Here is a 57671-nt window from a genome sequence, read left to right on the forward strand (position 1 = left end):
TAATATTATCCTTTCTCACAAAACACAAAGCTCCTTCTACTATACCGGTTTCATCTTAATGCAACAACCTGTTGCTTTAAGTTTAATAATCAAGGACTTTTGTATTTGTATATTGATTCCTTTCAATTTATTTATAAAGATAGTATAATTATATGTATTTATGGGAGGATATATGTCGATTCTAATACGATTTTTTATAAAAGATTTTAAAAATATAAAAAAACCTAGTGTACGGGCAAGTTATGGTAAGCTTGCAAGTATCTATGGTATTTTCTGGAATATTATTTTATTTGTATCAAAATTGGTAGTTGGGACGCTATTTGGTAGTGTTTCAATAACTGCTGATGCATTTAATAACTTAAGTGATGCAGGTAGTAGCATCATCTCGCTTGTCAGTTTTATCTTTTCAAGTCGTCCTGCAGATGAGGATCATCCCTTTGGGCATGAACGCTTAGAATATGTTTTCAGCTTGATGGTTGCATTTATTATTATGTTTTTTGGTCTGCAATTAATTATGAATTCAGTTGACCAAATTTTACATCCAACTGTGATGAAATTTGATTTGGTAGTAGTCATCATTTTATTGTTTTCGATCATAGTGAAAGCATATATGTATTATTATAATAGGAAATATGGAAAATTAATTAATTCTACTGTTATGCACAGTGCAGCGGTTGATAGTATCAGTGATGTTATGGCAACTGGAGTAGTGTTAGTTGGATTAATTATATCTCATTTCTTTGCTATTCAACTGGATGGGTATTTGGGAGTAGTTGTTGCCTTATTTATTATGAAAGGTGGTTATGAGATTATTGTTGAAACATTCAATAAGCTTATAGGAGAAGCACCTGATCCTGAATTCACAAAAAAGATTATAAAGAAGATATTAAGTTATGATGGAGTATTGGGAGTACATGATTTAGTTATTCACACATATGGTCCAGGAAAGACATTTGTAACTGTACATGTGGAAGTAGACTGTGATGAAGATATTTTGAAAAGTCATGATATTATAGATAATATTGAAAAAGACTTTGCCAAACATGATCAAATTAACTTAGTTATTCATATGGATCCAATTGATATGGATGATGAATTTACAAATAAAATGCGAATACAAGTGGCAAAAGAAATAAGTGGTATTGATGAAGCGTTGTCCATTCATGATTTTCGAGTAGTACGTGGAGATACGCATAATAATTTGATCTTTGATGTGGATGTACCAATAGGATTCCCAATGAAAGATAAAGAATTATTACAAATAATTCATAAGAACTTACCACAAGGAAAAATACCTAATTATGGGGTTATTACAATTGATAGGGCATATACAACTACAGTAGAAGAATAATAAAAAGAAGTTTTAAAACTTCTTTTTATTTTTGTAAAATAAAGGTCATCATTCGTCCTTGTTCATTTCTTTTGCGATGGGAAAAGAAATCTTCTTCATCTTCGTATGTGTCACCATGATGAATGAAAATATGTGTATCAGGGATACCTGCACTTAAAAGCATGTGGTGGTTTAGTCCTTTTAAATCGATTAGTGCTTTTCCATTTTCTTTAGGAATTACGAATACTTCTGTATCAAAGGACATCGCTTTTACTTTTTCAGCAATTTCTAAGCTTACTTCAAAATTTAAAAATTCAATCGATGGACCAATATATGCATAAAGTTCTTCAGGTTGAGAATCTTCATCATAAATAAGTGTATCAAGCATCTTTTTGGTTAATTCATTGATGGTGCCTTTCCAACCTGCGTGAATAGCAGCAACGATATTTTGTCCTTTATCATAGATAAGGATAGGAACACAATCTGCTGTGAAAACACCTAATAGAATATTCTTTTCCTTTGTATATAAGGCATCGCAATTTTTGATTTCATCTTTGGTGCTGAATGCACCAGCACCTATATCTTCACGTGTTACTTTGTGAATGTTTGTGGAATGTGTTTGATTGGCGAATACACAACGTTCTAATTCGAAATTTAATTCTTCCATTAAATCTTTTCGATTTTGAATTACAGCTTCAGAATCCTCTGTTGTATGTAAAGCCATATTGTTGTTTTGACTTTTTTCTATATCTTTAATGGTTGTACCTGCATACAATTCTTCAATACTGGACCAATTTATATAGGGCATAATAAGCACCTCCTACTAGCATATTTTAGCACAATTTAAAGAAAATAAAATAAATTACAAAAAAATTAGCACTAATGAGTTGACAGTGCTAACAAAATCGGATATACTGTTAGCAGACATTGAATTCGAGTGCTAGAAAGAGGTGAATAAATGTTAACTGAAAGACAGACACTTATCTTGAAAACAATTATAGATGAGTTTACAAAAACAGCTGAACCAGTTGGATCAAAACGTCTAATGTCTTTATTGGATATTAGTGTTTCTAGTGCTACTTTACGAAATGAAATGGCGATTTTGGAAGAGTTTGGGTTATTGGAAAAAACACATACTTCTTCTGGAAGAATTCCATCTAGTAAAGGTTATCGTTATTATGTAGAGAATTTAATGGATAAAAAACTGGACAGCAAAGTACAAAATGCTTTGAGCGAAGTATTTCAAGAACGTCATTATACGATGGAAGAGATTGTTAAAAAGAGTTGTGATATTTTATCACAGATGACAAATTTAACATCTGTTGTATTGGGACCTGAAACAAGCTCACAGACATTGCAGCATATTCAAATCTTTCCAATTAACGAAAGAAGTGCTGTTTGTGTATTTATTACAAGCCATGGTCATACGGAAAATAAAACTTTTCATTTTGACGAAAGTATATCTTTAAAAGATATTCAGACATGCTGTAATATTCTTAATGATCAATTAGCAGGTACACCGATTAATGAAGTTGCTACCAAGATGGAAGAAATACGACCTATGTTATCAAGTCAGGTATCTAGGCATGAAGTATTATTTCAAGCATTTGTTGGTGCATTCATGAAATTTGCATCGGATAACGTGTATACTTCTGGAGCAACAAATATGTTGTATCAACCAGAGTTTGCTGACATTGAGAAATTGAAGGAACTGATGAAATTCTTAGAAGATTCCACAGTTTGGCGACAGTTAGGTAATAGTGAAGGAGATATTTCAATTCGAATAGGAAATGATAACGAAGTTATTCCGATGGATAATGTTTCTGTAATTACTAGTAAGATTAAACTCAACCAAGAAGAAGAAGGACAACTTATGGTTGTTGGACCAACTAGAATGCCTTATAACAAGATTGTTGCTTTGATGGAGTATATGGCAAAAGTGATTGAGGATTTATATCGTGACGATGGTTAGGAGAAAGGTAAGATGAGTGAAAATAAAAAAGTTGTAGATGAAGAGGTTGTAGCAGAAGAAATTTTAGAAGAGCAAGATTCAAAAACGGATGTTGAAGAAAGTGAAACTGCACCAACAGAAAAGAAGTTATTTAAAAAGAAAAAGAAAAAAGAAGAACTTCTTGAAGAAGAAATTACTTCTTTAAAAGAAGAACTTGGAAAAATGCAGAATGCTTATTATACAGCTTATGCAGATACAGAAAATTTGAGAAAACGTCTGCAAAATGATGCAGATATGTTAAAAAAGTATCGAATCCAATCTTTTGCACAAGAGATATTACCAGCGATTGATAACCTGGAAAGAGCAATTAATTTTGAAGCAAAAGAGGAAGATATGAAAAATTATGTAGAAGGTATAAAAATGATTTATCAGCAAATTAAAACAGCTCTTGAAAAAGAGGGGGTAACAGCTATAGATTGTTTAGAAAAACCTTTTGATCCAAATTTACATCAAGCTTTGGTTAGTGAAAAAGTGGAAGGTGTAGAGAGTGGAATCGTAGTTGAAGAAATCCAAAAAGGGTATCTTCTTAAAGATCGCGTATTAAGAGCGAGTTTAGTAAAAGTAAGTGAATAACAATAGGAGGAAAAGATATGAGCAAGATAATCGGTATTGACTTAGGAACAACAAATTCATGTGTTGCTGTTATGGATGGCAGCGAAGCAAAAGTAATTACAAACCCAGAAGGAAATCGTACAACACCATCAGTGGTAGCGTTTAAAGATGGTGAAAAAGTAGTTGGGGATGCTGCAAAGCGTCAAGTAGTGACAAACAAAGATACAGTAAGTAGTATCAAACGTTTAATTGGTACAAATGAAAAAGTACATGTAAATGGAAAAGATTATACACCACAAGAAATTTCAGCAATGATTTTACAATATATGAAATCATATGCAGAAGATTACTTGGGTGAAAAAGTAGATAAAGCGGTTATTACAGTGCCTGCATATTTCAATGATGCACAAAGACAAGCTACAAAAGATGCAGGAAAGATTGCGGGTTTAGAAGTTGAAAGAATTATTAATGAACCAACAGCTGCTGCTTTAGCTTATGGTATTGATAAGACAGATAAAGAACAAAAAGTTTTAGTATATGACTTGGGTGGAGGAACATTTGATGTTTCAATCCTTGAATTAGCTGACGGTACATTTGAAGTTTTATCTACAGCAGGTGATAACAAACTTGGTGGAGATGACTTTGATAATGTGATTGTTAAATGGATGTTAGATGAATTTAAGAAAGCTAACAATGTTGATTTATCAAAGGATCAATTAGCAATGCAACGTTTGAAAGATGCTGCTGAGAAAGCTAAAAAAGATTTAAGTAGTATGGCTCAAACACAAATTTTGTTACCTTATATCAGTAATTCTGATGCAGGGCCATTAAACTTTGAAACAACATTGTCAAGAGCAAAATTTGATGATATGACAAAATCATTGGTAGAACGTACGATTGGACCTGTAAGACAGGCATTAAAGGATGCTGGGCTTACAAAGAATGACATTCACCAAGTATTGTTAGTTGGTGGTTCTACACGTGTATTAGCAGTACAAGAAGCAGTGAAAAAAGAATTAGGAAAAGAACCAAACAGAAGTGTTAATCCAGATGAAGTAGTTGCAATGGGTGCAGCAATCCAAGGTGGGGTAATCACAGGAGACGTTAAAGATGTATTACTTCTTGATGTTACACCACTTAGTCTTGGTATTGAAACAATGGGTGGTGTCATGACAGTACTTATTGACAGAAATACTACAATTCCTACAAGTAAATCACAAGTATTCTCAACAGCAGCTGATAACCAACCAGCAGTTGATATTCATGTATTACAAGGGGAAAGACCAATGGCAGCTGATAACAAGACATTAGGAATGTTTAAATTAGATGGTATTGCACCTGCAAGACGTGGTGTTCCTCAAATTGAAGTTAAATTTGATATTGACGTAAATGGTATTGTTAATGTATCAGCTACGGACAAAGGAACAGGTAAAGAACAATCGATTGTAATTCAAAACTCTAGTGGATTGAGTGATGATGAAATCGAAAAAATGGTAAAAGAAGCTGAAGAACATAAAGCAGAAGATGAAAAACGTAAAGAAGAGATAGAACTTAAGAATAAAGCAGAACAATTTATTAACCAAATTGATCAAGCGATGGCAGATAATGGTGATAAAATGGATGCAAATCAAAAAGAAGAAACACAAAAATTACGTGATGAACTTCAAAAAGCGCTTGATGAAAATGATATCGAAACAATCAAGACAAAATTGGAAGCTCTTGAAGCTGCAGCACAAGCTGCGAGTGCTTCTATGTATGACCAAGGTCAAGCACAAGATGCAGGACAAGCAGATGCTAGCAATGATGACGATGTAGTTGATGCAGAATTTGAAGAAAAATAAAATTAGTTTCAACAAAGGGAAGTTCTAGTTATTGTACTAGAACTTCTGCACGTTGTTATTTGAATAGTTTATATAGGATTTGGGAGGTTTTGCGATGGCAAAAAGAGATTATTATGAAATTCTAGGGTTAGCAAAAGATGCTAATGAGCAAGATATCAAAAAAGCGTATCGAAAGATGGCAAAAAAATATCATCCAGATGTAAATGATGGAAAAGATGCTGAAGAAAAATTCAAAGAGGTGAATGAAGCCTACGAAGTATTAAGTGACCCACAAAAGAAAGCGACTTATGATCAATTTGGTCATGCTGGTTTGGATGGAGCACAAGGCTTCGGAGGTGGAGGTCAAGGCTTTTCAGACTTTGGAGGATTTGAAGATATTTTTGGATCATTTTTTGGTGGTGGTTTTGGTGGAAGCACTCGTTCAAGTGCTCAAACAGGACCACGAAAAGGTGAAGATCGTTTTATGCAAATGCGGGTGGATTTTTTGGATGCAATTTTTGGCAAGAGCGAAGAAATATCAATTGAAGTGGACGAGCAGTGTAGTGAATGTTTAGGTAGTGGAGCCAAAAGCAAAGATGATGTTCAAAGCTGTGAGACTTGTCATGGTTCAGGTAGAGTTGTTTCTCAACAAAGAACAGCGTTTGGTGTTTTCCAAAGTGAAAGTGTTTGTCCGACATGTCATGGTACAGGGAAGACAATTAAGAACAAATGTCCAAAATGTCATGGTAGTGGACATGAACATAAACGAATTAAGTTAGATATTAAAATACCTGCAGGAATTCAAAGTGGACAACAAATCCGTATTTCTGGAAAAGGTGAAAAAGGATACAATGGTGGACCAAATGGAGATCTATATATCGAAGTATTAGTAGCACCACATAAATCCTTTGTGCGTGAAGGTAATGATATTCGTATTAATGTTCCAATTAGCAGTATCGATGCAACATTAGGAACACAATTGGATATTCCAACTGTGTATGGTGATGTATCCTTGAAGATACCAGCAGGAACACAAAATGGTACAAAATTCCGTTTAAAAGGAAAAGGTGTGAAATCAACCAGAGGTCATCAAGGTGATCAATATGTTGAAGTTAAAGTAGAAATTCCTAAAAAGTTATCAAAACAAGAAAAGGAATTATATGCAAAACTTCGTGATGCTTCAAAAAATGATTCACCATTTGAAAAATTTAAAAAAGCTTTCAAGTAAACCATATTGGTTTACTTTTTTTATTGACAATTTATAGAAATGTTTTATAATGAGTGTATACTCATTGAGTTAGGAGTCAACAAAATGAATGAACGTCAAAAGCAGAAAATAGAAACCCGGAATAAAATTGTTGAAAATGCTTTTTTACTTTATGCAAAAGATGGCTTTCAAGTGCCAACGAGTAACATTGCGAAAGCTTCCAATGTATCGCATGGAACTATATTTTCGCATTTTTCAACAAAAGATGATCTTTTGATTTTTGTAATTGGTGAGTTTGGGGAAAAGCTAACGAATCGCTTACATGAAATATCAATTTCTTCAATGTCATTAAAAACAGCATTATCTACACATGTGGATATTATTGAGGAATATGAAGATTTTTATATTCAATTCATTCGGGAAAAGCACAATCTACCCGATATGGCAAAGATGGAATTTATTTCAATTCAATCTGCAGCATCTCATCATTTAGAAGCAATTTTTCAAAAAGATTCTACAATTGATATATCACTTCCTATGATTTTTAATACTTGGGTGGGGTTGTTACACTATTATTTGCTTAATAAAGACTTCTTTTCACCAAATAGTTCGGTTTTGAAGAAATATAAGAATGAATTGGTGGATACTTTTATGAAAATGATATATAAATAAGGAGGAACGATTATGAAAACATGTATTGCTTGTGGAATGCCAATGCGTACAATTGAGGATTATCCGCTTAATGATGAAAGTAAAGATTATTGTAAGTTTTGTGCAAACGAAGATGGAAGTATGCATTCCTATGAACAAAAGTTAAAAGGAATGAGTGCATTTCTTGTGAATACACAGGGAATTGATACAGAAGTTGCTCAAGAAATGGCGAAAAAAATGATGGAAAAATTACCTGCATGGAGAGATTATAGTGAATGATTTATTGGCTTTACCAAATGTTGGAAAAGTATTAGCACAAAATTTGTTGGCTGCAGGAATTACAACGCCTGAGCAATTGTATACGGAAGGTAGTATGAATGCATTTCTTAAAATACGGGAGAATGCTGATCCTGATGCATGTATTCGGGTTCTATATGGTCTTCAAGGAGCAATTGAAGGAATTAAAGATACAAATCTTTCGTACCTTACTAAAAATGAATTAAAACATTTCTTTTATTCACTTAACAAAAAATAAGATATTCAATTTTGAATATCTTATTTTAGTTTATATGTATTTAAGATGTTGTAATCGACATCAATCCATTCATAAGCATCGCCTTCTAAAATACCAAAGGTATGGGGGGTGTTTTCTTTTGGGAGTGAAATACTACCAGGGTTTATAATATGAATCTGTTGTTGCTTTTCCATAATTGGAATGTGAATATGTCCAAATAAGAAGATATCGTCATCTTTTATATTTTCAGGTAATCTATCTGGGTTATAAATATGTCCATGAGATATGAAGATGGAACGTTCTTGTAAAGGGATTGTTTGAGAGTCGTTGGTGATAGGGAAACTTAAGACCATTTGATCAACTTCGCTATCGCAATTCCCACGACATGCAATAATTGCATTGCTTAATGGATTTAATAATGCAATAACTTTTTTAGGATCATAATCTTTTGGTAAAGGATTACGTGGTCCATGATATAAGATATCACCTAATAAAAGAATCTTATCACATTTAAATTTATGAAAGGCATCTATTGCTTTTTGGGCATAATATGCACTACCATGGATATCACTTACGATTAAAAATTTCATTTTTCATTCCTCCTGCTATTTTTAATAATTGATCTTTTGTGTTTTTATCTTGGTTATTTACAATATATTTTACTAGTTTATGTAACACGATACCAATTTCTTGTTCGCGATAACCAAGTTTTTTGATATCATTTCCATCTATGGATAAATGATTGATAGAAAATACTTCGTTATGTTTCTCCATTTCTTTTATACATGCAATCGCATCATCAATAAGCTTGTTTTTTTCTTTTACAATGGTTGGGTCTTTGCCAAGGTTATCAAGTTTTTGAACATGTAAAATATCATATGCTATCTTGTAGTCTCCGTTTAATTTGTATAAAAACTTACGTAATACATTTTTTTTAGGTGATACATAATAATCATGATAATAAATTAACATATAGACATTCTTTATAATATCATTTGAGAATTTAAGATCTCTTAAAATCTTTTTTGATAATTCAGCACTTGCATGTGCGTGTCCTTTGAAATGTGCAACTCCTTTTTTATCTATTGTTTTATAGTTTCTTTTTTCTAAATCATGAAGTAGAATTGCTAAACGAATGTTTAATGGTTCTCCTATACTGGCATTTAGTGCACTGTTAAGATGATGAAAGACATCGTAGATATGGTAAGGAGACTCTTGAGTAACATGGAAAGCCAAGCTGTATTCAGGAATGATATACAATAATACTTTACTTTCTTTTAGGGTTATCAATAAATCTTTATAATCAGATGCTAACATTTTAATGAATTCATCTCGAATTCTTTCCTTTGAGATATGATTTAATAAGTCTACGCTTTCTTGTAGGGCAGTGTAGGTGTTTTTTTCGATAGTAAAACCTAAAGTAAATGCGAATCTAAGAGCTCTTAAAATACGTAATGCATCTTCATGAAAACGTTCTTTTGGGTTGCCAATACAACGAATAATTTTTGCTTTTATATCATTTTGTCCACCATAATAATCAATGATTTGATTTTGATCTAAACAGATAGCATTGATTGTGAAATCACGGCGTTTTAAATCCTCTTTCAAATCACTTGTAAAAGTAACTGTTTTTGGTATACGATGATGAATATAATCACTTTCCTGTCGATAGGTTGTTACTTCAATATGTTCATTATCGATTACAAAAGTGATAGTTCCATGCTTTAATCCCGTAGGAATAACAAGATAGTGATCTGCTTTGGCTTTTTCTAAAAGAAAAAAGGCATCACAACTAGTTGTGATATCAAAATCATGTACATCTCGATTCATGAGAAAATCACGAACACAACCACCAACTAAAAAGGCTTCGTATCCAAGAGAATGAATGTATGATAAAACCTTTTTCGCACTTTGATGGATATTATACATTGAAAAACCTCCGTGTATTAAAATTATAGCACAATAGGAAAGAAATGTGGATTTTAGCACTTAACGCTTGACAGTGCTAAAAAATGTAGTATAATAATATTAGCACTTTATATACAAGAGTGCTAACAAGGGAGTGATACTATGAATTTTGAAAAAATGTCGTCTAGCTTACAAGAGGTTTTTATGAAAGCAATTGAGCTTAGTAAAAGCTTATCACATACAAGTGTAGACACAATACATATTTTAAAAGAGATGTTTGAAGGCGATGTCTTAGATGGATTATATAAACGATTGCACATTAATAAGCAAGATGCGCTTGTTTTAATAGATGATGAATTAGAAAAGATTGCAAAGAGTACTGGTGAACCAAATTTATCAAATGAGGTAATAAAAAGTTATAATAAAGCAGTGAAATGGAGCGAAGCTAATGATGAAGCATATTTGGGATGTGCATCTATGTGGATTGCATTAATGTTTAATAATTCGTATATTTCTAAGCTATTGGTAAAAAAATATGGACTAAAAGAAAAAGAAGTGTATGAGCAAGAATTAGAACGTAGAGGTGGTAGAAGTATGGATACACAAAATGCAGAAAATAATATTGAAGCATTAAGTAAATATGGTAGAGATTTAGTAGAGGATGTAAAAAACGGAAAGATTGATCCAGTTATTGGTCGTGATGATGAAATTCGTCGTGTTATCCAAATTTTATCTCGTAAGACCAAAAATAATCCTGTGTTAATTGGAGAACCTGGTGTTGGTAAGACAGCAATCGTTGAAGGGATTGCTTGGCGAATTATGAAGGGAGATGTTCCTTTTGGCTTAAAAGAGAAAAAACTTATAGAATTGGATATGGGTTCATTAATTGCAGGTGCAAAATATCGTGGTGAATTTGAAGAACGTTTAAAAGCTGTTTTGGAAGAAGTGCAAAATGCCGAAGGAAATATTATATTATTTATTGATGAGATTCATAATTTAGTAGGTGCAGGCAAAACCGAAGGTAGTATGGATGCAGCAAATTTGCTTAAACCACTATTAGCACGTGGAGAATTGCGTTGTATTGGTGCTACAACATTCAATGAATATCGTAAGTATATTGAGAAAGATGCAGCACTTGAACGTAGATTTCAACGTGTGCAAGTAGATGAACCAACAGTAGAAGATACGATTGCAATTCTAAGGGGATTAAAGGATCGCTTTGAATCTTATCATGGCGTGAAAATTCTTGATGAAGCAATTATTTCAAGTGCTCTTTTATCAAATCGTTATATTACGGATCGGTTTTTACCAGATAAAGCAATTGATTTAATTGATGAGGCTTGTGCACATCTTCGTGTAGAGATGGATTCAATGCCACAGGAAATTGATGAATTAATGCGAAAGATTATGCAATTGGAAATTGAAGAAACAGCATTAAAGAATGAAAATGATGTGAAATCAAAAGATCGTTTGACAATAATTCGTGAAGAACTTAAAACACTAAAGAGTGAAAAAGATGTACTTTATACGAAATGGAATGATGAAAAAGCAGAACTTGAGGAATCAAAAAAAGCAAGAGTATTGTTGGAAAAAGCAAAATTGGATTTAGAAAATGCTCAGAATGATGGACGTTATGAAGAAGCGGCAAAATTACAATATGAAACAATTCCTAATTTGGAGAAGAAAATTGATGAAGAAACAATTTTGAAAAAAGAAAATTCTTTAATTTCAGAAGTTGTTAGTGAAGAAGAAATCGCATCTATTGTATCGAAATGGAGTGGGGTCGAAGTAAGTCGATTAGTTGAAAGTGAGCGTAAAAAGCTATTGGCTTTAAAGGATATTTTGGAAAATCGAGTAGTTGGACAGGATGAAGCGTTAACCCTTGTCAGTGATGCAATTTTAAGAAGCAAAGCACAAATTCAAGACGAGAATAGACCAATTGGCAGTTTCTTATTCTTAGGACCTACAGGAGTTGGAAAAACAGAGGTGGCAAAAGCTTTAGCAGAACAATTGTTTGATTCAGAAGATCATATTATTCGTATTGATATGAGCGAATATATGGAAAAGCATGCCGTGTCACGGTTGATTGGAGCTCCTCCAGGATATGTAGGGTATGAAGAAGGTGGACAATTAAGTGAAGCTGTACGTAGGAATCCATATTCTATTGTTTTATTTGATGAAGTAGAAAAAGCTCATCCAGATGTATTTAATGTGTTATTACAAATTTTGGATGATGGACGTATCACTGATTCCAAAGGTGTAACCGTTGATTTTAAAAATACAATTCTAATTATGACTAGTAATTTAGGAAGTCAGTATGCATTTGATGCAGATAAAGTAGAAATGAAAAAGAATTATATGAATGAGGTTAAGAAATATTTCAAACCAGAATTTGTGAATCGAATTGATGAAATTGTGGTGTTTAATGCACTTGATAACGAAATGCTAGCAAAAGTTGCAAGAAAATTTATGAATGAACTCAGCATTCGTTTGGAAAAGAAAGACATTCATTTAGAGGTAAGCAAAAAGGTTTATGATATGATTGTTGAACAAGGTGTAGATCCTGTATTTGGGGCACGGCCAATGAAACGTTATATTCAACGTAATATTGAAACCCTAATAGCAAAACAGATGATTGCAGAAGGTTTTGAAAGCGATGATGTGCTATACCTTGATTATGATGAAGACAAAGATGAGTATGTAGCTGAAATTCGTGGAGCATCTGTAAATCTCAACTAAGAAGACACTAGAAAGTGTCTTTTTTTGTTTTTCTATAATTATTTGTCGTATAATGTACATGAGGTGATCATAACATGGACAAGAATGTAAGAAAAATAATGGATATAAAATTAGAGCGCACGAAGAAAGCGTTATTAAAAAATAATATGAATGCAGAAATATTAGATGATGAAAGAGCAGTACTTGAATATTTAAAAACAACAATTGAAGAAGGAACACGTGTTAGTGTAGGTGGCTCACAGACCTTATTTGAATGTGGAATCATTGAAGCGTTACGGAAGATGCCGATTACATTTGAAGATCGTTATGAGGAAGGGTTAAGTCGCGAAGCGATGTTAGAATTATTCCGTCATGCGTTTACTTGTGATTACTATATTTCAAGTAGTAATGCAGTCAGTGAAAATGGAGAGTTATATAATGTTGATGGAACTGGAAATCGTGTAGCGGCACTCACTTTTGGGCCTAAGAAAGTTTTTTTAGTTGTAGGTGAGAATAAGATTGTAAAAGATTTATCAGAAGCGATTGCGCGAATTGAAAATATTGCAGCGCCAATGAATAGTGAGCGTCTAGACAAAAAGACACCTTGTACGGTTACAGGAAGTTGCTCGTCATGCATGAGTGAAGATCGTATTTGTACTAGTTATGTGGCAACAAAAAAGCAACAAAATAGTAACAAAGGTCGAATTACTGTATTGTTGGTGAAAAAATCTTTAGGATATTAATCATAAAGATAGAAAATCATTTATTTCTACGGCTTTTTACTGTTATTTTTTTTAAATTTATGGCATAATACTATATACGTTAGGAGAATATTATGTTCAAAGGAATTCGTAGAAATATAAAACATACAAGGGAATCTGATCCGGCAGCTCGCTCAGCGTTAGAAATTATACTTTTATATCCACATATGAAAGCATTGTTTTTTTATCGGATTGCACATTTTTTATATAATCTCCATTTATATTTTTTAGCACGTTTTGTAACTAATATTGCACGCTTTTGGGTAGGGATAGAAATTCATCCAGGTGCAACTATTGGAAAAGGTTTGTTAATTGATCATGGTATGGGTGTAGTAATTGGAGAAACGGCAGTTATAGGTGATGATTGTACGATTTATCATGGTGTGACATTAGGGGGAACAGGAAAAGAAAAATGTAAGAGGCATCCAACTTTGAAAAATAATGTAATGGTTGGAGCAGGTGCGAAAGTTCTTGGGAATATTACCCTTTTTGATAACTGTAAGGTGGGAGCTAATGCTGTTGTGACAAAGGATGTACCAGCAAATACTAGTGTTGTAGGTATTCCTGCAAAAGAAGTGAAAAAATCGTAAAATGTTACGATTTTTTTTGGTTATTCCGATTATTTGCATATTCATTTGGTAGATTTCTTGTTTAATGGTATTATAATAAAAAGGAGAAATGATATGAAAGATATTATCTATATAACTGGGCATAAAAATCCAGATAGTGATTCTATTTGTTCTGCAATTGCTTATTCACATTTGAAAAACGAATTAGGAATTCAAGCAAAACCGTGTCGTTTGGGGAAACTTAACACAGAGTCACAATTTATTTTAGATAAGTTTAACTTAGAAGAACCTGACTTGATTACGAGTGCAAAAGCAGCATTGCGTGACATTGATTTGGATACAGCAGTACAAGTGGATACAAATACAACACTTAGACGAGTGTGGGATTTGTGTTTGGAATATAACACACATACGGTATATGTAGTAAATGAAAAGAAAGAATTGATAGGTTTAACAACTTTGTCAGATATTTCAAAAATTCAAATGCAAGATTTGAATATTACGAAAGATTTATTAAAAGAGACACCACTTATCAACCTTGTGTTGGCATTAAAAGGTGACTTTATTTATGAAGGAACATTATCTCGAAGTGGATACGTACGTATAGCGGATAAAAAACTTATGGAACGTGATATTGAAGGTAATATTATGGTACTAAGTGACAATGAAGATATTATGTTAACCTGTATGGAAAAAGGCTGTGCGGTGATTGCAATTGCAGAAAGCTATATTCCTACAGATAAAGTAATTGATCGAGCAATGGAATTAGGTGTTACATTAATTAAAACACAGTATAATATTATGAAAATATTACAAATGATTTATCGTAGTATTCCAGTTGGATTGATGATGACAAGTACTGATAAAATTCAACGCTTTAATGGGAATGAATTTGTGGAAGATGTGGCTAGAGAAATGTTGAAAGCTAGATATCGTAATTATCCAGTTTTCATGAATGGAAGATTGATAGGATCAATGGGTAGATTCCATGTGCTAAAATATTCTAAGAAAAAATTGATTTTATTGGATCATAACGAACGCAGTCAAAGTATTGATGATATTGAATATGGGAATATTTTGGAAATTGTTGATCATCATCGTATTGGTGATATTGAAACAAATCAACCCATTATCTTTAGAAATCAAAATGTAGGTAGTACTTGTACTATTGTTGGAATGATGTATCGTGAACATAACATCACACCACCTGCAGATATTGCAGGAGCTTTATGTTGTGCAATTATTTCTGATACAATGAATTTTCATTCACCAACATGTACAGAAGTGGATCGTGATATAGCAAAGGAATTAGCAGAACTTTATAATTATAATCTGGATGAATTAGCTACGGAAATGTTTAAAGAAAGCGCTAAGATTAAAGGGAAATCTAATCGAGACATTTTATATACTGATTTTAAAGAATATGAAATCGCTGGAAAGCAAATTGCAATCGGTCAGGCATATATCTATGATATGAATACGGTGGCATGTATTGAAGAAGATTTTCAACAGTTTCTAGAACAGGAAAATGAAGTTTTAAAATATGATCTATTGATGATGGCTTTTTCCAATGTAGAAGGAAAAGGAAGTAAATTTGTTTATGCAGGAAAATTATCTCATGCGATAAAATCTTCATTTTTTGAAGAAGCTGAAGATGAAAACTTCATGAAGGGATTAGTTTCAAGAAAGAAACAAATTATTCCTAAAATAGCATCTTTATTGAAATAAAAGATAATTCAAACGAATTATCTTTTTTTGATTTAATATATATTATTAAAGTGCATATTGTTTAACCAATGCTTGGATTTCCATTCTATCAGGGTCTATATAAATTGTTTTATAGTTGGTTAATGTTACAAATCCCATAGCCGCCTTATTTGGCCTTTTTAGCTGACGAATTAAACAGTAATTAACAGGAACACTACTAGATTCTTTACCTTGCGAATAATAGGCTGCAAACTGCGCTGCGATACGTAATATCTTTTCACTAGGTGTGCTATCAGTAATTACAACATGGGAACCGTGCATGTCTTTAACATGTAACCAAGTATCATCACGTTTTGCTTGTTTGAAGGTGATATATTCATTTTGAATGTTATTCTTTCCAACATAGATATATGTATTATCAATACAAAGTGTTAAAAAATGAGGTTTTACTTCTTTCTTCTTTTTACGAATCTTATAATTTGTTTTTCTCATAAAACCTTGGTTTGCTAATTCTTCTTTGATTTCAATAGCATCCTCCAAATTAGCTTGGTTTAATTGCACTTCAATATTTTCAAAATATTGAATTATTCGTTTCGTTTTTTCGATTTGCTTTGCAACTTCTATCTGTGCAGTTTTGCTTTTATTGTATTTTTGGTAATACTTTTTAGCGTTTTGTTTAACCGATATTTTTTCATCTAAAGGAATCTTGTATTCTTCATCCGTTTCAAAACTAGGGAGAATAACTTCTTTTTTATGTTGATGGTGATATTCGCTATATGCATAAAGCAAATCACCATACAACCGATAAATATCTAAAGCATTAGCATCTTCCAAGGTGTGAATAAGTTTACCTAGCTTCTTTCGGTTTTTCTTTAATTCATAACGAACGGTCTTATAAATATCTCCGCTTTGCTGTTTGATTCTAACTTTTTCTTCTTTTTTATAATAAAGTTCATCCATTCCTTCCATAATTTCGAAAGCTTCGTATGGTAGATTTAAATGTTTTAATTCAATCAGATGGTATAAAATATCATCTTGTTTGTGATGTAGGAATAATTGATAACTGTGTTTAATTTCATTCATAATATCTGTGAAATTCTCACCTTCTTTGGTGCGATATAACACTTCATCGCTTAATAATGGAGAGAAACCATGGAATTGTTTTACTAAGGATTCATTTTCATCAAAGGTAGAAGCTGTAAAAGGATTTGATTTTCCATCATGTGGTTTTGGTGGTGTATAGGTAGCACCAGGATGGATGGTACGTGAATTGTTTTCAAAAGCCGGAATACGCTTTAAGGCATCTACAATTTTATTTTCATGATTTACTAAAATAAGGTTTGCATATTTTCCCATTAATTCCACATACAAATAATAATTGTGATAATCACTGAGATCGTCTTTCACTTCAATTGTAAATTGTAAGATGCGATCTAATCCTAATTGTTTTATTTGGGTAATGATAGATCGATCAATGTGTTTACGTAATACCATTAGAAAATTATTGGGGATTTCCATTGTTTGATATTCACGATTTGTTATGTGAATACGATTGTATACACTATGACAAGAAATCATCAATTTATGATTTCTTTGATTGCTACGCAACGTAAAAATAATTTCATCATTTGAAATTTGTTGAATTTTATTAACTTTTGCTGGCACCAAAGTTTCCAGCTTTTTGGTGATTTGGTGTAAAACTAATCCATCTAATGCCATAAATACCTCTTTTCTAGATTATTATAGCATATATTTACATTATCTATATTCACAAGTATTTTATTAAATGATATAATAATTTTATTACAAAATGGGGGAACATATGAAAAAAGGTTTGTTAGTCATTATTAGTGGTCCAAGTGGAGTCGGAAAAGGAACCGTTCGTGATTATTTCATGAAAGATTCTTCTTTGAATCTGACATATTCAATTTCGATGACGACAAGAAAGCCGCGAGCGAATGAAGTAAACGGGGTAGATTATTTATTTGTAAGTAAAGAAGAGTTTGAAAAAGCAATTGAACAAGGAGACTTATTAGAGTGGGCAGAGTTTGTGGGGAACTATTATGGGACACCATTGAGTCAAGTAGAAAAGTTACGTAATGAAGGTAAAAATGTGTTGTTGGAAATTGAAGTGCAAGGAGCACAACAGGTAAGTGAAAAGGTTCCTGATGCAATCACAATTTTTATGATTCCACCAACAATGGAAGAACTAGAAAACCGAATTCGTGGTCGTAAAAGTGAAGCAGAAGAGGTAATTCAAGAGCGATTAGCGAAAGCAGAAAAAGAGATGAAGTTAATTAAAGATTATAAATATGTAGTATGCAATGATGATCCAGAATTAGCTGCACAATATATTGGATTGATTGTAAAACGGCATATGGAAGATAAATAATTATATTATTTGATTTGAAACCTTAAAAAAGTTGTAAAAACAAGAAAATGTTTGTATAATACATATAGAACTTAGGAGGCATAACTATGGATTTTTGGTATTCAATAGGAAGTTTGATCGCAGGTTTAGTTATAGGAGGATTTTTAGGCTTTTATTTCACAAAAAGAAAGTTTGAGAAAGAATTAAAAGAAAATCCACCAATTAATGAAAAAATGATTCGTGCTATGTTCCTACAAATGGGAAGAAAACCATCTGAGGCTCAAATCAGACAAATTATGAAATCTGTGAACGCAAATAGATAACAACACAGCATGAGCTGTGTTTTATTTTTATGAAGAAATGGAAAAAAAGATTGTTATGTCTGCTTGTTTTCTGTTTATGTATCTTTTTGCTTTGGGGAATAAAAATTGTTGTTACACATGAACTTGGAAAAGATGGATTACCAGTTTTAGGGTATCATGCAGTCGTTCGTGATGATGTGAAAGAAACGTATTATGCTAACGATACCTATGTTATGAGTGAATCAAAATTTAAAGAGCAAATGAAGTATTTACATGATAATAACTATAAAACTTTGACGATGGACGAAGTATATGACTACTATTATGGAGATTTTAAGTTGGAGAAAAAAGTAGTTGTATTAACTTTTGATGATGGATATAAGAATTTTGAAGAAATTGTAAAACCTATTTTAGAAACCTATGATTTACATGCTACATGTTTTGTGATTGGTGAAAAATTAGAGACTACAAAACATCGCATTGGACTTGATTATTTGCAAAGTGAAGATTTAGCAAATGATTCTCATGTAGCATATTATTCTCATTCTTATGGCTTGCATCATAAAGCATCTGGATTGGATCGAAAAAAAGTGGATACCATGAATAAAGATGCAATACAGAAAGATTTTGATAAAAGTAAGAATGTTCTTGATTCTACTTATTTTGCATTTCCATATGGCAGATCAAATGAAAAAGCAGAGTCTGTTTTAAAAGAAAACAATGTGTTATTAGGGTTTGGATATAATCAAAATCGTAATATGAAACGTCTTGATAACGTTTATTTATTACCTCGATATTTAATGTTTTCACAAATGCCTTTATGGTATTTTAAATGGATTGTTGAATGATTGTAAAGGTTACAAAATGTAATCTTTTTTTGTTAGTAAAATGGTGATTACGCATAGATAAATCTATGCTATAATTTTAGTATGTTTAAAATATTAAGAAGAATTTTATTGGTACTTATTATAGTTTTATTTATCTTGATAGCTTTTATTGCTGGAGTAGGGTATTTAGGGTATAAGGATGTAACCGATAAAGTCAGTATCGAAGAAAAAGTAAATCAAATACGAAGTGATGAAAATTATGTGACTTTGGATGAGATTTCTCAATATATGAAGGATTCAATCATTGCTATTGAAGATCGTAGATTTTATGATCATGGAGGTGTTGATTATTATGCTCTTGCACGTAGTGTAGTGGTAAATGTGACAAACCAAGGGAATCAAGGAGGCAGCACATTGACACAACAATTAGCGAAAAACATGTATTTTATGGATGATAATACTGGTATTCGTAAAGTTAGTGAGGCTTTTGTAGCGCGCGAGTTAGAACGGAATTATACAAAAGATGAGATTTTGGAGATGTACTTAAATATTGTGTATTATGGTGATGGCTATTATGGAATATATGATGCAGCAAAAGGGTATTACAATACTCATCCAAAAGATTTGACACTAACACAGGCAAGTGTCTTGGCGGGGCTTCCACAAGCACCTTCTGTATATGCATTGAGTAATAAAAATGAGATTACGAAGGATCGCCAAAAACAAGTCATCAAATCAATGTTAGAGTTAAATATGATAACCAAACGTGAATATGAAGAAGCGATGAATGCAGAGATATATTAAGGAGTAAATTATGAAAACAATTATTGATATAAAAAATTATAATAAAAATAATTATAGAGAAAAGTGAAGAATAGATAAGTTTTCGTTCATAGGGAAGAGAATTTATCTTACATATGGAGGGAAACATGAAAATATTTAAACATTTATCTTGGTTTTTTAAACAAGAGAAAAAAGCCTATATCAGTGGAATTTTTGCACTGTTTATCATTGCTGTTATAAATTTAATTCCACCCAAGATTATGGGTGATATGATTGATGAGATATCATCAAAATCTTTAACCAAGGAGTCGTTGATCATTTCGATTGTTATTTTATTGGTGAATGCTGCTCTTATTTTTGTCATGCGTTACGTATGGAGAATATGTATTTTTGGGGCTGCATTTCGATTAGAGAGAATTTTACGATTGCGTTTATTTGAACATTTTACTAAAATGTCAGCTAGTTTTTTTCAAAAATATCGCGTTGGTGATTTGATGGCTCATGCAACCAATGATTTAAAGTCTATTCAACGTGTTGCAGGAGCTGGGGTATTGCAATTTGCTGATGCTGTTATGACAGGTTGTTCAGTGTTGTTTGCGATGATGTTTGGTATTCATTTTAAATTAACATTAATTACTTTGTTGCCAATGCCACTTATGATTATTGGATCACAGTTATTAAGCAAACGTTTGCATACAACGTTTACGGTTGCTCAACAAGCGTTTTCTAGTATGAACAATCGTGTTCATGAGAGTATTACTGGAGTGAAGGTTACAAAGACTTTTGGTCAAGAAAAGGAAGAAGTAGAAAAGTTCCATGATGAGACAATGGATGTTTATAAAAAAAATATGAAAGTTGTTATCTATGATGCAGGGTTCGATCCATTAATTGAAGTTATTGTTGTATTATGCTATATTTTCTTATTTGTTTTTGGGGCTCAATTTATTCAATCAGGAGAAATTACAGTAGGAAATTTGGTAACATTGGTAAACTATATGAATATGTTAATTTGGCCAATGTTAGCTTTTGGCTTTTTATACAATACAATTGAAAGAGGAAATGTCTCTTATGAACGAATTCAAAATTTGCTTATTATTAAACCTGATATTAAAGATAAAGAAAACGCAATCGATGAAGTACCTAGTGGTAATATAGAGTTTGAAGTAAAAAAATTCACATATGATCCAAAGTTGAAGCCAGTTCTTCAAGATATTATATTTACACTTCCCCAAGGTGAAACATTAGGGGTTGTAGGTAAAACAGGAGCAGGAAAGACAACGTTAATAAAACTTCTATTGCGAGAATATGATCATTATCAGGGTACGATTATTTTTGGCAGTCATGAAATCAATGATTATAAATTAAATAGTTATCATGCTGCAATAGGTTATGTACCACAAGATCAATTTTTATTTTCTTCAACAATTGAAGATAATATTCGTTTTGGAAATACGCATGCAAGTCATGAAGATGTAATTGCAGCTGCCAAAATGGCTGCCGTACATGACGACATTATTGGCTTCTCTGAAGGATATGATACGGTTATTGGGGAGCGTGGAGTATCTTTGTCAGGCGGTCAAAAACAACGAATTGCCATTGCTAGGGCATTGATATTAAACCCTGAAGTGTTAATATTGGATGATTCTTTATCAGCAGTAGATGCCAAAACGGAAGAAATGATTCTTGAAGCGTTGAAAGAAAATCGCAAAGGAAAAACAACTATTATTGTGGCACATCGATTTAGTGCAATTAAGCATTCACATCTTATTTTAGTAATGGATGAAGGAAAAATAGTAGAACGTGGAATCCATGATGAATTAATTACTAAAGATGGTTGGTATGGAAAAATTTATGATCAACAAGAGCTATATGAAGGAGGGGAGCATCATGAATAATTATGATAAAGAAACCTTCACTGCAAAAGAACAGTTATCTGTTCTTTTACGGTTGCTTCGTTATTTAAAACCTTATAAGGGACTTGTATTTCTTGCCTTTGTTACGGTTATCTTCGCTACTGTATTTAGTTTGCTTGGTCCAATGGTTATAAAAGATATCGTTGATACTGCTTTTGTTGATGATATGGTAAAGATGGATATTGTTTATCAGAAAATCGCTTTGTATGCTGGTGTTATTTTAGCATTTGCTTTATTTCGATATTTACAAACATATCAATTTAATAATATTGGTTTTAAAGTTAGTCAGAATATGCGTGTGGAATTATATAAGAAATTGCAGAATATGGGAATGCGTTATTTTGATCAAACTCCAGCTGGCAGTATCGTTTCTAGAGTTACAAATGATACCGAAGCAATCCAAGATATGTTGAACAATGTATTGGCAGTTATTGTATCTAGTATTATTTTAATTATTGGAATTATGATTGCTATGTTACTTTTAGATGTTACAATGGCACTTATTTGTTTTTTGTTTTTGCCAGTAGCAATTTTTGTTATTTATTTATATCAAAAATATAGTACAAAGTTTTATTTAATTGCTAGAGATCGTTTATCACAATTAAATACGAGATTAGCAGAATCTATTTCAGGTATGAATATTATTCAACTGTTTAATCAGCAAAAACGAATCAGCGATGAATTTGAAGAAACTAATAAAGAATATTATGATGCTAGTATGAAAAATGTTCGTTTGGATGGAATTTTATTAGCACCAACAATACAATTGTTAACAGCATTAGCATTAGCAATCTTATTTTCATATACAGGACTTAACTCTTTGTATGGAAGTGTATCTGTTGGAGTGGTTGTTGCCTTTATTGAATATGTTTATCGTTACTTTGATCCAATGTTTCAAATTATGGAGCGGTTGTCTATTTATCAACAAGCGATTGTTTCAGCATATCGTGTATTTAAAATTTTGGATCATGAAGAATTGACACCCCAACAAAATGAAAATGCTTCAGGAAGTATCAAAGAAGCAAAAATTGAGTTTAAAAATGTTTCTTTTTCGTATGATGGTGAAAAAGAAGTGCTTACAAATATTTCTTTTGAGGTGAATCCTGGGGAAACCATTGCTCTTGTGGGTCATACAGGAAGTGGTAAAAGTAGTATTATTAATGTAATGATGAGGTTTTATGAATTTTATCAAGGTGAAATTTTAATTGATGGAAAATCGATTAAAGATTATCCAATTGAAGAATTACGTTCTAAAATGGGATTGGTTTTACAAGATCCGTTTATGTTTTATGGAACTATTAATGACAATATACGTTTACAAAATAAAAATATTAGTGATCATGATATTCGCAAAGCATGTGAGTTTGTCCAAGCAGATACATTTATTAATCAATTAAGTGATGGATATGAACATCGTGTTATTGAAAGAGGTTCTTCTTTCTCAACTGGACAAAAACAGTTGCTTGCCTTTGCAAGGACAATTGTTACCAATCCTAAGATATTGATTTTAGATGAGGCTACAGCAAATATTGATACGGAGACAGAGGTTTTGATTCAAGAAGGGCTGGAACGTATTAGAAGAGGTAGAACAAGCATTGCAATTGCACATCGTCTTTCAACGATCAAAGATGCAAATAAAATATTAGTGTTGGATAAAGGTAAAATTGTTGAACAAGGGACACATGATGAGTTGTTATCGCAAAAGGGTACATATTATATGATGTATCAATTACAAAAAAGTGAAGAAAATGATAATTTGTAAAGCTGTATTTATTTTATATCTATAAAAAAACACATTATAGAATGTGTTTTTTTGTGAATGAAATTTAAATTTTTAAATATTTTTCTAATGCATAAGCGATTCCATCATCTTCGTTACCTAGAGTAACAAATGTAGCAATTGCTTTAAGTTCGTCAACAGCATTTTCCATTGCTACACCAATTTCAGCATATTCAATCATTGATATATCATTGTGTCCATCACCGAATGCAATAGTTTCGTCTTGTTTGATTCCCATTGGCGGCAATACGCTATCTAATGCTTTTGCTTTATCAATTCCTTTTGCTGTGAATTCATAAAAGAAATCGGCAGTGAACATACAATTTAGGGAATCTTTAAACGGTTCACTCATTGCTTGATAATGCTCTTTTAAATAAGCGGGGTCAGCAGCAGTTAAAATTTTGTTGATATCATAATCTAAGAAAGCAGCTAAGTCATCTTTTTCGCATAATTTGTAATTACCACCACGAGATTCATATTGGATGATATTTATATCCTTTCCTTGATATTTAATCCAACAATTATATACATCATTTACATACATATAATCATCTTTATCAATCATTGGTATCACATTGAATTTCTTTAAATGTTCTAAAACTGCTTTTCCTTCATTGATGCTCATCGCTTTATTAAAAACTACTTCTTGAGTTTGGCAATCGATAACTTTTGCCCCATTGTAGGAAATAAGTAATCCATGATATTTTTCCATTTCTAACATTTTCGCGTAGATCATCATACCACTTGTAGGCCTACCAGATGCTAATATTAGTTTGATACCTTTTTTTTGTGCTTCCATAAGACAATCATGGGTACGTTTTGTTATTGTTTTTTCACTATTTAATAGCGTTCCATCGATATCCAATATAATTGCTTTAATACTCATATAATAACCTCCATATACTCTTGATTATATCATCATTAAAATAGAAAGCATGAAAAAAATAAAAATTGATACAAATTTCTTATAGTCTACTTATTGTATTTATGACTTTGAGAAATTTGTATCAATTGAGATAACACATATAATTATTTCTTTTTTGTTAGCCAGCTTACTTTTGCTTCATCGCCATTAAGGATTCGTTTGATATTTGCTGAATGGCGGAAAATAATCAATAATGTCAACAAGAAACTAGCCACTTGTGCTGATGTATATTCCGTAATAAACAAGATATATATTGTTTGTGTAATTGCTGCACAAATGGAAGCAAGAGACACCATCTTAAATAAGAATAAGACAATTAAGAAAATTGCTAGGGGAATAAATAGCATCCATGGATCTTGAAATGTGAAAATAGAACACGATAACAAGAACCCAAACATAGTAGCTACAGCTTTTCCTCCGCGGAAACCTGCGAAAATTGGATAACAATGTCCAACAGCTGCAAAAAGACCAGCCCATATGGACACGACAGGATCAAAAAGCCAGGCAACAATTGCAGAAGCTAAGACAACTTTTAAGACATCTAAAGCAATTACGGCGATAGCCGCTTTTTTTCCTAAGACTCGTCCGGCATTGCTTCCACCTAAATTTCCCGAACCATATTCCCGAACATCGGTATTATAGAATAGTTTTCCAATCACTAAAGCAAACGGTATGGAACCTAGAAAATAACCGATAAAAACTGCATAAATGATATGTAAATACATTGGATGTATATCAAAATTTGTCATAACCAACACCTCAATCTAGGCTACTATTGTAACATAGTTTTATAAGAATTGAAAAGATATATAATTCTTAATTTAAATGTTTATAATAAATTGATAATCACCCTTTTTTTTGGTAGAATAGATAAGTATTGAAGCCTTAAAAAAGGGGTGTAGTGATGGCAGAAAAAAAGTATGATGGTAGTAGTATACAAATATTAGAGGGTCTTGATGCAGTACGTAAAAGACCTGGGATGTATATTGGTTCTACCGACGGCAGAGGGTTGCATCATTTAGTCTGGGAAATTGTGGATAATGCAATTGATGAAGCACTAAATGGATATGGGAATAAAATAAAAATAACAATCTTAGAGGATGGTTCTCTTTGTGTTGAAGATAGTGGGCGAGGAATGCCTGTGGATAAACACGTATCAGGAAAATCTTCTTTAGAAGTAATCTTTACCGTTCTTCATGCTGGAGGAAAATTCAGTGAAGAAGGCGGATATAAAACAAGTGGAGGATTGCATGGTGTTGGAGCTAGTGTTGTAAATGCCTTAAGTAGCTATGTTGATGTTGAAGTATATCTTAATGGTAAAATATACACAATGCATTTTAAAGATGGTGGAAGTAAAGTAAGCAAACTAGAGGTAATTGGAAAGACGACCAAACGAGGAAGTAAGGTAACTTTTATGCCTGACGCTAGTATTTTTTCTACGGTTGATTTTTCGTTTAGTCAAATTTGTGAACGTGCAAGAGAAAGTGCTTTTTTATTAAAAGGAATTTCTCTTGAAGTTACAGATTTACGAAATGATAAACAAGAAGTTTATTGCTTTGAAAATGGTTTAGAAGATTTTATGAATTATTTACATGATGATAAACAAGTATTTCATAAACCAGTTTCTTTTAGTGGAGCAGGAAGTAATGGGATTACAGTAGACTGTGCATTTCAATATATTGATGAATATCAAGAAAATATGTTTTCTTTTGTAAATATGGTTCGTACGAAAGATGGAGGAACACATGAAGTAGGTGCTCGTGGTGCTTTCACTAAAGTCTTCAATGAATATGCGCGACGCAATGGTTTGTTAAAGGATAAAGATAAGAATTTTGAAGGTAGTGATGTTCGAGAAGGACTTACAGTTATTTTATCTTTGGGAATCCCTGAAACGCTTCTTCAATTCGAAGGACAAACAAAAGGGAAGTTGGGTACCCCAGAAGCAAGAACGGTTGTTGATAATATTGTTAGTGAAAAGTTAACATTCTTTTTAGAGGAAAATAAAGAATTGGCAATTACACTTGTGAAAAAGATGCAACGTGCTTCACAAGCTCGTGAAGCAGCACGTAAAGCACGAAATGAAGCACGAAGTGGAAAAAACAGAGGAAAAACAGAAAAGATTTTATCTGGAAAGTTAGCAAATGCACAAAGCAAGGATGCTCGTAAAAAAGAACTTTATCTAGTCGAAGGAGATTCGGCTGGTGGTAGTGCTAAACAAGGAAGAGATTCTAAATATCAAGCCATTTTACCACTGCGAGGAAAAGTATTGAATACGGAAAAAGCAAGCATTACAAGTATTGAAAAGAATGAAGAGTTAAATACGATCATTCATGCTATTGGTGCTGGAGTCGGTGCTAATTTTAATGTGGATGATGTAAATTATCATAAAGTAATAATTATGACAGATGCGGATACAGATGGTGCACATATCCAAGTATTGCTTTTAACTTTCTTTTATCGTTATATGCGTGAATTGGTGGATAATGGAATGGTGTATATTGCACTTCCACCACTATATAAATTAGAAAAAGGAAAAGATATTGTATATATTTGGGATGAAAAAGAATTAGAAGAAAATCGCTCAGCTTACAAAGGATATAGCTTACAACGTTACAAAGGACTTGGTGAAATGAATGCGGATCAACTTTGGGATACGACAATGAATCCTGACACCAGAACATTAATCCAAGTAAATATTGAGAATATTTTGAGTGCAGAAAAAAAGGTAAGTATTTTGATGGGGGATAAACCAGACTTACGACGTGATTGGATTGAGAATAATGTGTCTTTTACTATGGAAGATGATTTTGCGAAGGAGGTAAAATAATGAGTAAACCAGAAAGTAAATTGCTTGTTACGCCTTTGGAAGAAATAATGGGGGATCGTTTTGGAAGATATTCTAAATATATTATTCAAGAACGTGCCTTACCAGATGCTCGTGATGGTTTAAAACCAGTTCAGCGTCGTATTTTATTTGCAATGAATGAAGATGGCAATACCCATGATAAAAAATATCGTAAAAGTGCAAAATCAGTAGGGATTATCATGGGGAATTATCATCCGCATGGTGATAGTAGTATCTATGATGCAATGGTTCGTTTATCACAGAATTGGAAGAGCCGTGTGCCGTTAATTGATATGCAGGGAAACAATGGTTCTATTGATGATGATCCAGCTGCTGCAATGCGGTATACGGAAGTTCGTTTGGCACCAATTGCACAAATGCTATTACAAGATATTGAGAAGGATACAGTGGAATTTACACCTAACTTTGATGATACGGAAGAGGAACCAACAGTATTACCAGCAAGATATCCTAATTTATTGGTTAATGGAATTACTGGGATTGCTGCAGGTTATGCAACAAATATTCCACCACACAATTTAAATGAAGTTATTGATGCGACAATTTATCGTATTCAATATCCTAAATGTGAATTGAATGAGTTAATGGATTATATTCAAGGACCAGATTTTCCAACGGGAGGAATTGTACAAGGATTACAAGGAATCAAAGATGCTTTTAATAGTGGTAGAGGAAAAGTAATGATTAAGGCCAAGGCTGAAATCACGAAAACAAAAACGATTCAACAGATTGTAATTACTGAAATTCCATATGATGTAATTAAATGTAATCTAGTAAAGAAAATGGATGAAATTCGAATTAATAAAGATATTGATGGAATCATTGATGTTCGTGATGAGAGTGATCGCGGAGGATTAAAGATTGTCATTGATGTGAAAAAAGATGCTGATGCAAATTTGATATTGAATTATTTTTATAAGAATACAGATTTGCAAATTTCTTATAACTATAACGTGATTGCAATCGTGAATAAACGTCCTATGCAATTGGGTTTAAAAGAAATGTTGGATGCCTTTATTGCTCATCGTAATGAAGTGATTATTCGACGCAGTAAGTTTGAATTGGCCAAAAAGGAAAAACGTTGTCATATTTTAGAAGGATTGATTAAATGTATTTCTATCTTAGATGAAGTTATTGCTTTGATTCGTGATTCAAAAGATAAAGGGGATGCGAAACAACGCTTAATGGAACGTTATAGCTTTAGTGAAGCACAAGCGGAAGCTATTGTAACACTGCGTTTGTATCGTTTAACAAATACGGATGTAACATCCTTAAAAGAAGAATTTGCAATGTTATTGAATGAAATGGAAGAACTTCAAGATATTTTGGATAATCCAAAATCTTTAAAACGTTTGATGATCAAAGAGTTAAAAGAAGTAAAACAGTCTTTTGATTCTCAACGAATGAGTAAGATAGAAGAAGAAATTGAAGACATAAAAATTGATAAAGTACAGATGATTTCAAATGATCGTTATGTTGTGAGCGTATCGAAAGATGGATATGCCAAACGTGTATCTTTACGCTCTTATGGAGCTAGTGAAAATACAATGACCGGAATGAAGGAGGGCGATCATTTAATAGGCTATGAAGAAGTAAATAACTTAGATTGGTTAATATTCTTTACGAATGCTGGAACTTATGGATATTTACCAGTATACGAACTTGGTGAGCATAAATGGAAAGATTTGGGAACCCATCTAAATACAAAGATTAAAATGAGTGGAGATGAGAAATTAGTCAATGCTTTCATTTTGAAGAACTTTAAGCAAGATGGTTATTTTGTTAGTGTGTCACAACATGGGATGATCAAAAAAACAAAAATTGTTGATTTCCAAGTATCACGTAACAATAAAACAATGACTTGTATGAATTTGCATAAAGAAGATGTATTGGTTGGTACTTATTTAGCATATACAGATAATGAAGTAATGATTACAACAAGAAATGGTTATTGTGCACATTATCGATTAGATCAAATACCAGCAAGTGCACCAAAATCAAAGGGTGTAAAAGCAATGAATTTAAATAATGATGTAATTGTTAGTGCTCAAATGCTGAATGATACTTCAAAACATTTATTGGTTGTAAGTGAAGGTGGATTGATGAAGCGAGTGAAACCATCTGAAATTGATTTAATGAATAGACCTGTGAAAGGAATATTGGTTCATAAGCAAGTAAAATCAAATCCAAATTATGTTCGATATACCAAGATGGTTAGTAGCAATGATAAAGTTATATTTGTTGATGCTGGTGATGTACATGAAGTTGAAGCAAAAGATATATCGATTATGGGACGTGAATCTTCTTTCTCAACCGTATTGAAGCTTACCAACGATTATTATATGGTGAAGGATATAAACATTGTAGAAGATATTCCAGCGAGTGATGAAGATGACACAAAAGTGTATGAAGAAATCAAACTTGATGTATAGGATAAGATGATGAGAAAAGTAGAGAAGCTAATACAGTTGATGAAGCAAAGCAAATTTCAATATGATTTTGAAATTGGAAGTTTAGCCAAAGAAAGTTTTTCTGATAGCGAACAACTAAGCAATGAAGAATTTGTATGGGTTTTATTAGCATATGCTTTAAAATATGAATTTTTTGATCAAATTAATGAACAGCGTTTTTGTCTTATGCAAGCACAAATTCTTATAGATAAAAAACATATATCTTTAGATATGGATATAACAGTATTTTTGAAACAAAAGTTAGCTTTTCTTAAAGAAGCAAAAAAAGCACTGTTGCGGCAAATTGTGATAATTCAAATATGTACGGTTGCTTTGTTAATGGTCGTATTTATATTTTTGTTACATTATAATGTTATATATGTCTTAGGTATTACAATGGTTTTGACTGTTGCTAATTTGCTTATGATTTATCGTAGAGTTTGGCGAACGTTTAGTGACAATCAACTCTTGCAATTGCAATCTTATGTACAAGATGAAGAATTACTTAACATAATTGAGAATAATAGAGAAGGAAATGAGTAAATTTCCTTTTTTTTGTGTATAATATACTTATGAAAATAAGTTCGTTACAAAATTCTAAAATAAAATTATGGATGAAGTATCATCAAAAAAAATATCGTGATCAAGATCAACGGTTTTTAATAGAAGGGGAACATTTAATCAATGAGGCAATCCAAGCAAATTGTTTAGAGAGTTTGTTGATTCGAGATGGGAAGACAAATCCTTTTGGCTTTGCTAATGATGTATATGAGGTAGAAGGATTCATCATGGATAAGTTGTCACAAAATGTTTCAAAAGTAGATTATATTGGTATTTGTACACATCCAAATATTATTTCTACTGAAAATAATAGATTGGTTTTTTTAGATGCAATACAAGATCCTGGAAATATGGGGGCAATTATTCGTAGTGCCTATAGCTTTGGTTATGATGCTATTTTGGTGGGAAAGGATTGTGTTGATATCTATAATGAAAAAACGATTCGTTCAACCCAAGGAGCGCTGTTTCATTTGCCAATCAAGCGTGTGGATTTACTTGATGAAATAAAAGCATATCAAGCAAAAGGCGTGCACATGATTGCAACTGCATTAACAAATGCAATGCCTCTTGAACAAATCACATTTCATCAAAAACAGGGATTGATATTTGGTAATGAAGGTGCTGGTGTCAAAGCGGAAATACTGGCAGTTGCAGATACGATTACAAAAATAGAGATGATAAATTTTGAATCCTTGAATGTAGGAGTTGCTGCAAGTATATGTATGCATTATTTAAGAAAGGGAAAAGCATGATTTATAAAATAGAAAAGGATCAACTTCATAAAGTAGATAAAGTAGCAAAACAAGGATTGTTTTTTATAGATAAGATAGAGTATTTAGATGGATATGAAGAGTATCCTAGATTTGTGGAATCGATTCAAAACCATAATATAAGATTTGAGAGTCATCTTCATTTTGATATTCTTGTACTTCCGAATTCCATTCACATGCATAAATCAAAAAATCATATCTATGTTTATTTATCAAAAGATCGTTCTTTTTTCTGTGGAAATAAGAAATATTTTAGTTCATTTATTAAACAACTTCCTTTGGATGATGAAAGTATGAATATTGGGAATATCATTCAAAAGCTTTTACATAGTATTTCTGATGAAGTATATCATCATCTAAGCGATCTTGAAAACAAGGCTTTGCAATTGGAGGATCATGTTATCAATGATCCAATGATGAAAAATGCAAATAAAAATATTTTGGCATTTCGTAAAAATCTATTAAGAATGAAAAGAGATTATAATAATCTTTTGGATATTGTAGATTCGTTAATTGAAAATGATAATGGTTTATTTATGGAACTTGATATAAAGCATTTTAATATAGAGAAAGATCGCTTAAATCGTAATTATAATCATCTTTTATCATTGATGGAATATATTACTGAAATTCGAGAAGCTTATCAATCGGCTGTTGATAATCGATTGAATGATATTATGAAATTATTTACTATCATCAGTGCGATTTTCTTGCCATTGACCTTGCTTGTTGGCTGGTATGGAATGAATTTACGTATGCCTGAATTGGATTGGGTATTTAGTTATCCACTAGTCATTGTTTTGAGTATTATTATTGTTGTATTCTGTATTTATTATTTTCGCAAGAAAAAATGGTTTTAATAATATATTGTAATGGAGTTTGGTAATGAACATTGAAAAAACAATTCAAAATTTAGAAAAGCATAATTTTAAGGCCTATTTTGTGAAAGATAAAATAAGGTTATTTTCACTTCTAGATCAACTTTTAAAACCAGAGGTTAGTATTGGATGTGGTGATTCAATGACACTAGAAACGCTAGGTGTATATGAATATTTGAGAAGTGGAGAGTATATCTTTTATGATAAATATAAAAAGAATTTATCTACTGAGGATAAGCGTGCTTTGTATGTAAAGAATTTTTCGGCGGATGTTTTTTTCAGTAGTGCGAATGCGATTACAGAGGATGGGAAAATATTTAATATAGATGGGAATGGTAGTCGGGTTGCACCAATCATTTATGGTCCGAAAAAGGTAATTATAATCTGTGGGAAAAATAAAATTGTTGCTGATGAAAAGGCAGCATATAAGCGAGCGCGAAATATTGCAGCGCCACTGGATGCGAAGCGTTTGGGAAAGAAGACACCTTGTGCAATTACTGATGAGTGTGTGGATTGTCAAGCGAGCGATCGTATTTGTAATTCTTTTGTATTGTTAAGTGGACAATTTGTGAAAGATAGAATTAATATTATTATTGTTGATGAAGATTTAGGATATTGATTTGGAAAAGGTTGAAATAGCCTTTTTTTTATACTATAATTATGATAATGCGTTGAAAAGGACTAGTAATATAGCACTTTTTTTTAAGGGAATGATAGTCATAGACTGCGAGCTATCTAAAAGAAACTATATGAATTCACCTTTGAGTGAGATTAATGACCTCCCGTTTCATACGGTTATCATGTAATAGAGTGTGTCGCAAGATGAATTAGGATGGTACCGCGCTGTTATGCGTTCCTATACTTGTGCTTTTTTTTTGGCAGAAAGGATACATAATGGAAAAGTTAGAAAAACTAAGAGCAGAAGGTTTACAGAAAATTGAAGCATGTAAATCTACAAAAGAACTACAAGATATTCGCGTAGCATATCTTGGTAAAAAAGGTTCGATTCAAGAAGTAATGAAAACGATGAAGGACTTAAGCAAAGAGGAACGTCCAATTTTCGGACAACAGGTTAACGAAATTAAACAAGCGATTGAACAAGCAATTGAAGTTAAAAAAATTGGTTTGGAAGAAGCTGAAGTTAATGAAAAATTGAAAAATGAAAAGATTGATATTAGTCTAAGTGGACTAAAACCTAATCTTGGGAATTTGCATCCTCTAATCTTGGTTCAGCAAGAGTTGGAAGATTTATTTATAGGTCTTGGATATGAAATCGCAGAAGGTCCAGAGGTAGAGCTTGATTTATATAATTTTGAACGAGCAAATATACCAAAGGATCATCCTGCACGCGATATGCAAGATACATTTTATATAGATGCAGAGAAATTGCTTAGAACGCATACAACAGCTGTACAGATGCGTGTATTAGAAGAAAATGCACCTACATTACCAATTAAAGTTGTATGTCCAGGGAAGGTTTATCGTAGAGATGATGATGATGCTACCCATTCACATCAATTTACACAATTAGAAGGTTTGGTTGTTGGTAATGATATTCGCTTATCAGATTTGAAAGGAACACTAGAACTTGTTGCAAAACGCATGTTTGGTGAAAGTCGAAATATTCGGTTCCGTCCTAGTTATTTCCAATTTACAGAGCCTAGTGTAGAAGTTGATGTTTCTTGTCATATCTGTAATGGAAAAGGTTGTCCAACTTGTAAAGGTACTGGTTGGATTGAAATTTTAGGAGCAGGAATGGTACATCCAAATGTATTGTCAATGGCAGGATACGATCCATTAGCTTGCAGTGGTTTTGCTTTTGGGATTGGAATGGAACGTGTTGCTTTATTAAAATATGGGATTGATGATATTCGTCATCTTTATACAAATGATATTCGTTTTTTGAAAACATTTAATCGTTTTGAGTAGGAGGTAATGAAATGTTAATTAGTAGAAAATGGCTAAATCAATATATGGGTTTAGGTGATATTACAATCAATGAATTAGCAGATAAAATTACTGCTGCTGGTTTAGAGGTTGAAGGAATTGAATATATGGCTGAAGGTACCAATTTAGTGATTGGAAAAATTCTTACAGCAAAACCACATCCTGATTCTGATCATTTACAAGTATGTGAAGTTGATGTTGTGGATGAAGTTTTACAAATTGTTTGTGGTGCGCCCAACTGTAGAGCAGGATTAAATGTGATTGTTGCAAAAACAGGAGCAAAACTTCCAGAACTTGAAATTAAAAAGGGATTGATTCGAGGTGTTGAATCAAATGGAATGATTTGTAGTTTGCTTGAATTGGGGGTTGATGGAAAAAACTTAAGTGATGAGCAAAAAGCAGGAATTGAAGAGTTAGCTGAGGATGCTCCAATTGGTGAAACGAAAGTTTTGGCATATTTAGGATTAGATGATGAAATATTAGATATTGGATTAACACCAAATCGTAACGATTGTTTAGCTGCCTTTGCAATGGCAAAGGAAACAGGAGCAGTTTTAAATAAAGAGGTTACATTACCAAACTATAAAGGACAATCTGATGGTGGATTACCAACAAAATTAGTAGTTCGATCAGAAACAGAAAAATGTCCTTTATATACTGGGAAAATTATTCGCAATCTTACGATTAAAGAATCTCCAAGCTGGATGCGTGATTTGTTGATGGCAAGTGGAATCAAATCAATTAATAATGTTGTTGATATATCTAATTTAGTGATGTTGGAGACAGGTCAACCTTTACATTTCTTTGATTTATCAAAATTAGAAAAAGAAGAAATTGTCGTCAAAGATGGAATGAATTGTAAATATACTGCACTTGATGGTATAGAATATCAAATAACAGAAGATGACATTATGATTACAATCCATGATAAACCTGTTGCAATTGGGGGAGTTATGGGTGGAGATGACTCTAAGATTGATGATAATACAAAAGGGATCTTAATTGAAGCTGCAAGTTTTAATCATGTGGCTATTCGAAATACTGCCCGACGTTTAAACTTGAATACTGATTCTAGTATTCGTTATCAAAAGGGAATTGAGCCTAAAGCTCCATATATAGCAATGGATAGAGCAGTACAATTACTAGTAGAATATGCAGATGCAGATGCGATAGAAGAAACTGCTTTTTCTGCTGATCTTACTATTGATGATGTAACATTTGATGTTTCATTACCACGTATTAATCACTTATTAGGAACAAGATTTGAAGAAAACCAAGTTATGGATGTATTGGAAAGATTAGATTTTCATCCAACCAAAAATGGTGATTTCATCAATGTTGTTATTCCATCGTATCGTCAAGATGTGAAAATTGAGGCAGATATTGCGGAAGAAATCATTCGTATTATAGGTTTTGATGATTTAGAATCTACAATGCCGATGATGAGTGATACGGCAGGAAAATTAAATAGACGCCAACAATTAAGGAGAACATTACGTTCTATACTGTGTGATCAAGGCTTTTATGAAGCTACTTCTTATACTTTGGTAAGTGAAAAGATGTATAAAGATGCGATTATGCCACTTGGTTCATATGAACAATTGGCTTCACCAATGAGTGAAGATCGTAAAATTATTAGGGGAAGTATCCTACCTAGTTTATTAAATTGTGTAGCTTATAATAAAGCTAGATCATTGAAGAACGTTCCTTTCTTTGAGATTAGTACAGTTTATGGAAAAGATGTTATGGAAGAACGTCTAGCAATTGTTTTACAAGGTGCCTTACAAGAAAATAGATGGATGAAATATGAAATTTCACCAACATTTTATATGATGAAAGGAATGATTCAGGCGATATTGGAAAAGCTTGGATATAATGAATCGCGTATTATAATTAAAGAAAATACGCTTGATACAACTCATTTTCATCCTTATCGAAGTGCTGTTGTCTATATTGGAAAAGATTTATTAGGAATTTTTGGAGTGATTCATCCAAATATGGCAAAAGCATATGAAGTTAGTGAATGTGTAATAGCAGAACTTAATTTAGAGGTTATCCTTGCAAACAAAACAAGTAAGGTAAAATATGAGGCTGTATCAAAATATCCACAAGTAGTTCGTGATTTAGCATTTGTTGTTGAAGAGAATTTAGCCGTTTCTGAAATAACAAAGGCGATAAAAAATTGTGGTAAAGCGATTATTAAAGATGTTGAAGTATTTGATGTTTATACAGGAGAGCATGTAGAGGATGGTTATAAATCAATTGCCTTATCTATTACTTTCCAAGCAAACGATCGTACCTTGACAGATGATGAAATCAACCAAGTTCATGATAAAATCTTAAGTGTTTTAAAAGATAAGTTGAATGCTGAATTGAGAGGTTAGAAAAAAGTCGAAAGAAATCTTTCGGCTTTTTGTTTTAATATTTCAATTATTTCGTTAGAATATATATAAGAATATAAAATACATGAGGTGAAAAATGATTGTTACAGTTACAATGAATCCTGCTATAGATAAGACTGCAGAAGTTGATGAATTCATAGTTGGTGGTTTAAATCGATTGCAAAATACGTTGATAAATCCTGGTGGAAAAGGGATTAATGTATCAAAGACGATACAACATTTAGGTGGCGAAAGTATTGCGATGGGTTTTGTTGCAGGTGCTAGTGGTAGATATATTGTAGATGCTTTAAATGATTATCATATTAAAAATAAGATGGTTGAAGTAGTGGGGAATACAAGAACGAATTTAAAAATTTTAAATAGTAAAATGAAACTTACGGAATTAAATGAAGAAGGACCAATAATTACAAAAGAAGCTTTGGATTTACTATGTAATCAAATTATTCAAGATGTTAATCAAGATGATATTGTAGTTTTATCTGGTAGTGTTCCTTCTACTGTGACAAAAGATATTTATGCTGAAATAATTCATAAGGTAAAGCAGAAGGGTGTAAAGGTAATTTTAGATGCTGATGGCGATTTGTTTAAAAACTCAGTGGTAGAAGTTCCAACAATAATAAAGCCGAATCGATATGAACTGTGTCAATATTTTAAAATTGATGAAAATTGTAGCTTAGAAGAACTATTAAATAAAGGAAAGCTATTTTTGGATGCTGGAATAGAAATGATTGTGATTTCTATGGGAAGTGATGGAGCAGTCTTTATGAATAATGATCATACTGCAATCGTAAAAGGATTAAAGGTAGAAGCTCATTCAAGTGTAGGAGCAGGAGATGCAATGGTTGCAGGTATTGCATATGCTTTAGAGAGGAAATTCTCGTTTGATGATCTCATTAAGCTTTCTGTTGCAACGAGTGCTGGAGCGGTGATGACGAAAGGAACACAACCAGCAGATCGAAAAATAGTAGATGATTTGATGAAAAAAGTACAGATTCAAAAAATTAAGTAAAAGAAATAGTAAAAAGACATATATTAAATAATGTCTTTTTATTGTTGTTCAACTTGAACAGAAATTTGGATAACATATTCCTCTTCTTTGTTAGTTTGTAAATGGTTTAAGATATCATATTCGTAGAAATCACCAATAACTTTCAAATGATATTCTTTTATATAATTACGGATAATATCATATGTTTCACTCATTGATCGATATGTTCCTTTATGTTCAATTACAAGATACATTCCAGCAGGTTGTTCTTTCACAAAAGGAATATTTTTTCGTTTGTTTAAATAAGAGAAATATGCCAAATCTTTAAATTCATTTTGCAATACACCTTGGGCATCGTATATGATTCCATAAGACAAATCATCAGAAATATTGTGTTGTTGACAATATGCGATATGCTTACTTAAACAATCATAATAATCTTTATCATCTTTTGGTGATGAGGTAAATGGGGTGGTAATGATATATCCCAGATTCCAATGTTCTAGTCTAGGAACAAAGTAAGATGTATGTAAAGCTTTTTTAGTGTTTTTAATAATATGATTGATAGAATTAGTGAGTTCTGTAATATATTGTTTTTGTTTGTTTAATATATTCTTTTTTTCTTCAAGTATTTTAATAAAATTTTCACTATTCTGATGTTCCATAAATGCTTTGATTTCTTTTAAAGAACTACCGCTTTCTCGTAATACAGAAATCAAATCAAAAGTTGAAAATTGATCAATGGAATAATAGCGATAGCCATTATTTTTAATGATGTTTGGTTTTAATAACCCAATTTGATCGTAATGAAAAAGAGTGTTTTTTGTTGTGTTACACAACTTTGCAAATTCTCCTGTAGTTAATAAAACCGATGAGTGCATAATTTCTCCTTGACTATATGGTAACCATATAGTTTATCATAACATTTATTGGCTTTTATTGGCAATATGAAAAGGAGGTAATTATGCAAAATTCAATTAGTAAAGAGTTTGATTTCAAATCACTTTTAATATTCGCGTTTCCAACAATTATCATGATGGTATTTATGTCTTTATATACGATTGTTGATGGTATTTTTGTTGCTCGTTATGTAGGGAGTAATGCAGTTGCCTCGATTAATATCGTGATGCCAGTAATTAATTTATTGAATAGTATTGGAATTATGTTTGCATCTGGTGGTAATGCAGTAATTTCAAAGAAAATAGGTGAGGGAAAAAGCGAAGAAGCAAATGAAGATTTTTCCTTTATCAATGTTGTTTGCTTATTGGTTGGTGTTATTATCGCAGTTGTTTGTTTCATTTTTATGGAGCCAATGTTTGGCTTGTTAGGCGCAAGTGAAACATTGTTGCCATTGTGTATGGAATATGGTTTTTTCTTTATCATATCAGCACCCTTATCAATTATAAAATGTGTCTATGATCAATTATTGGTTACTGCAGGACATCCTAAGTTAGCATTAAAGACTTCAATTGTTGGAGGCGTTACCAACATTGTTCTAGATTATCTCTTTATTGTAATTTTTGGGTTTGGAATTGTCGGGGCTGCCATTGCTACAGTGATAGGACAAATTGTTGCTGTGTGGATTGCTGTTCAATTTTTTAGAGATTCTGAAAATACAATTCATTTTACAAAATTTAAAAAACGTTATCAAACGATTAAAGAAGCAATGATTAATGGATCTAGTGAAATGGTATCTCAATTATCGTTTGCAATTACTACTGTAATTTTTAATTTGGGAATGATGAAGTACGCTGGCGAAAGTGGCGTAGCAGCAATTTCCATCATTTTATATATTCAATTTATTATGATTGCTGTATTCATTGGTTTTTCCAATGGAATAGCTCCCGTTGTTGGATATTCTTATGGTAGTCAAAATCGAGCACAGTTAAAACGGATATATCGTTACTCTAATATTTTTATATGGTCTGTGTCTATTTTTGTCTTTATTCTTTCTCAATTAGGAGGAGAATGGATTATTCGTATTTTTATTGGTAGCACAGATAGTGCTTATGCGTTATCTGTACATGGTTTATATTTGTTTTCCTTTTCTTTTATCTTCAATGGTTTTACAATTTTTTCATCTGGTTTTTTTACTGCATTATCCAATGGTCCAATTTCAGCAGCTATATCATTTTTGAAGAATTTGGTGTTCATTGTTGTCTTTGCCATTGTGTTACCACCACTTTGGGGAATTGATGGCTTATGGCTTTGTATTCCATTTGCAGAATTTGTAGCATTTTTTGTAGCTTTGTTTTTTCTGTTATGGAAGAAAAAAGAATACGGATATTAAAAATCTGTTAGGTTATACCTAAACAGATTTTTTTATTCTCCGATAATTTTTATTAATACACGCTTTGTGCGTTTTCCATCAAATTCAAAATAGAAAATTTGCTCCCACGTGCCGAAATCTAATTCACCATCTGTAATTGCACAAACACTTTCACGTCCCATAATAGTTCGTTTAAGGTGTGCATCAGCATTGTCTTCATAACCATTGTGTTGATATTGACTATATGGTTTTTCTGGTGCAATCCCTTCTAACCAACGTTCATAATCGTTATGCAATCCACCTTCATCATCATTAATAAAGACACTTGCGGTAATATTCATGGCATTTATTAGTACTAACCCTTCTTTGACTCCGCTTTCGCTAATTGCTTGTTGTACATCACGTGTGATATTTACTAGACCTCGTCTATTAGGCAAATGAAAAGATAATTCTTTACGATAAGATTTCATAAGTTCCTCCTTTGTGATTTTCATGGAAGTATCCATAATGCTTTTCTTATATTATACACTACTTAACAGAATTGCTAATAGGAAACGTGTAGCTTTATAAAACAACTATATCAAATAGTATTTTGCAAATATAAAGTATTGTGAGATACTTTATAACTTTTTCAAAGCATTACCAAATATCACGAATTATTATCCGATTTTACCAGTTTTTACACAAGCATAGTTAACTATGATATACTTGTGGCATCAAATAAAACTAATCAGTGGGGGATTCGATAAACTTGGAGGAAGATGAAATGAAAAAAAATAAAGTAATTATAGCTTCAACAGCAATTTTTCTTTTACTTGTTTTAACATTGATATCTATTAATAGTGAAGCAGTTAGGTATCCGAGATTAGATGATTCAATGGTTGAAGTTCTATGGACGTATGAAAAAGGTGAATCCGTTGTTTTAAATCCAGGAGATAATCTATATTATTTAGATGGGACTATCGTAAAGCCTAGCAAAATAGAAGAGGAAGATATCTATTATTATAATTTATCATCGGGAAAGTACAAAGGGACGATAATGGATAGTGTAAGTGGAGAGTTAGTGGAAATATCGATAATTATAAATTAACTTAGTCTTGTTCTTGATTCTTGGAAATATAAATCAAGAACAAGATTTTCTTTTGTATGCTAATAATAAGTTATTTAAAAATAAATTACTTGTATCTATTTGTAATTATGCTATACTATAAACAAATATAAATGATAGAGGCGCAATTCGTTATTATCATATCTGGAGAAGGCATTCGTTAGACAGATGATGAGAGGAACAATTGCCGAATGTATGTTATTGGCAAATAGCATATGTGGGATTATAGTGAATAACTGTAATACTGTCTACGTGAGTAGGGGTGCTATCTTAATGATGTTTTTATGTCAATAAGAGGAATCCTTATTGGCTTTTTTTATGGAGGTAAGAGGAAATGTTGAAAATTGGAAATGTTGGTTGTGATGAATTATTACATGTTTGTGGTAGTCCATTATATGTATATGATGAAAAAGTAATAGAAGATAAGTTGCAAGAATATCAAACTTATTTTAAAAGTGATAAGTTTGAAACGGAAATAGTATATGCTTCAAAAGCGTTTACTTGTGGAGCATTGTTAAAGAAGCTAGCCGCTTTCCAATGTAGCATTGATGTTGTAAGTGGTGGGGAGTTATATGTTGCTGAGAGAGCAGCTTTCAATCCTGATAAGATTTACTTTCATGGAAACAATAAAACGGATGATGAAGTGAAGATGGCGCTTACTTATGGAGTGAAAACTTTGGTTATTGATAATGTGTTTGAAGTGGAAAAAATTTTAAGTATAAGCAAAGCTATGAAAAAACATGTACATGTCTTAATTCGTATCAATCCAAAGATTGAGGCACATACACATGAATACATTATGACTGCGACGAGTGATTCAAAATTTGGAATAAGCATTGATGAAATAGAAGATATAGTTTCTATGATTAACATGATTGAAGCAAGTGAATATGTAACTTTTGATGGGTTTCATTCACATATAGGTTCGCAGATTTTTGAAGCCCATGCATTTATTGGAGCAATTGATAAAATGGTTGTATTTGCTAAAAAAATCAAAGATATTACTGGTGTGAACATAAAGACATTGAATATTGGTGGTGGATTTGGAGTACGCTATACAGATGAAGATACACCATTATCAACGCCAGAGATGTGTAAAGCTCTTATTCAAGCTATAGAAATAGCATGTGACAACAACAATATTACTTTTGATAAGGTTTGTATGGAACCGGGAAGAAGTATTGTAGGTGAAGCCGGTTATACTTTATATGAAGTTGGATTTACTAAAAAAACACAAAACAAAGAGTTTGCATTTATCAATGGAGGAATGGCGGATAATATCCGTCCCGCTTTATATGAAGCAAAATATGCTTGTGATATTGCAAATAAAATGGATGAAACAAAAGAATATCGCTATGAGATTGCAGGAAAGTGTTGTGAGAGCGGGGATATATTAATTCATGACGTTTTATTACCGAAAGTTGAGACAGGGGATATACTCGTTACTTATACGACTGGAGCATATGGATATTCAATGGCTAGTAATTATAATCGTTTGAATCGTCCTGCTGTAGTATTTGTAAAAGATGGAAAGGTTCGCCAAGTGCTTCGTCGTGAGACTTATGAAGATCAAGTACGCTTGGATGATGAACGGGAAATAAAATTGTGATTTCGTTTTCGAAATATCATGGTTGTGGTAATAGTTTTATTATTGTAGATTATGATGATATTGAAAAGTATGATATAGCAACACTGGCAATGCACATGTGTAATGCAGAGATAGGAATTGGTGCAGATGGCTTTATCATTGTTAAGGATTCACCATTAACAATGATATTCTATAATCAAGACGGAAGTAGAGCACCGATGTGTGGGAATGGAATTCGATGTTTTGCAAAGTATGTAAAGGATAAACATTATGTTAGTGATAATACCTTTGAAGTATTGACAGGTGCAGGAAATTTAATAGTAAATTGTATAGATGATAAATATGAGATTATGATGGGAATACCACACTTTGATAACACATTGTTGAAACTGAGAAAAGATGTAAATTTATATTCGTATTCATTATTAGAATATGAATTAAGTAGTGTTTTCCTAGGAACAATTCATACCGTATTATTTGTTGATTCATTTGATGATATCGATATAAAAGCAGTTGGTGAAGAAATATGTAATCATGAATTGTATAAAGAAAAGACAAATGTGAATTTTGTGAAAGTAATTGATCGTAAAAATATTTGTGTATTTACTTATGAGAGAGGAGTTGGGATTACAAAAGCATGTGGAACGGGATGTTGTGCAAGTTTTGTAATTGCGCATCACTTCAATAAAGTTGATAATTGTGTAAATGTACATCTTGAATATGGAATGTTAACAATTGAATATGATAATAAAAAGGTGATGATGAAGGGTCCTGCAACATTTGTTGCTAAGGGACAATATAACATAGAGGAGGAATAAATTATGTTAGTAAAAGGAAGCATTGTAGCGCTTATAACGCCGTTTAATGAGAATGGTAGTGTGAATTTTAATAAGTTAGGGGAATTGATAGAATTTCATGTTAAAAATAAAACAGATGCATTATTAGTGTTAGGGACAACAGGGGAAACACCAACGTTATCACATGAAGAAGATGACTCAGTGGTAAAATATACAATTGAAAAGGTAGATGGAAGGTTGCCAATATATGTAGGAGCTGGATCAAATAACACAACAACACAGTTAACATATTGTAAGAAATATGAAAAGATGGGTGCAGATGCACTGTTAGTTATTGCTCCATATTATAATAAAGCCAATGAAGAAGGGATGTATCTACATTTTAAAACAGTAGCAGATGAAGTGAATATACCATTAATCTTATATAATGTTCCTGGTAGAACAGGATGTTCTATTTCTTATTCAGTGGTAAAACGGTTAGCGACACACAAAAATATTGCCGCGATTAAAGAAGCAAGTGGTGATATATCTTATTTAGCAAAAATCTCTAAATTAGCAAGTGAAGATTTTTATGTTTATTCAGGAAATGATGATATGGTAGTACCAGCAATGTCATTGGGTGGTAGTGGTGTGATTTCAGTATCAGCTAATATCCTTCCAGAAGCAATGCATAATATGGTAACTTATTATTTAGAAGGTAAAACCGATGAAGCACTACATTTACAGTTGAAGTATCTTGATTTAATCAATGCTTTGTTCATAGAGACAAATCCAATTCCAGTTAAAGAAGCAATGAATCAATTGGGAATGGAAGTTGGAGGTTATCGTTTGCCGCTTACATATATGAGTGATGCTAATCGTGAAATTCTTATTAATGAATTAAAAGTAATGGAGGATTAAAATGAAAGTAGCACTTATTGGTTATGGAATGATGGGAAAAGTGATTGAGAAAAAACTGCTTGATCGAGGACATACAATTTCTGGAATTGTAAGTTTGGGGATGATAGAAGATATTAATGAAATTAAAGAGCCAATGGATGTAATCATTGATTTCTCACATCCAAATAATTTAGATATGCTATTGTCTTATGCAATGGCTAATCAAATACCTTTGGTGATAGCAACAACAGGATTTAGTGATGATCAAATTGCAAAGATTTATGAAAGTGCGAAGCTAGCACCAATTGTATATACGGCAAATTTTTCATTAGGAATTACCGTTATGGAAGAAGTATTACGTACAATCACACCAATTTTAAAAGATAGTTTTGATATTGAAGTTATAGAAAAACATCATAATCAAAAAATTGATGCACCTAGTGGAACCGCTAAAATGTTGGTAAATGCAATTAATGAGGATAATGACTATGATATTGTATATGGACGTGAAGGAATGGTGAAGCGTGGAAATGAAATCGGTGTACATGCCATTCGTGGTGGAAGTATTGTTGGTGAACACAGTGTTATTTTTGCAGGTGAAGACGAAGTGTTTGAAATCAAACATGAAGCACATTCAAAAAGCATTTTCGCAAATGGTGCAGTTAAGGCAGCTGAATTCTTGGTGGGGAAGAAAGCTGGAATTTATAATATGCATGATGTATTGTTTACAAAATAAAGGGGGAGCGTATGGAAGCTCAAGATATTATTGGTTTTATAAAAAATGCAAAGAAGGTAACACCTGTAAAAGTGTATTTGAAAACAAAGAAGAAACTCGTTTTTAGTGGCTGTCAGGTATTTGGCAGTGAAAAAAGTCCAATCGTTATAGGGGACTGGGAAATTATACGACCATTATTAGAAAAATATAAACAAGATATTGAAGATACTTACATTGAAAATGATTGTCGCAATTCAGCAATTCCAAAATTAGATATTAAAAACATCAATGCCCGAATTGAACCGGGCGCTATTATTCGAGACCAGGTAGAAATTGGTGATAATGTAGTCATTATGATGGGGGCTATTATTAATATTGGTGCAAAGATTCAAGAAAATACGATGATTGATATGGGATGTGTTTTAGGTGGTCGAGCAGAGGTTGGAAAAAACTGTCATATTGGTGCTGGTACCGTGTTGGCTGGTGTTGTTGAACCAGCTAGTGCAACTCCTGTTATTATTGAAGATGATGTTGTTATCGGTGCGAATGCGGTTGTAATTGAAGGGGTTAGAATTGGAAAAGGTAGTGTTGTAGCAGCAGGAAGTATTGTTTTAGATGATGTTGCTCCTGGCTTGATGGTGGCAGGTTGTCCTGCTCGTGTAATCAAAGCAGTGGACGATAAAACAGCCAGTAAAACAGGCTTAGAATTAGCCCTAAGAGCATTATAAAAACCTGAAGTTATGCATTAACCTCAGGTTTTTTTGTTGTTTTCTTTTTTGGTTTTGGTTTCGCTTTTACTTTTGTATGCTTTGATTGCATTTCTTCAATTGCTTCCTTTGAATTCAAAATAACGGGAATGACAATTGGATTACGATGCGTTTTCTTATATAAGAATGGTTCTAATGTTCCACGCACAGTATTTTTAATCGCTCCAAAAGTGATTTTGGTTTGCATTTTTTCTTTCAATGCATCAAATACAACTTGTTCTGCTTCTTTTATAAGCGATTGAGAATCTTTAATAAACACAAAACCTCTTGTAACGATTACGGGTTTGCTCAACACTTGACTCTTACGAGAATCAATAGGGATGATTACGGATACCAATCCATTATCAGCTAAGACTTTACGGTCTTTTAAGACAGCAGTAGAAATCCCTGAAATATCGTTTCCATCAACATAAATATCATCAGCTTGAAAGCGTTCAGGACTTAAGAATACTTTTCCTTTACGCATAATTAAGCAATCTCCGTTTGCTAAAGTAAAGATATGGTCTTTAGCGACACCTGTTTCTTCACCACTTGCAGCATGCTGTTTCAGCATCTTATATTCACCATGTATTGGCATAAAGTATTTTGGTTTCATTAGTTGTAACATTAGTTTTTGTTCATCTTGTGAAGCATGTCCTGTAGTATGTAAATTATTTAAAATAGAATTTGTAAGGACATTAGCACCATGACGATATAATTTATTGATAACTTGATTTACACTATTGCTATTACCAGGAATAGGACTAGATGAAAATACGATTGTATCATTTGGTCTTAATTTAATCTGACGATGTGTACCAGCTGCAATTCTAGATAAAGCCGCCAATGGTTCACCTTGTGATCCTGTACACACGATACAAGTTTTTTCTGGTGGATAAGAGTTTAATTGATCTGGAGTTAACAAGTTAGAATCTTTAATTTTGATTTTCCCTTGTTTTCTACCAACTTCAAGAACATTTTCCATACTCCTACCAAAGACAGCAACTTTACGTCCACATTTTACAGCAGCATCTAAAATCTGTGCTAAACGATAAACGTTTGAAGCAAATGTTGCGACGATAATTCTTCCATCAGTCTTTTTGAATACATCTAAAATTGAAGAAGCTACTTTCTTTTCGCTGATTGAGAATCCCTCAACACCAGAATTGGTTGAATCACTCAATAATAAATCAACACCAATTTGACCGATATAAGCCATTTTTTGGTATTCTGAATTTGTACCCACAGGCGTTAAATCAAATTTAAAATCTCCAGTATGTACAATTCTACCATTTGGTGTATTGATAATAATTCCTAAAGAATCAGGAATCGAGTGAGTAGTATCGAAGAAACCACATGTAAAATTTTTCATCTTCACTTTTGAATCGCAATTAATTTGACGAATTTTTGTTCCTCTGATTTTTCTTTCATCAAGCTTTTTTTGAATTAGAGCAGATGCAAATTGTGGTGCATAAATTGCATCAATTTGCACACTTTGTAATAAATAGGGAATACCTCCAATATGATCTTCATGACCATGAGTTATAACCAATACTTTTTTCTTTTTATTATTTTCAATTAAATGGGTCATTTCAGGAATAACTGCATCCACACCCAATAATTCTTCATCCGGAAAACGCACTCCACAATCGACAATCAAAATCTCATTGCCTTGTTCTATACAATACATATTTTTACCGACTTCACCTAAACCTCCTAAGGCATATACTAGGGTGTCATCATTTTTGATTTTAAACCTATTATGTTGTGATTGGTTTGTATTTTTAGATTGCGTTTTCGGTGTTTTTTTAACTTCTTTCATTAAACTCTCCTTTCAAACACCTTTATTTCTTAGAGTATTATAACATAATTTCTAAAATATCCAAAAGAAATAACTCTTTCTGATATCTTAAAATATAAAAATAGAGCATAGCGCTCTATTCAATTACGATTGCATCATTAAGTGTAGAGGGGTCTTTTATTTCATCAATATGATCATAATATAAAATACCATCTAAATGATCAATTTCATGTTGTAAAACGATCGCAACATAACCTCTAGCTCTAAATTGAACTTCTTTTCCACTCAAAAGGTCATATCCTTTTACTGTGATTCGTGCATAACGAGGAACAATTCCTTCGTGAAAATCATCGACTGATAAACAACCCTCTCCATTTGCTAGATAAGAGTGTTGAACAGAGTGAGAGATAATCTTAGGGTTTGCGAGAGCATACTCTGTTGTCTTATCTTCTTCGTGAACAACGACAGCAATCATTCGTTTTAGTTCACCTAGTTGAATTGCTGCTAAACCTACAGCAGGTCGTAAATCATATTTTTCTGCTAATTCAGGGTCTGTTGAATCCATTACAAACTGATGCATTGCTTTAAGCAATGTAGCATCTTTTTTTGATAATGGAATCTTTACTTCTTCTGATTTTTCTCTGATTAAAGGATCACTATCCTTAATAACTTCATTCATTGTAATTCTCATTGTTTCACCTACTCTTATGTTATTTTATATAAAAAATGATAAGAATGGAAGTATTTAGAATATATTTATTTAAAAAAACAACAAAATAAGGTAAAATGTATCTTAGGTGATATAAATTCATGAAGAAGATTAGAAGTTTTTTACAATTAAGAATGCCAGCAGGTTATGATAAAGGGATTCATGCCGCTGTGATCATATTGATGCTATTTGGTAGCATTATGGTTATTTCCACTAGTGTAGGTGAAAGTGTCAAAGATTCCATGGTTGTTGTGAAGACGATTTTCAAACAGCTAATTTTTGTGATTCTATCCTATTTTGTGATGAGTAAAATAGCCGTTAATTTTTTCAAGTGGAAGCGACAGAAAAATTTTGATAATAAGTTTTTAGTGCTAGGAATTATTGTTTTTGGATTGCTTGTAGCAACCTTAGCGTTTCCTGGAGCTAATGGTTCGAAAGCTTGGATTTATTTACCATTTGGTTTGGGTACGATTCAACCAAGTGAATTTGCGAAAACATATTTGATTATTTTAATGGGGCTTACAGCCAATCATTTTGGTAATAAGCGTGTTGATTTAATTCAATATATGAAACGACCTGTAATTTTCTTTATCATGTTTATTATAATTATATTTATTCAACCGGATTTGGGTACGTTAATTGTGTTGGGATTGTTATTTGCTATTTGTTTTATTATTCCATCCCATGGGAATTTGGCACCATCACAGAAAATTGTAAAGTTCGCTCTATTTGGTTTTGTTGTTTTGCTAGGGTTGACATTAACGGATTTTGGAATTAAATTGATGGGTAATATCTTTGGTGAAGGATATAAGATACGACGCTTTACAGATGCTGCTAACCCTTTTGAAAATATGTATGATACAGGATATAACTTAGTATATAGTCTTTATGCCATTGCTAATGGAGGAATAACAGGATTAGGGATAGGTGGAAGTGAGCAAAAGTTTGGATATCTTCCAGAGGCACAGACAGATTTTATTATTTCTGTAACGATTGAAGAGTTGGGGTTGTTTGGATTTTTGTTAATTGTTTTATGTTATGCAGTGATACTGTATCGATTGATTTATTATGCTAAACGAACAAAAAGCGATGGTTATCGGCTTATTCTGATAGGTTGTGCTTCCTATTTGGCAATTCACTTTATTTTGAATGTAGGAGGTGTAAGTGCTTTGTTGCCGCTTACAGGTGTACCACTATTATTGATATCTGCAGGAGGAAGTTCTATGCTTTCTATCTCGATGCTGTTAGGTGTTTGTCAATCTATTATCTCAATGACTAAAAGTCAGGCTAAACGAGCAGCAGAACAAAGGAATCCATTCCGATGAGAATTACGGCAGGAGAGTATCGTTCTAGACGATTAAAAAGCCTCGATGGTGATTCAACAAGACCTACTAGTGATAAGGTGAAAGAGGCGATTTTTTCAAGTATTGGTCCATATTTTGATGGTGGAGTTTTACTTGATTTATTTGGTGGAAGTGGTGGCATTACTTTAGAGGCAATATCAAGGGGTATGGAAGAAGCATATGTTTGTGATAAAAATAAAAAAGCAATAGAAGTAATTAATGAAAATGTAAGAGCATTGGATGTTCATAATTGTGTGAAAATTATTCAAGGTGATTATAAAGCTACCTTACAAAAACTAGTGGATGAGAAATTTGATATTGTTTTTTTGGATCCACCATATGCAATGGATGTCAGTGAAGAAATCATAGCTTTTTTAATACAGAATGAAATGCTCTATGCACATAGTATTATTATTGTTGAAAGCAAGGCAGACAAATCATTTTCTATACCATATAAAGATTTAGAAATATATAAAGAGAAGCATTACGGAATTAGTAAAGTAACATATTTTAGAGGAAAGAGAAGATGAAAAAAGCAATTTATCCAGGGAGTTTTGATCCCATAACAAAAGGACATATGGATATTATAAAACGATCAGCAAATATTTTTGATGAGGTAATTGTAGTATTAATGCGCAATCCAAATAAAACATATCTATTTAATGAAAAAGAACGATTGGATATGATTTGTGAATGTTGTAAGGATTTAAAGAATGTACACTGTGATATAGGGAGTGGTTTAAGTATTCATTATGCTCGTGATCATCATGCTGAGGTAATGATTCGAGGAATTAGGGCTGTACAAGACTATGAATATGAATTGAGAAATGCTACAGCAAACATGTGGATTGATGACAAAATTGAAACTTGCTTTTTTATGGCAAAGCCTGAATATTCGTTTTTATCAAGTAGCAGTGTAAAAGAAATTGCATCTTTTGGTGAAGATGTATCTAGATTTGTGGATCCATATGTAATAACTAAATTAAAGGAAAAATACAAATAGTGCTTATAAAGAGAACCATGGAAAATGATATGAAAGAAGAAAACATTTTCTTGGTTCTTTTTACATGCCTTTAAAATATAGGGATATAAGTAGTTTCATTTTTATATCATAACATATATAATGTAACAATACAGAGTATCATGTGGTTATCAAAGAAAAAGGAGATAACGATATGAAAGATACTTTATTGGCAAAAGATTTATTGAATGGTGTATGGGAAGGGGATACAGCAACTGTGAAACGAGCAATTTTAAACGGTGCAGATCCAAATTGGATTTTCAATGGGTATCCGATTTTAGTGCATGCTGTTTATACACAGAATTTGGAAATTATGAATATTTTGGTAAGTCATGGAGCAACACAACTATCAGAAGCATTGGGATTTGCTCTTGAATATGGATTGGGTAATATGGTATGGCCTCTTGCTTTTCAAGGTATTGTACCAAAGCAATATAAAGTAAATGAGAAGTTTGGTGAATTTCCATCACGTTTTGCTCCATCCAGCATTCAATATCAACATTAGGAGGTTATTATGAATCGAAGTGCACTAACTATAAAAATGCTGAACTATTTAAAAGCAAATGATATTGTTTCTAGAGAAGAATTAGCAATGTATTTAGAAACAAATATTCGTAATATTTCAGAATTCAAAAAAGAATTGGAAGTTGCAGGTTATCATATAGAAAGCATTAGTGGAAAATATGGAGGTTATCGGTTAGCTGAAGATAGTCTCATTCCTACGATAGCTTTAGATGATAAAGAAGTTATGGCATTAAATGATGCTTCAAAATTTTTAAAGAACCGCAACTTTCATCAATTAACTTCCTTTGATAGTGCTTTGCTGAAGATAAAAAATAATTTACGTGATACAGCGATTAGTAGTGATATTCACTACTTGTTTTATCAAAGTGCTTCTAGTGTGACTAATGACTATGAAAAATTACTAATGGATGCGAAAAATAGAAGGATTACAGTAGCATTATCTTATCGTAAATTAAATGCAGACAACTGGGAAAAACGATTGTTACAACCATATGAGTTAATTTATAGTGATGAAGGGAACTACTTATTAGCTTATGATGTAACGTTAGGAAAAAAGCATATGTTTAAGACCTTTAAAATATCAGAATTAAGAATGAAAGATATCATTCTTAGTAATCGTTTTTTTGTAAGAGAACAAGATTTCAAAATAGAAGATTATATTGGAAAGCAAAGTATTCTTAAAGAAACTTATGAGGTAGAATTAGAGATTTATGGAAGTCATGCCATTTTGCTATATGAACAAAATATTGGCTTATTGGCAAATAAGAAGATGAAAGATAATGTTTTACATCTACAATTTGTAATGGAAAATAAAATGCGTATTCTTGAATTTATTCTTTCATTGGGAAAGGATTGTAAAATAATTTCACCAAATAGTATAAAAAATGAAGTAATTTCTATTTTAAAATATTCTTTAAGACAATATATGATATAATATACTGCGTTGAGGTTAGATATGAAGCATGTTTCAGATATAAAAAAATATGAGCGATGTGAAAAGTTGCTGTGGTGTTCTAAACGACATCCACAGCCTTTTCAAGCATATATAGTATATAATGAAAATATCATTGATCTTAGTTTAAAAAGATTACATATTGAATCCTTTTTTATGGGACAAGCGAATGATGAAAACAGCGCTTTTTTTACGCATAAAGAACAATATACAAATTTTATAAATATGCGATTCGAATATCAAGATTTGCGAGTGAAAATACCAATCATGATAAAAGTAGATGATGGTTATCATGTATATTATCCATATGCAACATGTTTTCCTAAAGAAGGAGAAGCGCAAACCATGGCGGATAATGAGTGGGTATTAAATAATTTAGGTATTCAAGTAACTAAACGATTTTGTATTCATTTAAATTGTAATTATATTCGTCATGAAGATTTGAATCTTGAAGAATTACTATTGGTTCAGGATTTTTTATTCAACGATCGTAATCGTCCAGCAAGTAAGATTGATGAGCTTGTGAAAGCAAAAGGAAGAGATTTAACACCAATTCTTTCGAAGATGGATGAGGTATTGAAAAAAGATGAAATCATAAAGCCACGTACGAATATATGTACAAGAAGAAATAAGTGTATGTATTTTGATTATTGTTTTGAAGAAAAGAAGGATACAAGTATTTTTCATCTTGTATCTTCTGCGAAGAAATTTGAATTATATGAACAGGGAATCAAAACGATTGATGAACTTGATTTTGATTGTATAGAAGGGACAAGACATCAATTTGCACAATATATGGCTGCGAAGAAAAATGCATTATTTTTTGATGGATTAGCAGTTGAAGGTTTTTTTAAACAGGTGACTTATCCGATATCGTATTTGGATTTTGAATGGGAAACATTTGCGTTTCCGCCATATGAAAATATGCATCCATATGATGTATTAACTTTTCAATATTCTTTGCATATTGAACATCAAGATGGGGGATTAAAGCATAAAGAGTTTTTGGGCAAGAATGATTGTCGCATTGACTTTATAGAGAAGCTTATTGAAGATATACCAAAACAGGGAAGTATTATCTGCTACAATGTAGAAGGTGCTGAAAAATTAAGGTTAAAACAATTAGCTAAACAATTTCCACAATATGAGAAGCCATTAAAGGCAATCTGGGAGCGAATGGTAGATTTAGCAACTCCATTTAGCTCGGGGCTTATTTACGACAATCAAATGGCTGGGATGTACTCACTGAAGAAATTGGTTTCTATTTTTACGGATTATTCATATGATGATTTAGAAATATCTCATGGAATGGACGCAGTTAGGAAATATGTGAATCTTCAAAATGATGCAGATCCAGAAATTATCGATAGTTTATTGAAATACTGTGCTATGGATACCTATGCTATGTATCTGATTTATCATTGGATTTTAGAGCAACTTAAGTAAAGATATGAAAATATCTTTTTCTTTTTTAGAGTGTGTATTTTAAACGTGTTTTTATGTGAATTATGCTATAATATTTTAGAGGTGAAAGATGCCAAATTTAATAACGCATACAATCTTTTGTGAAGAAGTATATAAAAATATTAGTAATGAAAAATATAAATCAATTATTAAGAATAACCGAAAAGAATATCTAATTGGTACCAATGGACCGGATTATTTGTTTTTTCATGGTGCATTTCCAATTTATAAGAAACAAGATATGACAATATCTGATATTGGTACGAAATTACATCGCAAAAAAATCAATGCATTTTATAAGAGTGCAATAAAAACTTATCGTGCTCAAAAATCTGGATATGTAAAGGATGCTATGGCTTCCTATATTATAGGGCATTATTTACATTGGCAATTGGATAGTATTATGCATCCATATGTTGTTTATTTTACTGGATTTGGTGGAGTGAATAATAAAATGTATCATCATCGTTTTGAATCAATGATGGACACGATAAATTTGAAAAATTATCGTAATGAAACAATTAAAACGTATGAAACTTACAAACTATGTAAACGTAGTAAGTACTCTGTTAAAGCTATTAGCAATGTTTATATTCCAGCTGTCAAAGAATGTTTTGATATCGAACTTGATCAAGATATCATTAAACAAGCATTGATGGATTGGGAAAAAGCACAACGATACTTATACGACCCTAAGAAAGTTAAATATAGGTTATTGAAGTTTGTAGAGTTTATAACAAGAAAACCAGGATTGAGTGGAAATGTAGTTACACCTGATATTGATATACGCTATGATGTGATGAATGAAGAACATCGTCAATGGAAACATCCTTGTACTGGTGAGATATCAACAGAAAGTGAAGATGATTTATTTCAAAAAGCTATTGAAAATGCAAATATTGGTTTGGCGTATTTGTTTGATGCATTGGACAAAAAGCCGATGAAACCTCTTTTGGATTTTATTGATAATAAATCATATTCTAATGGCATTAAAGGAAAAATGCCACGATTATATCAAGATGTTATTTATGATAAATAAAAAAACGGGAAGATGCCCCGTTGCACTTTAATTATACCATAATTTAACATGATTAAAAGACTATTATTTCGGTAGATATCCGATATAATATAGACAAAGAATAGGAGGTACTGATTATGAAAGTACAAATTTACGGAAAGAACATTACAGTAACACCAGCGATTGCTGATAAGATTGAGACGAAGCTCAATTTTCTAGAAAAGTATTTCATCATTGATGATGATGTTACTGCACATGTTGTGGTTAGAGTTTATCCACTGGGGCAAAAAATTGAGGTAACGATACCAACTAAAGTTGCAGTTTTAAGAGCTGAGGTAACAAATGAAGATTTATATGCTGCAATTGACTTAGTTATTGATAAATTAGAAGACCAAATTAGAAGACAAAAAACAAGATTATCTAGAAAAGGGAAAGATAAATTAGCATTAGCATTCATTGATGAAGATGTTGCAGAAGATGAATATGAAGATGAAGAAGTGGTTCGTACAAAAACGATTGCTCCTGATTTGATGGATGTAGATGAAGCGATTATGAGAATGGAGATGTTAGGACATTCATTCTTCATTTATACAGATAATGAAACAGAAGATGTAGCTGTTGTTTACAAACGTGACAATGGTGGATATGGATGTATTGAAACAGAATAACACCTGAATATTCAGGTGTTTTTTTATTCTATAGGAAAAATTCAATGATAATTTATGATATACTTATAAATACTATGGGTAAAAGAGGTGTTGGTATGATAGTAAGAGAAGATGTACAAAGTTTATTAGATGAAGTTATGTCCAATCGAAGGCATTTACATATGTATCCTGAAATAGCACTTAATACGCCGAATACGGAAGCATTTATTGTTGAAAAATTGAAATCATATGGTTTTGAAATTGTTGAACAAGGTATAGCAGAACATGGTGTAGTGGGTTATTTATGGGTAAACGATGAGCCTGCTATTGGGTTTCGTAGTGATATGGATGCACTTCCAATGTTTGAAGAAAATGATGTGTCTTATAAGTCGACAAATGATTATGCTCATATGTGTGGACATGATGGACATATGGCTGCGTTGTTAGGATTGGCTAAATATCTATCTGCACATAAAGACAAATTAAAAACTAGTGTTTGCTTCGTGTTTCAACCAGGAGAAGAAGGACCTGGAGGATCTAAGATTATGATTGAAGAAGGGTTGTTTAAAAAGTATCCTATGCGTTGTATCTTTGGCACACATGTAATGGGTGAAGTTGCTGAAGGTGTGATTGCATCACGTTCTGGAGCAATGATGGCACGAAATGGGGAAGTGAAGGTAAAGATAAAAGGAAAAGGCACACATGGTGCTACACCACAGTTAGGGAAAGATGCAATTGTGGCAGGAGCAGCTTTTGTAAATCAGATACAGACAATTATATCTAGAAGTATTAGTCCACTTAATAGTGGTGTGGTTTCAATTGGATCATTTCATGGTGGTAGTGCAGAAAATATTATTGCAGAGATTGTTCAAATGGAAGGAACAATACGTTCTTTTGATGATGAAACATATGCACTTATAAAAGAGCGATTAATATCGATAGGAAAAGGAATAGCTTATTCTTATGATGTTGATGTTGATGTCGAAATAATAGATTATTATTTAGTTGTCGAAAATGATGAAGCTTTATTTAATACATTAAAAAATGTAATTGGCGATGAGTTTTATGAAGTAGAACCGAAAATGGCTGCTGAAGATTTCTCTTTCTATCAAAAGGAAGTGCCAGGATTGTTTTATTATGTTGGAACTGGTAGTGATACATATAATCAACATCTACATAATGCAAGATATAATTTTGATGAAAAAGTATTGTTGAATGTGATTGAAACAAATTTACGTTTACTTGAGGCTTTGGAGGCAATTGCATGATTGATACACATTGTCATATTTTATGGGGAGTTGATGATGCATCTGCTATTCGTTCACATTCTTTGGATATGGTTCGTATTGCAATTGATGATGGTATTGAAACCATTGTTGCAACAAGTCACATTAAATATCCCATTTATCCAAATACGATTGAAGTCCTTAATACAGCATTATATGAACTTTTGGATGCGATGGATGAAGAAGGTTTAGAACTTAATATTGTGATAGGGGCAGAGAATTTTGTAAATCATCGAACAATTGCTTTATTAGATGAAAATAAGTTTGTAACATATAACGATGCTGGAAAATATATGTTAGTGGAATTTTCTTGGACTAAAAATATATTTGATGATCCAACTAGATATTTAAAAAAGATTTTACAACAGGGAATTATCCCAGTAGTTGCTCATCCAGAACGATATGAATGGGTACATGAAGATATAGAGATTGTTCGCTCTTGGCGTGATATGGGCTGTTTAATGCAAGTTAATCGCACAAGTGTATTAGGTCTAGACAAGATGAAACAAGCTAATATCTTCGCTAAAAAGCTTCTAGAAGAGGATTTAGTTGATATCGTTGCAAGTGATGCACATCGACCATTTGCATCTCGTTATCCAAAACTAAAAGATGCATATAGATTTATAGAAAAGCATTATGGTAAGAAACGAGCGGATTTGTATTTTATAGAAAATCCAAAAAAACTTATAAGTGAATAAAAAAACAGGGCTGAGGTTAATCAGCTCTGTTTTAGTAATTTTTGTAATGCTTCTAAATCTTGTTTTGGACTTTCTTTAAATTCAATTACACAATCATCAGTATCGGAATAACGTGGAATTACATGAACATGGAAATGAAAGACGCTTTGTCCAGCTACTTCATTTACATTGCTAAGAATATTAATTCCACTACATCCTAGATGCAACATTGCTTGATTGGCAATTTTTTGAGCGACATCCATAACATGGTGTAAATCTTCTTGATTACAGTCTAGAAAATTTTCATAATGTTTTTTAGATATCACTAATGTGTGTCCTTTTGTAACTTGCGATATATCAAGAAAGGCAAGCACATGTTCATCTTCATATAGTTTATATGAAGGAATTTCATTATTAATGATTTTGCAAAACAAACACATAAAGATTATCTTTCGTATTTTTTGCTAGTAGATAGCAGTGTTTCATAAACATTAATATCGTGGATTGAATAATCATATTTTTGTAAATAGTATTGGAAAGCTTGATCTGCCAATGACAATTCTGTGCTTCCGTTTTCATCCGTCGTTGTAGTATCAATACTAATATCTTTCATTG

The 57671-nt window shown here is 32.2% G+C and carries 56 protein-coding genes and 1 riboswitch (1 of these 57 running past the window's edge); of the genes, 44 read left to right on the plus strand and 12 right to left on the minus strand.

Annotated elements, in window-relative coordinates; translation table 11 throughout:
- Positions 1–172: 172 nt before the first annotated feature.
- Positions 173–1351, plus strand: a complete 1179-nt coding sequence (locus M2475_RS00005) for a cation diffusion facilitator family transporter (protein ID WP_277488617.1) — start codon at positions 173–175, stop codon at positions 1349–1351.
- Between the two features lie 25 nt (positions 1352–1376).
- Here the strand turns inward: M2475_RS00005 and pgeF are convergent, their stop codons facing one another.
- Positions 1377–2138 (minus strand): peptidoglycan editing factor PgeF, encoded by a 762-nt coding sequence (gene pgeF, locus M2475_RS00010; protein ID WP_277488619.1) that lies wholly within the window; start codon positions 2136–2138, stop codon positions 1377–1379.
- 150 nt (positions 2139–2288) lie between these two features.
- Here pgeF and hrcA point away from each other — a divergent pair, with 150 nt between their 5' ends.
- From hrcA to M2475_RS00045, 7 genes are all read left to right on the plus strand, one after another.
- Positions 2289–3302, plus strand: coding sequence for a heat-inducible transcriptional repressor HrcA (hrcA, locus tag M2475_RS00015; RefSeq protein ID WP_277488621.1), 1014 nt, complete (start codon positions 2289–2291; stop codon positions 3300–3302).
- A 12-nt stretch (positions 3303–3314) separates the two neighbouring features.
- Positions 3315–3914 carry a nucleotide exchange factor GrpE gene (gene grpE / locus M2475_RS00020; RefSeq protein WP_277488623.1) on the plus strand — a complete coding sequence of 200 codons (600 nt, stop codon included), beginning with the start codon at positions 3315–3317 and terminating at the stop codon, positions 3912–3914.
- A gap of 17 nt (positions 3915–3931) precedes the next feature.
- Entirely contained in the window at positions 3932–5734 is a 1803-nt protein-coding gene (dnaK, locus tag M2475_RS00025) for a molecular chaperone DnaK (RefSeq protein ID WP_277488626.1), read from the plus strand.
- Between the two features lie 94 nt (positions 5735–5828).
- Positions 5829–6941, plus strand: coding sequence for a molecular chaperone DnaJ (dnaJ, locus tag M2475_RS00030; RefSeq protein ID WP_277488629.1), 1113 nt, complete (start codon positions 5829–5831; stop codon positions 6939–6941).
- An 84-nt stretch (positions 6942–7025) separates the two neighbouring features.
- A complete protein-coding gene (locus M2475_RS00035; protein WP_277488631.1) occupies positions 7026–7592 on the plus strand; it encodes a TetR/AcrR family transcriptional regulator in 567 nt (188 codons plus the stop codon).
- 12 nt (positions 7593–7604) lie between these two features.
- Positions 7605–7850: a zinc ribbon domain-containing protein gene (locus M2475_RS00040; protein ID WP_277488637.1), complete on the plus strand. Its 246-nt coding sequence runs from the start codon at positions 7605–7607 to the stop codon at positions 7848–7850.
- Complete coding sequence (locus M2475_RS00045; protein ID WP_277488639.1) at positions 7843–8106, plus strand: TfoX/Sxy family DNA transformation protein; 264 nt, start codon at positions 7843–7845, stop codon at positions 8104–8106. The genes M2475_RS00040 and M2475_RS00045 overlap by 8 nt, the downstream gene beginning before the upstream one ends.
- A 20-nt stretch (positions 8107–8126) precedes the next feature.
- Here M2475_RS00045 and yfcE read toward each other — a convergent pair whose 3' ends face one another.
- Together yfcE and M2475_RS00055 are read right to left on the minus strand one after the other, a co-directional pair.
- The gene (gene yfcE, locus M2475_RS00050) at positions 8127–8675 is read right to left on the minus strand and encodes a phosphodiesterase (RefSeq protein ID WP_277488644.1); all 549 of its coding nucleotides are present in this window, start codon (positions 8673–8675) and stop codon (positions 8127–8129) included.
- Positions 8653–10014 (minus strand): HD domain-containing protein, encoded by a 1362-nt coding sequence (locus M2475_RS00055; protein WP_277488647.1) that lies wholly within the window; start codon positions 10012–10014, stop codon positions 8653–8655. The genes yfcE and M2475_RS00055 overlap by 23 nt, the downstream gene beginning before the upstream one ends.
- A 141-nt stretch (positions 10015–10155) precedes the next feature.
- Between M2475_RS00055 and M2475_RS00060 the strand changes: the two genes are divergently transcribed.
- The 4 genes from M2475_RS00060 (at position 10156) to M2475_RS00075 (ending at position 15769) form a co-directional block, all read left to right on the plus strand.
- On the plus strand, positions 10156–12732 hold the full coding sequence (locus M2475_RS00060) for an AAA family ATPase (protein ID WP_277488650.1): 2577 nt from the start codon (positions 10156–10158) through the stop codon (positions 12730–12732).
- Between the two features lie 74 nt (positions 12733–12806).
- A complete protein-coding gene (locus tag M2475_RS00065; protein WP_277488652.1) occupies positions 12807–13454 on the plus strand; it encodes a lactate utilization protein in 648 nt (215 codons plus the stop codon).
- A gap of 92 nt (positions 13455–13546) precedes the next feature.
- Positions 13547–14062 carry a serine O-acetyltransferase gene (gene cysE, locus M2475_RS00070; RefSeq protein WP_277488655.1) on the plus strand — a complete coding sequence of 172 codons (516 nt, stop codon included), beginning with the start codon at positions 13547–13549 and terminating at the stop codon, positions 14060–14062.
- A 93-nt stretch (positions 14063–14155) separates the two neighbouring features.
- A complete protein-coding gene (locus M2475_RS00075; protein ID WP_277488657.1) occupies positions 14156–15769 on the plus strand; it encodes a putative manganese-dependent inorganic diphosphatase in 1614 nt (537 codons plus the stop codon).
- 45 nt (positions 15770–15814) lie between these two features.
- Here the strand turns inward: M2475_RS00075 and M2475_RS00080 are convergent, their stop codons facing one another.
- Complete coding sequence (locus tag M2475_RS00080) at positions 15815–17467, minus strand: NFACT RNA binding domain-containing protein (protein ID WP_277488659.1); 1653 nt, start codon at positions 17465–17467, stop codon at positions 15815–15817.
- Between the two features lie 103 nt (positions 17468–17570).
- On the opposite strand from M2475_RS00080, the gene gmk reads away from it, so the two are divergent.
- From gmk to M2475_RS00110, 6 genes are all read left to right on the plus strand, one after another.
- Positions 17571–18140, plus strand: coding sequence for a guanylate kinase (gene gmk, locus M2475_RS00085; protein ID WP_277488661.1), 570 nt, complete (start codon positions 17571–17573; stop codon positions 18138–18140).
- Between the two features lie 86 nt (positions 18141–18226).
- On the plus strand, positions 18227–18442 hold the full coding sequence (locus tag M2475_RS00090; RefSeq protein ID WP_277488663.1) for a YneF family protein: 216 nt from the start codon (positions 18227–18229) through the stop codon (positions 18440–18442).
- A gap of 29 nt (positions 18443–18471) precedes the next feature.
- Entirely contained in the window at positions 18472–19269 is a 798-nt protein-coding gene (locus M2475_RS00095; protein WP_277488665.1) for a polysaccharide deacetylase family protein, read from the plus strand.
- Positions 19270–19377: 108 nt separating this feature from the next.
- A complete protein-coding gene (locus M2475_RS00100; RefSeq protein ID WP_277488667.1) occupies positions 19378–20052 on the plus strand; it encodes a biosynthetic peptidoglycan transglycosylase in 675 nt (224 codons plus the stop codon).
- A gap of 125 nt (positions 20053–20177) precedes the next feature.
- Complete coding sequence (locus M2475_RS00105) at positions 20178–21926, plus strand: ABC transporter transmembrane domain-containing protein (RefSeq protein WP_277488668.1); 1749 nt, start codon at positions 20178–20180, stop codon at positions 21924–21926.
- A complete protein-coding gene (locus tag M2475_RS00110) occupies positions 21919–23706 on the plus strand; it encodes an ABC transporter ATP-binding protein (protein WP_277488670.1) in 1788 nt (595 codons plus the stop codon). Before M2475_RS00105 ends, M2475_RS00110 begins: the two co-directional genes overlap by 8 nt.
- 64 nt (positions 23707–23770) lie before the next feature.
- On the opposite strand, the gene M2475_RS00115 is transcribed toward M2475_RS00110, so the two are convergent.
- Together M2475_RS00115 and plsY are read right to left on the minus strand one after the other, a co-directional pair.
- Entirely contained in the window at positions 23771–24610 is an 840-nt protein-coding gene (locus M2475_RS00115; protein ID WP_277488672.1) for a Cof-type HAD-IIB family hydrolase, read from the minus strand.
- A gap of 143 nt (positions 24611–24753) precedes the next feature.
- Positions 24754–25374: a glycerol-3-phosphate 1-O-acyltransferase PlsY gene (plsY, locus tag M2475_RS00120; protein ID WP_277488871.1), complete on the minus strand. Its 621-nt coding sequence runs from the start codon at positions 25372–25374 to the stop codon at positions 24754–24756.
- 179 nt (positions 25375–25553) lie between these two features.
- Between plsY and parE the strand changes: the two genes are divergently transcribed.
- The 9 genes from parE (at position 25554) to pfkB (ending at position 37532) form a co-directional block, all read left to right on the plus strand.
- Entirely contained in the window at positions 25554–27476 is a 1923-nt protein-coding gene (gene parE, locus M2475_RS00125; protein WP_277488675.1) for a DNA topoisomerase IV subunit B, read from the plus strand.
- On the plus strand, positions 27476–29947 hold the full coding sequence (gene parC / locus M2475_RS00130) for a DNA topoisomerase IV subunit A (protein WP_277488677.1): 2472 nt from the start codon (positions 27476–27478) through the stop codon (positions 29945–29947). Before parE ends, parC begins: the two co-directional genes overlap by 1 nt.
- A gap of 9 nt (positions 29948–29956) precedes the next feature.
- Positions 29957–30508, plus strand: coding sequence for a hypothetical protein (locus M2475_RS00135; RefSeq protein WP_277488680.1), 552 nt, complete (start codon positions 29957–29959; stop codon positions 30506–30508).
- Positions 30509–30537: 29 nt separating this feature from the next.
- Positions 30538–31278 (plus strand): RNA methyltransferase, encoded by a 741-nt coding sequence (locus M2475_RS00140; protein WP_277488682.1) that lies wholly within the window; start codon positions 30538–30540, stop codon positions 31276–31278.
- Positions 31275–32156, plus strand: coding sequence for a CorA family divalent cation transporter (locus tag M2475_RS00145; RefSeq protein ID WP_277488683.1), 882 nt, complete (start codon positions 31275–31277; stop codon positions 32154–32156). Before M2475_RS00140 ends, M2475_RS00145 begins: the two co-directional genes overlap by 4 nt.
- Before the next feature lie 25 nt (positions 32157–32181).
- Positions 32182–32793, plus strand: coding sequence for a lactate utilization protein (locus M2475_RS00150; protein ID WP_277488685.1), 612 nt, complete (start codon positions 32182–32184; stop codon positions 32791–32793).
- A 275-nt stretch (positions 32794–33068) separates the two neighbouring features.
- Complete coding sequence (gene pheS / locus M2475_RS00155; RefSeq protein WP_277488686.1) at positions 33069–34103, plus strand: phenylalanine--tRNA ligase subunit alpha; 1035 nt, start codon at positions 33069–33071, stop codon at positions 34101–34103.
- 11 nt (positions 34104–34114) lie between these two features.
- Entirely contained in the window at positions 34115–36505 is a 2391-nt protein-coding gene (pheT, locus tag M2475_RS00160) for a phenylalanine--tRNA ligase subunit beta (protein WP_277488688.1), read from the plus strand.
- Between the two features lie 94 nt (positions 36506–36599).
- Positions 36600–37532: a 1-phosphofructokinase gene (gene pfkB / locus M2475_RS00165; protein WP_277488690.1), complete on the plus strand. Its 933-nt coding sequence runs from the start codon at positions 36600–36602 to the stop codon at positions 37530–37532.
- Between the two features lie 38 nt (positions 37533–37570).
- On the opposite strand, the gene M2475_RS00170 is transcribed toward pfkB, so the two are convergent.
- Positions 37571–38392 (minus strand): MerR family transcriptional regulator, encoded by an 822-nt coding sequence (locus tag M2475_RS00170; protein ID WP_277488693.1) that lies wholly within the window; start codon positions 38390–38392, stop codon positions 37571–37573.
- An 83-nt stretch (positions 38393–38475) separates the two neighbouring features.
- On the opposite strand from M2475_RS00170, the gene M2475_RS00175 reads away from it, so the two are divergent.
- Positions 38476–39801, plus strand: coding sequence for an MATE family efflux transporter (locus tag M2475_RS00175; RefSeq protein WP_277488694.1), 1326 nt, complete (start codon positions 38476–38478; stop codon positions 39799–39801).
- A gap of 32 nt (positions 39802–39833) precedes the next feature.
- On the opposite strand, the gene M2475_RS00180 is transcribed toward M2475_RS00175, so the two are convergent.
- Entirely contained in the window at positions 39834–40250 is a 417-nt protein-coding gene (locus tag M2475_RS00180; RefSeq protein WP_277488696.1) for a secondary thiamine-phosphate synthase enzyme YjbQ, read from the minus strand.
- 296 nt (positions 40251–40546) lie between these two features.
- On the opposite strand from M2475_RS00180, the gene M2475_RS00185 reads away from it, so the two are divergent.
- The 6 genes from M2475_RS00185 (at position 40547) to dapD (ending at position 45595) form a co-directional block, all read left to right on the plus strand.
- Positions 40547–40870: a hypothetical protein gene (locus M2475_RS00185; RefSeq protein WP_277488698.1), complete on the plus strand. Its 324-nt coding sequence runs from the start codon at positions 40547–40549 to the stop codon at positions 40868–40870.
- A 127-nt stretch (positions 40871–40997) separates the two neighbouring features.
- Positions 40998–41164, plus strand: a riboswitch (Lysine riboswitch).
- Between the two features lie 58 nt (positions 41165–41222).
- Positions 41223–42497 (plus strand): diaminopimelate decarboxylase, encoded by a 1275-nt coding sequence (gene lysA / locus M2475_RS00190; protein ID WP_277488701.1) that lies wholly within the window; start codon positions 41223–41225, stop codon positions 42495–42497.
- Positions 42494–43294 (plus strand): diaminopimelate epimerase, encoded by an 801-nt coding sequence (dapF, locus tag M2475_RS00195; RefSeq protein WP_277488703.1) that lies wholly within the window; start codon positions 42494–42496, stop codon positions 43292–43294. The genes lysA and dapF overlap by 4 nt, the downstream gene beginning before the upstream one ends.
- The gene (gene dapA, locus M2475_RS00200; RefSeq protein ID WP_277488873.1) at positions 43295–44173 is read left to right on the plus strand and encodes a 4-hydroxy-tetrahydrodipicolinate synthase; all 879 of its coding nucleotides are present in this window, start codon (positions 43295–43297) and stop codon (positions 44171–44173) included. It abuts the gene before it with no gap.
- 1 nt (position 44174) lies between these two features.
- Complete coding sequence (dapB, locus tag M2475_RS00205; protein WP_277488705.1) at positions 44175–44888, plus strand: 4-hydroxy-tetrahydrodipicolinate reductase; 714 nt, start codon at positions 44175–44177, stop codon at positions 44886–44888.
- An 11-nt stretch (positions 44889–44899) separates the two neighbouring features.
- Positions 44900–45595: a 2,3,4,5-tetrahydropyridine-2,6-dicarboxylate N-acetyltransferase gene (gene dapD / locus M2475_RS00210; protein WP_277488709.1), complete on the plus strand. Its 696-nt coding sequence runs from the start codon at positions 44900–44902 to the stop codon at positions 45593–45595.
- 10 nt (positions 45596–45605) lie between these two features.
- On the opposite strand, the gene M2475_RS00215 is transcribed toward dapD, so the two are convergent.
- Together M2475_RS00215 and def are read right to left on the minus strand one after the other, a co-directional pair.
- Positions 45606–47435 carry a ribonuclease J gene (locus tag M2475_RS00215; RefSeq protein WP_277488711.1) on the minus strand — a complete coding sequence of 610 codons (1830 nt, stop codon included), beginning with the start codon at positions 47433–47435 and terminating at the stop codon, positions 45606–45608.
- Positions 47436–47550: 115 nt separating this feature from the next.
- Positions 47551–48105 (minus strand): peptide deformylase, encoded by a 555-nt coding sequence (gene def, locus M2475_RS00220; protein ID WP_277488714.1) that lies wholly within the window; start codon positions 48103–48105, stop codon positions 47551–47553.
- A gap of 119 nt (positions 48106–48224) precedes the next feature.
- On the opposite strand from def, the gene M2475_RS00225 reads away from it, so the two are divergent.
- The 10 genes from M2475_RS00225 to M2475_RS00270 all read left to right on the plus strand — a co-directional run bounded on the left by M2475_RS00225 (position 48225) and on the right by M2475_RS00270 (position 57077).
- Entirely contained in the window at positions 48225–49448 is a 1224-nt protein-coding gene (locus M2475_RS00225) for an FtsW/RodA/SpoVE family cell cycle protein (protein WP_277488716.1), read from the plus strand.
- The gene (rsmD, locus tag M2475_RS00230) at positions 49445–49996 is read left to right on the plus strand and encodes a 16S rRNA (guanine(966)-N(2))-methyltransferase RsmD (protein WP_277488719.1); all 552 of its coding nucleotides are present in this window, start codon (positions 49445–49447) and stop codon (positions 49994–49996) included. Before M2475_RS00225 ends, rsmD begins: the two co-directional genes overlap by 4 nt.
- Positions 49993–50469 carry a pantetheine-phosphate adenylyltransferase gene (gene coaD / locus M2475_RS00235; RefSeq protein WP_277488720.1) on the plus strand — a complete coding sequence of 159 codons (477 nt, stop codon included), beginning with the start codon at positions 49993–49995 and terminating at the stop codon, positions 50467–50469. The genes rsmD and coaD overlap by 4 nt, the downstream gene beginning before the upstream one ends.
- Positions 50470–50641: 172 nt before the next feature.
- Entirely contained in the window at positions 50642–50992 is a 351-nt protein-coding gene (locus M2475_RS00240) for a hypothetical protein (protein WP_277488722.1), read from the plus strand.
- Positions 50993–51001: 9 nt separating this feature from the next.
- Positions 51002–51946 carry a WYL domain-containing protein gene (locus M2475_RS00245; RefSeq protein WP_277488724.1) on the plus strand — a complete coding sequence of 315 codons (945 nt, stop codon included), beginning with the start codon at positions 51002–51004 and terminating at the stop codon, positions 51944–51946.
- 21 nt (positions 51947–51967) lie between these two features.
- Complete coding sequence (locus tag M2475_RS00250; protein WP_277488726.1) at positions 51968–53410, plus strand: DUF2779 domain-containing protein; 1443 nt, start codon at positions 51968–51970, stop codon at positions 53408–53410.
- Between the two features lie 88 nt (positions 53411–53498).
- Positions 53499–54467, plus strand: coding sequence for a zinc dependent phospholipase C family protein (locus M2475_RS00255; RefSeq protein ID WP_277488728.1), 969 nt, complete (start codon positions 53499–53501; stop codon positions 54465–54467).
- Between the two features lie 116 nt (positions 54468–54583).
- Complete coding sequence (gene raiA / locus M2475_RS00260; RefSeq protein WP_277488730.1) at positions 54584–55114, plus strand: ribosome-associated translation inhibitor RaiA; 531 nt, start codon at positions 54584–54586, stop codon at positions 55112–55114.
- A gap of 95 nt (positions 55115–55209) precedes the next feature.
- Complete coding sequence (locus M2475_RS00265; RefSeq protein ID WP_277488731.1) at positions 55210–56361, plus strand: M20 family metallopeptidase; 1152 nt, start codon at positions 55210–55212, stop codon at positions 56359–56361.
- Complete coding sequence (locus tag M2475_RS00270) at positions 56358–57077, plus strand: CpsB/CapC family capsule biosynthesis tyrosine phosphatase (RefSeq protein ID WP_277488733.1); 720 nt, start codon at positions 56358–56360, stop codon at positions 57075–57077. Before M2475_RS00265 ends, M2475_RS00270 begins: the two co-directional genes overlap by 4 nt.
- A gap of 20 nt (positions 57078–57097) precedes the next feature.
- Here the strand turns inward: M2475_RS00270 and M2475_RS00275 are convergent, their stop codons facing one another.
- Both M2475_RS00275 and M2475_RS00280 read right to left on the minus strand, forming a co-directional pair.
- The gene (locus tag M2475_RS00275; RefSeq protein ID WP_277488735.1) at positions 57098–57496 is read right to left on the minus strand and encodes an HIT family protein; all 399 of its coding nucleotides are present in this window, start codon (positions 57494–57496) and stop codon (positions 57098–57100) included.
- A gap of 5 nt (positions 57497–57501) precedes the next feature.
- A protein-coding gene (locus tag M2475_RS00280; RefSeq protein WP_277488737.1) for a peptidyl-prolyl cis-trans isomerase crosses the window boundary here: on the minus strand, positions 57502–57671 show its 3' portion. 742 nt of this gene lie beyond the right edge of the window; the window shows 170 of its 912 coding nt (coding positions 743–912); its start codon lies beyond the right edge, outside the window; its stop codon occupies positions 57502–57504.

The organism is Breznakia sp. PF5-3 (assembly GCF_029504745.1).
GTDB lineage: Bacteria > Bacillota_I > Bacilli_A > Erysipelotrichales > Erysipelotrichaceae > Breznakia.

What these genes read in the sequence shown, in the direction of transcription:
- M2475_RS00005 (WP_277488617.1), top strand. Translation starts at nt 173, where the DNA reads ATGTCGATTCTAATACGATTTTTTATAAAAGATTTTAAAAATATAAAA.
- pgeF (WP_277488619.1), bottom strand. Translation starts at nt 2,138, where the DNA reads ATGCCCTATATAAATTGGTCCAGTATTGAAGAATTGTATGCAGGTACA.
- hrcA (WP_277488621.1), top strand. Translation starts at nt 2,289, where the DNA reads ATGTTAACTGAAAGACAGACACTTATCTTGAAAACAATTATAGATGAG.
- grpE (WP_277488623.1), top strand. Translation starts at nt 3,315, where the DNA reads ATGAGTGAAAATAAAAAAGTTGTAGATGAAGAGGTTGTAGCAGAAGAA.
- dnaK (WP_277488626.1), top strand. Translation starts at nt 3,932, where the DNA reads ATGAGCAAGATAATCGGTATTGACTTAGGAACAACAAATTCATGTGTT.
- dnaJ (WP_277488629.1), top strand. Translation starts at nt 5,829, where the DNA reads ATGGCAAAAAGAGATTATTATGAAATTCTAGGGTTAGCAAAAGATGCT.
- M2475_RS00035 (WP_277488631.1), top strand. Translation starts at nt 7,026, where the DNA reads ATGAATGAACGTCAAAAGCAGAAAATAGAAACCCGGAATAAAATTGTT.
- M2475_RS00040 (WP_277488637.1), top strand. Translation starts at nt 7,605, where the DNA reads ATGAAAACATGTATTGCTTGTGGAATGCCAATGCGTACAATTGAGGAT.
- yfcE (WP_277488644.1), bottom strand. Translation starts at nt 8,675, where the DNA reads ATGAAATTTTTAATCGTAAGTGATATCCATGGTAGTGCATATTATGCC.
- M2475_RS00055 (WP_277488647.1), bottom strand. Translation starts at nt 10,014, where the DNA reads ATGTATAATATCCATCAAAGTGCGAAAAAGGTTTTATCATACATTCAT.
- M2475_RS00060 (WP_277488650.1), top strand. Translation starts at nt 10,156, where the DNA reads ATGAATTTTGAAAAAATGTCGTCTAGCTTACAAGAGGTTTTTATGAAA.
- M2475_RS00065 (WP_277488652.1), top strand. Translation starts at nt 12,807, where the DNA reads ATGGACAAGAATGTAAGAAAAATAATGGATATAAAATTAGAGCGCACG.
- cysE (WP_277488655.1), top strand. Translation starts at nt 13,547, where the DNA reads ATGTTCAAAGGAATTCGTAGAAATATAAAACATACAAGGGAATCTGAT.
- M2475_RS00075 (WP_277488657.1), top strand. Translation starts at nt 14,156, where the DNA reads ATGAAAGATATTATCTATATAACTGGGCATAAAAATCCAGATAGTGAT.
- M2475_RS00080 (WP_277488659.1), bottom strand. Translation starts at nt 17,467, where the DNA reads ATGGCATTAGATGGATTAGTTTTACACCAAATCACCAAAAAGCTGGAA.
- gmk (WP_277488661.1), top strand. Translation starts at nt 17,571, where the DNA reads ATGAAAAAAGGTTTGTTAGTCATTATTAGTGGTCCAAGTGGAGTCGGA.
- M2475_RS00090 (WP_277488663.1), top strand. Translation starts at nt 18,227, where the DNA reads ATGGATTTTTGGTATTCAATAGGAAGTTTGATCGCAGGTTTAGTTATA.
- M2475_RS00095 (WP_277488665.1), top strand. Translation starts at nt 18,472, where the DNA reads ATGAAGAAATGGAAAAAAAGATTGTTATGTCTGCTTGTTTTCTGTTTA.
- M2475_RS00105 (WP_277488668.1), top strand. Translation starts at nt 20,178, where the DNA reads ATGAAAATATTTAAACATTTATCTTGGTTTTTTAAACAAGAGAAAAAA.
- M2475_RS00110 (WP_277488670.1), top strand. Translation starts at nt 21,919, where the DNA reads ATGAATAATTATGATAAAGAAACCTTCACTGCAAAAGAACAGTTATCT.
- M2475_RS00115 (WP_277488672.1), bottom strand. Translation starts at nt 24,610, where the DNA reads ATGAGTATTAAAGCAATTATATTGGATATCGATGGAACGCTATTAAAT.
- plsY (WP_277488871.1), bottom strand. Translation starts at nt 25,374, where the DNA reads ATGTATTTACATATCATTTATGCAGTTTTTATCGGTTATTTTCTAGGT.
- parE (WP_277488675.1), top strand. Translation starts at nt 25,554, where the DNA reads ATGGCAGAAAAAAAGTATGATGGTAGTAGTATACAAATATTAGAGGGT.
- parC (WP_277488677.1), top strand. Translation starts at nt 27,476, where the DNA reads ATGAGTAAACCAGAAAGTAAATTGCTTGTTACGCCTTTGGAAGAAATA.
- M2475_RS00135 (WP_277488680.1), top strand. Translation starts at nt 29,957, where the DNA reads ATGAGAAAAGTAGAGAAGCTAATACAGTTGATGAAGCAAAGCAAATTT.
- M2475_RS00140 (WP_277488682.1), top strand. Translation starts at nt 30,538, where the DNA reads ATGAAAATAAGTTCGTTACAAAATTCTAAAATAAAATTATGGATGAAG.
- M2475_RS00145 (WP_277488683.1), top strand. Translation starts at nt 31,275, where the DNA reads ATGATTTATAAAATAGAAAAGGATCAACTTCATAAAGTAGATAAAGTA.
- M2475_RS00150 (WP_277488685.1), top strand. Translation starts at nt 32,182, where the DNA reads ATGAACATTGAAAAAACAATTCAAAATTTAGAAAAGCATAATTTTAAG.
- pheS (WP_277488686.1), top strand. Translation starts at nt 33,069, where the DNA reads ATGGAAAAGTTAGAAAAACTAAGAGCAGAAGGTTTACAGAAAATTGAA.
- pheT (WP_277488688.1), top strand. Translation starts at nt 34,115, where the DNA reads ATGTTAATTAGTAGAAAATGGCTAAATCAATATATGGGTTTAGGTGAT.
- pfkB (WP_277488690.1), top strand. Translation starts at nt 36,600, where the DNA reads ATGATTGTTACAGTTACAATGAATCCTGCTATAGATAAGACTGCAGAA.
- M2475_RS00170 (WP_277488693.1), bottom strand. Translation starts at nt 38,392, where the DNA reads ATGCACTCATCGGTTTTATTAACTACAGGAGAATTTGCAAAGTTGTGT.
- M2475_RS00175 (WP_277488694.1), top strand. Translation starts at nt 38,476, where the DNA reads ATGCAAAATTCAATTAGTAAAGAGTTTGATTTCAAATCACTTTTAATA.
- M2475_RS00180 (WP_277488696.1), bottom strand. Translation starts at nt 40,250, where the DNA reads ATGAAATCTTATCGTAAAGAATTATCTTTTCATTTGCCTAATAGACGA.
- M2475_RS00185 (WP_277488698.1), top strand. Translation starts at nt 40,547, where the DNA reads ATGAAAAAAAATAAAGTAATTATAGCTTCAACAGCAATTTTTCTTTTA.
- lysA (WP_277488701.1), top strand. Translation starts at nt 41,223, where the DNA reads ATGTTGAAAATTGGAAATGTTGGTTGTGATGAATTATTACATGTTTGT.
- dapB (WP_277488705.1), top strand. Translation starts at nt 44,175, where the DNA reads ATGAAAGTAGCACTTATTGGTTATGGAATGATGGGAAAAGTGATTGAG.
- dapD (WP_277488709.1), top strand. Translation starts at nt 44,900, where the DNA reads ATGGAAGCTCAAGATATTATTGGTTTTATAAAAAATGCAAAGAAGGTA.
- M2475_RS00215 (WP_277488711.1), bottom strand. Translation starts at nt 47,435, where the DNA reads ATGAAAGAAGTTAAAAAAACACCGAAAACGCAATCTAAAAATACAAAC.
- def (WP_277488714.1), bottom strand. Translation starts at nt 48,105, where the DNA reads ATGAGAATTACAATGAATGAAGTTATTAAGGATAGTGATCCTTTAATC.
- M2475_RS00225 (WP_277488716.1), top strand. Translation starts at nt 48,225, where the DNA reads ATGAAGAAGATTAGAAGTTTTTTACAATTAAGAATGCCAGCAGGTTAT.
- rsmD (WP_277488719.1), top strand. Translation starts at nt 49,445, where the DNA reads ATGAGAATTACGGCAGGAGAGTATCGTTCTAGACGATTAAAAAGCCTC.
- coaD (WP_277488720.1), top strand. Translation starts at nt 49,993, where the DNA reads ATGAAAAAAGCAATTTATCCAGGGAGTTTTGATCCCATAACAAAAGGA.
- M2475_RS00240 (WP_277488722.1), top strand. Translation starts at nt 50,642, where the DNA reads ATGAAAGATACTTTATTGGCAAAAGATTTATTGAATGGTGTATGGGAA.
- M2475_RS00245 (WP_277488724.1), top strand. Translation starts at nt 51,002, where the DNA reads ATGAATCGAAGTGCACTAACTATAAAAATGCTGAACTATTTAAAAGCA.
- M2475_RS00250 (WP_277488726.1), top strand. Translation starts at nt 51,968, where the DNA reads ATGAAGCATGTTTCAGATATAAAAAAATATGAGCGATGTGAAAAGTTG.
- M2475_RS00255 (WP_277488728.1), top strand. Translation starts at nt 53,499, where the DNA reads ATGCCAAATTTAATAACGCATACAATCTTTTGTGAAGAAGTATATAAA.
- raiA (WP_277488730.1), top strand. Translation starts at nt 54,584, where the DNA reads ATGAAAGTACAAATTTACGGAAAGAACATTACAGTAACACCAGCGATT.
- M2475_RS00265 (WP_277488731.1), top strand. Translation starts at nt 55,210, where the DNA reads ATGATAGTAAGAGAAGATGTACAAAGTTTATTAGATGAAGTTATGTCC.
- M2475_RS00270 (WP_277488733.1), top strand. Translation starts at nt 56,358, where the DNA reads ATGATTGATACACATTGTCATATTTTATGGGGAGTTGATGATGCATCT.
- M2475_RS00275 (WP_277488735.1), bottom strand. Translation starts at nt 57,496, where the DNA reads ATGTGTTTGTTTTGCAAAATCATTAATAATGAAATTCCTTCATATAAA.